This window comes from Streptomyces brasiliensis, assembly GCF_014647875.1.
In the GTDB taxonomy this organism is placed as follows: Bacteria; Actinomycetota; Actinomycetes; order Streptomycetales; family Streptomycetaceae; genus Streptomyces; species Streptomyces brasiliensis.
In genome coordinates, this window is sequence record NZ_BMQA01000028.1 from 1 (window position 1) to 57671 (window position 57671).

At 70.9% G+C, this 57671-nt stretch carries 42 protein-coding genes, 9 tRNA genes, 3 pseudogenes and 1 riboswitch (1 of these 55 running past the window's edge); of the genes and pseudogenes, 27 read left to right on the plus strand and 27 right to left on the minus strand.

All coding sequences use genetic code 11. From position 1 onward, the window contains the following. Positions 1-430: 430 nt before the first annotated feature. Complete coding sequence (locus IEZ19_RS31130) at positions 431-985, minus strand: MarR family winged helix-turn-helix transcriptional regulator (RefSeq protein ID WP_189314659.1); 555 nt, start codon at positions 983-985, stop codon at positions 431-433. 139 nt (positions 986-1124) lie between these two features. Between IEZ19_RS31130 and IEZ19_RS31135 the strand changes: the two genes are divergently transcribed. Continuing rightward, the gene (locus IEZ19_RS31135; RefSeq protein ID WP_189314743.1) at positions 1125-2408 is read left to right on the plus strand and encodes an MFS transporter; all 1284 of its coding nucleotides are present in this window, start codon (positions 1125-1127) and stop codon (positions 2406-2408) included. Between the two features lie 66 nt (positions 2409-2474). Here the strand turns inward: IEZ19_RS31135 and IEZ19_RS31140 are convergent, their stop codons facing one another. Together IEZ19_RS31140 and IEZ19_RS31145 are read right to left on the minus strand one after the other, a co-directional pair. After that, on the minus strand, positions 2475-4118 hold the full coding sequence (locus tag IEZ19_RS31140; protein WP_189314660.1) for an ATP-binding SpoIIE family protein phosphatase: 1644 nt from the start codon (positions 4116-4118) through the stop codon (positions 2475-2477). Positions 4119-4248: 130 nt separating this feature from the next. Continuing rightward, positions 4249-5628 (minus strand): NAD(P)/FAD-dependent oxidoreductase, encoded by a 1380-nt coding sequence (locus tag IEZ19_RS31145; RefSeq protein WP_189314661.1) that lies wholly within the window; start codon positions 5626-5628, stop codon positions 4249-4251. 380 nt (positions 5629-6008) lie between these two features. On the opposite strand from IEZ19_RS31145, the gene IEZ19_RS31150 reads away from it, so the two are divergent. Both IEZ19_RS31150 and IEZ19_RS31155 read left to right on the plus strand, forming a co-directional pair. Then, positions 6009-6809: a TetR/AcrR family transcriptional regulator gene (locus tag IEZ19_RS31150; protein ID WP_189314662.1), complete on the plus strand. Its 801-nt coding sequence runs from the start codon at positions 6009-6011 to the stop codon at positions 6807-6809. A 412-nt stretch (positions 6810-7221) separates the two neighbouring features. Next, on the plus strand, positions 7222-9129 hold the full coding sequence (locus IEZ19_RS31155) for a sigma-70 family RNA polymerase sigma factor (protein ID WP_189314663.1): 1908 nt from the start codon (positions 7222-7224) through the stop codon (positions 9127-9129). Here IEZ19_RS31155 and IEZ19_RS31160 read toward each other — a convergent pair. Together IEZ19_RS31160 and IEZ19_RS31165 are read right to left on the minus strand one after the other, a co-directional pair. Beyond that, positions 9116-9268 (minus strand): hypothetical protein, encoded by a 153-nt coding sequence (locus tag IEZ19_RS31160; RefSeq protein ID WP_189314664.1) that lies wholly within the window; start codon positions 9266-9268, stop codon positions 9116-9118. The two genes, IEZ19_RS31155 and IEZ19_RS31160, sit on opposite strands and share 14 nt — an antisense overlap. Before the next feature lie 12 nt (positions 9269-9280). Continuing rightward, entirely contained in the window at positions 9281-11365 is a 2085-nt protein-coding gene (locus tag IEZ19_RS31165; RefSeq protein ID WP_189314665.1) for an asparagine synthase-related protein, read from the minus strand. A gap of 704 nt (positions 11366-12069) precedes the next feature. Between IEZ19_RS31165 and IEZ19_RS31170 the strand changes: the two genes are divergently transcribed. The 4 genes from IEZ19_RS31170 (at position 12070) to IEZ19_RS31185 (ending at position 17117) form a co-directional block, all read left to right on the plus strand. After that, on the plus strand, positions 12070-13494 hold the full coding sequence (locus tag IEZ19_RS31170) for an NsdA family TPR-like regulatory protein (RefSeq protein WP_189314666.1): 1425 nt from the start codon (positions 12070-12072) through the stop codon (positions 13492-13494). Positions 13495-13653: 159 nt separating this feature from the next. Beyond that, on the plus strand, positions 13654-14892 hold the full coding sequence (gene lhgD, locus IEZ19_RS31175) for an L-2-hydroxyglutarate dehydrogenase (RefSeq protein ID WP_189314667.1): 1239 nt from the start codon (positions 13654-13656) through the stop codon (positions 14890-14892). 58 nt (positions 14893-14950) lie between these two features. Then, complete coding sequence (trmB, locus tag IEZ19_RS31180) at positions 14951-15811, plus strand: tRNA (guanosine(46)-N7)-methyltransferase TrmB (RefSeq protein ID WP_189314668.1); 861 nt, start codon at positions 14951-14953, stop codon at positions 15809-15811. A 10-nt stretch (positions 15812-15821) separates the two neighbouring features. After that, positions 15822-17117, plus strand: coding sequence for a PrsW family intramembrane metalloprotease (locus IEZ19_RS31185; RefSeq protein WP_189314669.1), 1296 nt, complete (start codon positions 15822-15824; stop codon positions 17115-17117). Positions 17118-17229: 112 nt separating this feature from the next. Here the strand turns inward: IEZ19_RS31185 and IEZ19_RS31190 are convergent, their stop codons facing one another. The 4 genes from IEZ19_RS31190 to IEZ19_RS31205 form a co-directional block, all read right to left on the minus strand. Further along, complete coding sequence (locus IEZ19_RS31190) at positions 17230-18174, minus strand: aldo/keto reductase (RefSeq protein WP_189314670.1); 945 nt, start codon at positions 18172-18174, stop codon at positions 17230-17232. A gap of 128 nt (positions 18175-18302) precedes the next feature. Beyond that, complete coding sequence (locus IEZ19_RS31195) at positions 18303-19388, minus strand: M23 family metallopeptidase (RefSeq protein ID WP_189314671.1); 1086 nt, start codon at positions 19386-19388, stop codon at positions 18303-18305. Between the two features lie 9 nt (positions 19389-19397). Beyond that, positions 19398-19555, minus strand: a riboswitch (cyclic di-AMP (ydaO/yuaA leader). A gap of 585 nt (positions 19556-20140) precedes the next feature. After that, positions 20141-20214 (minus strand) — tRNA-Met (locus tag IEZ19_RS31200). A gap of 68 nt (positions 20215-20282) precedes the next feature. Beyond that, positions 20283-21413, minus strand: coding sequence for a dihydrofolate reductase family protein (locus IEZ19_RS31205; RefSeq protein ID WP_189314672.1), 1131 nt, complete (start codon positions 21411-21413; stop codon positions 20283-20285). A gap of 86 nt (positions 21414-21499) precedes the next feature. Between IEZ19_RS31205 and IEZ19_RS31210 the strand changes: the two genes are divergently transcribed. After that, entirely contained in the window at positions 21500-22015 is a 516-nt protein-coding gene (locus tag IEZ19_RS31210) for a MarR family winged helix-turn-helix transcriptional regulator (protein WP_189314673.1), read from the plus strand. A gap of 153 nt (positions 22016-22168) precedes the next feature. Then, positions 22169-22810 carry a GTP cyclohydrolase II gene (locus IEZ19_RS31215; RefSeq protein ID WP_189314674.1) on the plus strand — a complete coding sequence of 214 codons (642 nt, stop codon included), beginning with the start codon at positions 22169-22171 and terminating at the stop codon, positions 22808-22810. A gap of 12 nt (positions 22811-22822) precedes the next feature. Here IEZ19_RS31215 and IEZ19_RS51245 read toward each other — a convergent pair. The 6 genes and pseudogenes from IEZ19_RS51245 to IEZ19_RS31245 all read right to left on the minus strand — a co-directional run bounded on the left by IEZ19_RS51245 (position 22823) and on the right by IEZ19_RS31245 (position 29881). Continuing rightward, positions 22823-24222, minus strand: a pseudogene (locus tag IEZ19_RS51245) (alpha/beta hydrolase). Between the two features lie 205 nt (positions 24223-24427). Then, positions 24428-24500: transfer RNA gene (locus IEZ19_RS31225), tRNA-Lys, on the minus strand. A gap of 114 nt (positions 24501-24614) precedes the next feature. Then, entirely contained in the window at positions 24615-26156 is a 1542-nt protein-coding gene (locus IEZ19_RS31230) for an amino acid permease (protein ID WP_189314744.1), read from the minus strand. Between the two features lie 354 nt (positions 26157-26510). Next, entirely contained in the window at positions 26511-28706 is a 2196-nt protein-coding gene (locus tag IEZ19_RS31235; RefSeq protein WP_189314675.1) for a DEAD/DEAH box helicase, read from the minus strand. 225 nt (positions 28707-28931) lie between these two features. Beyond that, on the minus strand, positions 28932-29453 hold the full coding sequence (locus IEZ19_RS31240; RefSeq protein ID WP_189314745.1) for a hypothetical protein: 522 nt from the start codon (positions 29451-29453) through the stop codon (positions 28932-28934). 77 nt (positions 29454-29530) lie between these two features. Continuing rightward, entirely contained in the window at positions 29531-29881 is a 351-nt protein-coding gene (locus tag IEZ19_RS31245) for a metallopeptidase family protein (protein WP_189314676.1), read from the minus strand. Between the two features lie 83 nt (positions 29882-29964). Here IEZ19_RS31245 and IEZ19_RS31250 point away from each other — a divergent pair, with 83 nt between their 5' ends. From IEZ19_RS31250 to IEZ19_RS31285, 8 genes are all read left to right on the plus strand, one after another. Beyond that, positions 29965-31587 (plus strand): metallophosphoesterase family protein, encoded by a 1623-nt coding sequence (locus tag IEZ19_RS31250; RefSeq protein WP_229841084.1) that lies wholly within the window; start codon positions 29965-29967, stop codon positions 31585-31587. An 80-nt stretch (positions 31588-31667) separates the two neighbouring features. Continuing rightward, positions 31668-31740, plus strand: a tRNA-Glu gene (locus IEZ19_RS31255). A gap of 37 nt (positions 31741-31777) precedes the next feature. Then, positions 31778-31852, plus strand: a tRNA-Asp gene (locus IEZ19_RS31260). A 24-nt stretch (positions 31853-31876) separates the two neighbouring features. After that, positions 31877-31950 (plus strand) — tRNA-Phe (locus IEZ19_RS31265). Between the two features lie 480 nt (positions 31951-32430). Beyond that, positions 32431-32748: a hypothetical protein gene (locus tag IEZ19_RS31270; protein WP_189314677.1), complete on the plus strand. Its 318-nt coding sequence runs from the start codon at positions 32431-32433 to the stop codon at positions 32746-32748. Positions 32749-32826: 78 nt separating this feature from the next. After that, a complete protein-coding gene (gene hrpA, locus IEZ19_RS31275) occupies positions 32827-36771 on the plus strand; it encodes an ATP-dependent RNA helicase HrpA (RefSeq protein WP_189314678.1) in 3945 nt (1314 codons plus the stop codon). Between the two features lie 96 nt (positions 36772-36867). Further along, positions 36868-36942: transfer RNA gene (locus tag IEZ19_RS31280), tRNA-Asp, on the plus strand. Positions 36943-37419: 477 nt separating this feature from the next. After that, the gene (locus tag IEZ19_RS31285) at positions 37420-37662 is read left to right on the plus strand and encodes a DUF6274 family protein (RefSeq protein WP_189314679.1); all 243 of its coding nucleotides are present in this window, start codon (positions 37420-37422) and stop codon (positions 37660-37662) included. A gap of 464 nt (positions 37663-38126) precedes the next feature. Here IEZ19_RS31285 and bldC read toward each other — a convergent pair whose 3' ends face one another. Both bldC and IEZ19_RS31295 read right to left on the minus strand, forming a co-directional pair. Then, entirely contained in the window at positions 38127-38333 is a 207-nt protein-coding gene (gene bldC / locus IEZ19_RS31290) for a developmental transcriptional regulator BldC (RefSeq protein WP_003949541.1), read from the minus strand. Positions 38334-38839: 506 nt separating this feature from the next. Next, positions 38840-39691: a DUF8083 family protein gene (locus tag IEZ19_RS31295; RefSeq protein WP_189314680.1), complete on the minus strand. Its 852-nt coding sequence runs from the start codon at positions 39689-39691 to the stop codon at positions 38840-38842. A 234-nt stretch (positions 39692-39925) separates the two neighbouring features. On the opposite strand from IEZ19_RS31295, the gene IEZ19_RS31300 reads away from it, so the two are divergent. Together IEZ19_RS31300 and IEZ19_RS31305 are read left to right on the plus strand one after the other, a co-directional pair. After that, positions 39926-41026 carry a Leu/Phe/Val dehydrogenase gene (locus tag IEZ19_RS31300; protein WP_189314681.1) on the plus strand — a complete coding sequence of 367 codons (1101 nt, stop codon included), beginning with the start codon at positions 39926-39928 and terminating at the stop codon, positions 41024-41026. A gap of 296 nt (positions 41027-41322) precedes the next feature. After that, positions 41323-41577, plus strand: coding sequence for a DUF3073 domain-containing protein (locus tag IEZ19_RS31305; protein ID WP_189314682.1), 255 nt, complete (start codon positions 41323-41325; stop codon positions 41575-41577). Positions 41578-41652: 75 nt separating this feature from the next. Here IEZ19_RS31305 and purM read toward each other — a convergent pair whose 3' ends face one another. The 5 genes from purM to IEZ19_RS31330 form a co-directional block, all read right to left on the minus strand. Beyond that, a complete protein-coding gene (gene purM, locus IEZ19_RS31310; protein WP_189314683.1) occupies positions 41653-42726 on the minus strand; it encodes a phosphoribosylformylglycinamidine cyclo-ligase in 1074 nt (357 codons plus the stop codon). A 33-nt stretch (positions 42727-42759) separates the two neighbouring features. Further along, positions 42760-44289 (minus strand): amidophosphoribosyltransferase, encoded by a 1530-nt coding sequence (gene purF / locus IEZ19_RS31315; RefSeq protein WP_189314684.1) that lies wholly within the window; start codon positions 44287-44289, stop codon positions 42760-42762. 73 nt (positions 44290-44362) lie between these two features. Then, positions 44363-45151: an META domain-containing protein gene (locus IEZ19_RS31320; RefSeq protein ID WP_189314685.1), complete on the minus strand. Its 789-nt coding sequence runs from the start codon at positions 45149-45151 to the stop codon at positions 44363-44365. 489 nt (positions 45152-45640) lie between these two features. Then, positions 45641-46438 carry a maleylpyruvate isomerase family mycothiol-dependent enzyme gene (locus tag IEZ19_RS31325; protein ID WP_189314686.1) on the minus strand — a complete coding sequence of 266 codons (798 nt, stop codon included), beginning with the start codon at positions 46436-46438 and terminating at the stop codon, positions 45641-45643. A 10-nt stretch (positions 46439-46448) separates the two neighbouring features. Then, entirely contained in the window at positions 46449-47087 is a 639-nt protein-coding gene (locus IEZ19_RS31330) for a TetR/AcrR family transcriptional regulator (protein WP_189314687.1), read from the minus strand. A 95-nt stretch (positions 47088-47182) separates the two neighbouring features. On the opposite strand from IEZ19_RS31330, the gene IEZ19_RS31335 reads away from it, so the two are divergent. After that, entirely contained in the window at positions 47183-48682 is a 1500-nt protein-coding gene (locus tag IEZ19_RS31335; RefSeq protein ID WP_189314688.1) for an MFS transporter, read from the plus strand. A 56-nt stretch (positions 48683-48738) separates the two neighbouring features. On the opposite strand, the gene purL is transcribed toward IEZ19_RS31335, so the two are convergent. The 3 genes from purL to purS are packed head-to-tail and all read right to left on the minus strand — an operon-like array spanning position 48739 to position 51934. Continuing rightward, positions 48739-50997 carry a phosphoribosylformylglycinamidine synthase subunit PurL gene (purL, locus tag IEZ19_RS31340; RefSeq protein WP_189314689.1) on the minus strand — a complete coding sequence of 753 codons (2259 nt, stop codon included), beginning with the start codon at positions 50995-50997 and terminating at the stop codon, positions 48739-48741. After that, positions 50994-51674, minus strand: coding sequence for a phosphoribosylformylglycinamidine synthase subunit PurQ (gene purQ / locus IEZ19_RS31345; RefSeq protein WP_189314690.1), 681 nt, complete (start codon positions 51672-51674; stop codon positions 50994-50996). Before purQ ends, purL begins: the two co-directional genes overlap by 4 nt. Next, complete coding sequence (purS, locus tag IEZ19_RS31350) at positions 51671-51934, minus strand: phosphoribosylformylglycinamidine synthase subunit PurS (protein WP_189314691.1); 264 nt, start codon at positions 51932-51934, stop codon at positions 51671-51673. The genes purQ and purS overlap by 4 nt, the downstream gene beginning before the upstream one ends. 310 nt (positions 51935-52244) lie before the next feature. Between purS and IEZ19_RS31355 the strand changes: the two genes are divergently transcribed. The 7 genes and pseudogenes from IEZ19_RS31355 to IEZ19_RS31385 all read left to right on the plus strand — a co-directional run bounded on the left by IEZ19_RS31355 (position 52245) and on the right by IEZ19_RS31385 (position 55192). Continuing rightward, on the plus strand, positions 52245-52562 hold the full coding sequence (locus IEZ19_RS31355; protein WP_189314692.1) for a histone-like nucleoid-structuring protein Lsr2: 318 nt from the start codon (positions 52245-52247) through the stop codon (positions 52560-52562). Positions 52563-52713: 151 nt separating this feature from the next. After that, positions 52714-52785 (plus strand) — tRNA-Gly (locus IEZ19_RS31360). Between the two features lie 81 nt (positions 52786-52866). Beyond that, a tRNA-Gly gene (locus IEZ19_RS31365) sits at positions 52867-52939 on the plus strand. 126 nt (positions 52940-53065) lie between these two features. Further along, positions 53066-53902 (plus strand): ABC transporter ATP-binding protein, encoded by an 837-nt coding sequence (locus tag IEZ19_RS31370; protein WP_189314693.1) that lies wholly within the window; start codon positions 53066-53068, stop codon positions 53900-53902. Further along, a pseudogene (locus IEZ19_RS31375) lies at positions 53899-54483 on the plus strand (sensor histidine kinase); the annotation flags it as partial. The gene IEZ19_RS31370 and the pseudogene IEZ19_RS31375, both read left to right, overlap by 4 nt. Then, a pseudogene (locus IEZ19_RS31380) lies at positions 54480-55093 on the plus strand (response regulator). The pseudogenes IEZ19_RS31375 and IEZ19_RS31380, both read left to right, overlap by 4 nt. A gap of 23 nt (positions 55094-55116) precedes the next feature. After that, a tRNA-Gly gene (locus IEZ19_RS31385) sits at positions 55117-55192 on the plus strand. A 43-nt stretch (positions 55193-55235) separates the two neighbouring features. Here the strand turns inward: IEZ19_RS31385 and IEZ19_RS31390 are convergent. Both IEZ19_RS31390 and IEZ19_RS31395 read right to left on the minus strand, forming a co-directional pair. Beyond that, positions 55236-56135, minus strand: a complete 900-nt coding sequence (locus IEZ19_RS31390; RefSeq protein WP_189314694.1) for a phosphoribosylaminoimidazolesuccinocarboxamide synthase — start codon at positions 56133-56135, stop codon at positions 55236-55238. Positions 56136-56204: 69 nt separating this feature from the next. Continuing rightward, positions 56205-57671, minus strand: the 3' portion of a protein-coding gene (locus IEZ19_RS31395; RefSeq protein WP_189314695.1) for a N,N-dimethylformamidase beta subunit family domain-containing protein. Its footprint extends 30 nt past the window's final position; the window shows 1467 of its 1497 coding nt (coding positions 31-1497); its start codon lies off the right edge, out of view; it ends in the stop codon at positions 56205-56207.

Below are 57671 nucleotides of genomic sequence, written 5' to 3' on the forward strand. Positions count from 1 at the left end.
GGAACGGACGCTTCCTTCGTACTCACCCTCTCGGGCTTTCCTCCGGGCGCTTCCCTTCGGCGTTTCCGACTCTATCAGATCTTTTCTCGATCCGATTTCCTCGGCGCTTTCCAGGTTCCCGCTCTCGCGTTTCCCTTTCCGACGGTTCCGACTTTATCAGATCCTTTCGGCGCCTGATTCCCAGTCAGAAGGGGGTGTCTTCCCGGCCGTTGGGCCGTTCCGACGTCTCAAACCTTAGCCGATTCTCTCGACGATTCCCAATCGGGCCGCCGGGCTCCGCATCGAATTGAATTCGGGCATACCGAAATCGCCCCGAGCGGGAGGTCGTGCTGTTGGTGTGAGGTGCCGCTTGCGCGGCGGGAGGTGCTGTCGCAGAACCGTTACGGCCTCGCGGCAACCCGGAGAACTTTACACATCGGGGTGGGCGGCGTCAATCAAGGTCGGTCAGGCGGCCGCCGGCGTCCGGCTGCGCGTGTTCGACCCTGCGCAGCAGGCGGGTCAGGGCCTCGCCGAGGACCGTGCGCTCCTCGGGAGAGAGGTCCTGGAGGAGGTCCTCCTCGAAGACCGTGGCGAGGCGCATGGCCTCCAGCCACTTCTCGCGGCCCTCCGGCGTCAGCTCCACGATCACCCGGACGCGGTTGGACTCGTCCCGCTCCCGGGTGACCAGACCTTCCGCCACCATCCGGTCGATGCGGTGGGTCATTGCGGCCGGCGTGAGTCCGAGGCGCTTGGCGAGGTCGCTGGGGCCCATCCGGTAGGGGGCGCCGGAGAGGACGAGGGCCTTGAGTACCTCCCACTCGGCGTTGCTGATGCCGAGGGCGGCGGTCTGGCGGCCGTAGGCGACGTTCATCCGCCGGTTCAGCCGGGAGAGCGCCGAGACGATCTTCTCGACCTGGGGGTCGAGATCCTGGAACTCGCGCTGGTAGGCGGCGATCTGCTCTTCGAGTGTCGGCTCACTGCTGATCGCGCCGCGGGTGTCGGCCATGACCCGAGTATCCCATGGGACTGCTTGGCGTTGAAGTCCTTTGATGTGTACTCTTTAGCATTGAAATTTATCTTCGAAGTCTTCGGTTCTAAGTACTGGCAGACTCAACTACCTGAGAGAGGTGAACGTGACCAGGGCGATGGGCGCAGCGATGCGCCGGATCCACGTGGGCAACGCACTCAGCGCGTTCGGGCTCGGCTTCACCGTCCCGTACCTGTACGTCTATGTGGCGCAGGTGCGGGGGCTCGGTGCCATGACGGCGGGGCTCGTGCTCGCCGTCTTCGCCGTGGCCGCGCTGATCGTGCTGCCGTTCGCCGGCCGGGCGATCGTGCGGCGTGGCCCTCTGCCGGTCCTGCTCGCCGCCCTGGTCTCCGCCGCGCTGGGCGCCCTGAGCCTCGGGCTTGCGGCGCAGGCGGCGACGGTGCTGGCGGCCGCGGCGCTGCTCGGGGCCGGGCAGGCGGTCATGCAGCCGGCGCTGGCGACGATGATCGTGGACTGCTCGACGGCCGAGACGCGGTCGCGTGCGTTCGCGACGCAGTTCTTCCTGCAGAACCTGGGGCTCGGCGTGGGTGGTCTCATCGGGGGGCACCTCGTCGACGCCACGCGGGTCTCCTCCTTCACGCTCCTGTTCGCGATCGAGGCGGCGATGTTTCTGCTGCTGGTCGTGGTGATGTCGACGGTGCGGGTGCCCCGGGTGCCGCGGATCGCGGGTGCGCCGGGTGTGTCGGGCTCTTCTGCGAGGGGGAGCTGGCGGCAGCTGCTGGAGAACCGGGCGATGGTGCAGTTGTCCGTGCTGGGGTTCGTGCTGTTCTTCGCCTGCTACGGGCAGTTCGAGTCGGGGCTCAGTGCCTACGGCGTCGAGGCCGCGGGGATCTCCACGTCCGCGCTGGGTACGGCTCTCGCCGCGAACACGCTGATGATCGTGGTCGCGCAGTTCGCCGTGCTGAAGTTCGTCGAGCGGCGGCGGCGGTCGCGGGTGATCGCGGCCGTGGGGCTGGTGTGGGCCGTGGCGTGGCTTGCGGCGGGGTACGCGGGGCTCGGGCATGGGAGCCAGGAGATGGCCACGGCCGCGTTCGTGTCGACCTACGCGCTGTTCGGGCTCGGTGAGGCGATGTTGTCACCGACGGTTGCGCCGCTGGTTGCTGATCTGGCGCCGGAGGGGATGGCCGGGCAGTACAACTCGGCGTTCGCCCTGGTGAAACAGCTTGCATTGGCGGTTGGGCCGGCGGTGGGCGGGCCGTTGGCGGCGTCGCTGCACGGGCCGTACGTCGTGACGTTCTTGCTGTTCTCGTTGGGGGTCAGTGTGTTGGCGGTTCGGCTGGGGCGGCGGCTGACCGATGTGCAGGATCGGCCTTGGCTGGCGGGGAGTCGGGTCGTCACGCGGGGCGGGGCTTCGGTGGAGGCGGTCTCCACGGAGGCGTGAGGCTCGGAACGCCCGGTGCGCGGTGTTGGTGCTGGGCGGGGTGGGCGCAGCCGGCCGGCCAGGTAGCTACGTCGTCGGCTTCAGTACGAACTCGCACCACACCGCCTTGCCGCCGCCCGGGGTTCTTCTGCTGCCCCAGTTGGTGGCGATCGTGGCGACGATGGCGATGCCTCGGCCTGATTCGTCTCCCGGTTCCGCTCGGCGGCGGCGTGGCAGGTGGTCGTCTCCGTCCGTGACCTCGATGATCAGGCGGCGGTCGGTGCGGCGGAGGCGCAGGCGCATGGGCGGGATGCCGTGCTGGAGGGAGTTGGCGACCAGTTCGCTGGCGGCGAGGACGCCCAGGTCGTGGAGGTCCGCGGGGAAGCGCCAGCTGGTGAGGACGCCGGAGGCGAACGCACGGGCGCGTGGGGCCGCTTCCACTCCGCCGAGGAGGTCCAGGGCGGCGTTGCGGAACAGCTCGCCGTCGGGACCCTTGCGCGCCGGGTGCTGGAGGACCAGCACGGCCACGTCGTCGTCGTGGTCCGCCGTCACGCCGGCCGAGCGGACCAGGCGGTCGCACACCACCTGCGGGGTCCCCGTGGCGCCCGCCAGGGCGCGCTCGAGGGACGCGATGCCCTCGTCCAGGTCCTCGTTTCGACGCTCCACCAGGCCGTCCGTGTAGAGGACCGCCGTGGAGCCGGGGCCCAGCGCGATCGAGCCGGAGGCGTGCATCCAGCCGCCGGTGCCGAGCGGGGGGCCGGTCGGTTCGTCGGCGCGCAGCACCGTGCCGCTCTCGTCGCGGACCAGGATCGGGAGGTGGCCTGCCGAGGCGTAGACCAGCCGGCCCTCGTTCGGGTCGTGGATGGCATACGCGCACGTGGCGATCTGGTTGGCGTCGATCTCCATGGCGAGGCCGTCGAGGAGCTGGAGCACCTCGTGCGGGGGGAGGTCGAGGCGGGCGTACGCGCGGACCGCCGTACGGAGTTGGCCCATGACGGCCGCCGCGCGCACGCCGCGGCCCATCACGTCGCCGATGACCAGGGCTGTGCGGCCACCGCCCAGGGTGATCACGTCGTACCAGTCGCCGCCGACCGCGGCCTCGGTGCCGCCGGGCTGGTAGGTGGCGGCGATGCGCAGGTCGTCGGGCTGTTCCAGTTCCTGGGGGAGGAGGCTGCGCTGGAGGGTCACCGCCGTCTCGCGCTGGCGGCGCTCGCTGGCACGCAGGCGTTCGGCGGCCTCGGCGTGGTCGGTGACGTCGGTGGCGAACACGAGTACTGCGCCGTCACTGTCCTCCGCGACCGGGGTGCACGTGAACGTGTAGGAGCGGCCGTCGAGGGCCTTGCGGGACTTGAGGGTGCGGGGCTTTCCGCTGCGCAGGACCTGGTCGAGGAGGGGCAGCAGGCCCAGTTCGGCCAGTTCGGGCAGGGCCTCGCGGGCCGGTTCGCCCGGAGGCCGTACGCCGAAGGCCGCGGCGTACGCGTCGTTGACGTACGCGATGCGGTGGTCGGGGCCGTGCACCAGGGCGACGAGGGCCGGAACGCGGTCGAGGACCTCGCGGACGGGGAGTTCGTCCACGGCGGGCACGGGCGGCGATCCGTCGGTCGGTCGTTCGGCGCGGGCCGCGGGTACGGAGCCTTCCCCCCGCCGGTCCGGGGAGACCGCGTGCTCGGTCCGCGCTGCCGCGCGGCGCTGCGTTCCGGGGAGCCGGGCGCTCCAGCGCGTGAAGTTCACAGTGGGGAAAGCCTCTGGGTGCTGAGGGCGGGCGGGTGCTCGTCCAGGGTCGTGGGGCAGTCTGGCAGTGTGGCGGACCGCGGCGACATTCGTCAGACGCCTGGGGGGCCGCTGGAGTTCCTGGGTCGGGTCAGGACGACCCCTTCGAGTCGTCCGAGGGGTTGTGATGAGGCTTTCCCCCGGCCGCGAGTTCGAACTCCGCTCGCGGATGTTCGAGTGACCCCAAAGAGACGATCTCCCGTTTGAAGAGACCGGAAAGCGTCCACTCGGCCAGGACGCGGGCCTTGCGGTTGAAGGTGGGCACCCTGCTGAGGTGGTAGACGCGGTGCATGAACCAGGCAGGGTAGCCCTTCAGCCTGCGCCCGTAGACCTGTGCGACACCTTTGTGCAGTCCGAGGGAGGCGACAGAGCCCACGTACGAGTGTGCGTACGTCTCCAGGGGCTCGCCGCGCAGGGAGTGGACGATGTTGTCGCCGAGGACCTGCGCCTGGCGGACGGCGTGCTGGGCGTTGGGGGCGGTCAGGCTGCCGAGTTCGGCGGCGGTGACGTCGGGGACGGCGGCGGCGTCGCCCGCGGCCCACGCGTGCTCGGCGCCGTCGACCGTCAGCTGGGCGGTGCAGGCGAGCCGTCCGCGCTCTGTGAGGGGCAGATCGGTGGAGGCGAGCAGCGGGTGGGGTTTGACGCCTGCGGTCCACACGAGCGTGCGGGTCGGAAGGCGCTGGCCGTCGCTGAGGACGGCGACGCGGCCGGCGCAGGATTCGAGGCGGGTGCCGAGCAGCACCTGGATGTTGCGCCGGCGCAGCTCGGTGACGGTGTAGCGGCCCATTTCCGCGCCGACTTCGGGAAGGATCCGGTCGGAGGCCTCGACGAGGACCCATCTCATGTCCTCCGGCTGGACGTTGTGGTAGTAGCGCGTGGCGTAGCGGGCCATGTCCTCGAGTTCGCCGAGTGCCTCGACTCCGGCGTAACCGCCGCCCACGAAGACGAAGGTGAGAGCCGCGTCGCGGATCGCCGGGTCGCGGGTGGAGGAGGCGATGTCCATCTGCTCGATGACGTGGTTGCGCAGACCGATGGCTTCCTCGACGGTCTTGAACCCGATGCCGTACTCGGCGAGTCCGGGGATGGGCAGGGTGCGCGAGATCGAGCCGGGGGCGAGCACGAGCTCGTCGTACGAGATGTGGTCCCAGCCGCTGCCCTCCTCCTCGGTGGCGAGCGTGGTGAGGGTGGCGCTGCGCTTCGTGTGATCGATGGACGTCACTTCGCCCACGACGATGTGGCACCGGTCCAGAACGCGGCGCAGCGGTACGACGACGTGACGAGGAGAAATCGAACCGGCGGCCGCTTCCGGAAGGAACGGCTGGTACGTCATGTACGGATCGGGGGTGACGACAGTGATGTCGACGGCCCCTCGTTTGAGCTCGTGTTTCAGCTTCTGTTGCAGACGCAGGGCCGTGTACATCCCGACGTAGCCGCCGCCGACAACGAGAATGCGCGCACGTTCCTTCACCATCCCATGACGCACCCGGCGCTGTTGTTTGTCCACAGCCTTGGCAATTTGTGTGACCGGCGGTTCTGGGGCCGCGGTGCCGGCGGGGGTGGCGAAGTCGGGAGGAAGCGGGCAGGTCAGCGGGGGCGGACGGGAGGGCGCGAGGGTGCGCAATCGGGACGAATGTGCTCCGTACTCCGATCGGGGGCGCTCTGTGCGGAACCTGCCCCTTCTGAATTGACCCCCGCTCAACTATGTTCGTGTGTCGACGGGGTGTGGGGGATGTGGTTTCGAACGGGCCCGCGACGGGCGGTCCCGGTCGGAGATCGGCGCCCGTTCCGCGCACTCCGGTATCAGTGGCGGGGAGTCTCCGGGGGGAGACGTCATTTACCGGGGGAACGCTTATGCATATTCAGGACACTCGTTGGTCGTCGTCCGCCTCCGCGATCGCGCCCGGTGGCGGTGCGGTGAGAGCGGGCGCGGGCGCGGGCAATGGGCGTGCGGACGGGTCGCGTTCGACGCCGCTGCGGGTGGACGCGCAGCGCAATCTCGAGCATGTGCTGCGTGCGGCGCGGGAGGTCTTCGGCGAGCTGGGTTACGGCGCGCCGATGGAGGACGTGGCGCGGCGCGCGCGGGTCGGGGTCGGCACGGTGTACCGGCGCTTCCCGAGCAAGGACGTCCTGGTCCGGCGGATAGCCGAGGAGGAGACCTCCCGGCTCACCGACCAGGCGCGGGCGGCGCTCGGGCAGGAGGACGAGCCGTGGTCGGCTCTGTCGCGCTTCCTGCGGACGTCGGTGGCCTCGGGCGCGGGGCGGTTGCTGCCGCCGCAGGTGCTGCGGGTGGGCGTGGCCGACGAGGGTGAGACAGGAGCGCCGCGGACCGCGGACGAGGCGCGGGTGCCGCAGCAGCGGACGCAGCCGGGGGCGCCTGGCGGTGGTGAGCTGCGGCTGGTGCCGGAGGATCGGGCGGCGGGGGGCTTCGCGGGGGCGGACGATGCGGGGGCCGCTGCGCTGCTCGACGTGGTGGGGCAGCTGGTGGAGCGGGCGCGGGCTGCGGGGGCGCTTCGGCCGGATGTTTCCGTGTCGGACGTGTTGTTGGTGATCGCTACGGCGGCGCCGTCCCTGCCGGATGCTGCGCAGCAGGCGGCGGCGTCGGCTCGGTTGCTGGACATCTTGTTGGAGGGGTTGCGGTCTCGGCCGGTGTAGCGGGGGTGCTTGGCCGACTCGGGCCGGGTTCGGTCGGCGCACGGTGCTGGTGCTGGGGGGGTGGATTCGCTTGCCCGCTCCGGCGGGGTGCCTCCCCCACTCTCCGGTTCGCTCGAGCGGGGGACCCCCATCGCCCCCCGTGCCGCCTGGGGATCCCCCAGGCCCTCAAGGCACTGAGGGAGACACGACTGCCCGCAGCTGCGGCAGGATCGCCCGTCGGCTACGCAGGCGGGGGTGCCGCCGGCCGTGGATACGTGTCGCCTTGTACCCGTTTGAGTGAATATCGGTATCGGGCTGTCGTAAGTCCGCTCGGATGAGTGGATGGGGGCCGACGGGGAGACTGAACAAAAGCCAATGTGGCACTCTGGGCCCGTAACGGGTTGGGCTGGGTGGGCTTCGGGGGCTTTCCGGGATGAGCGTTGACGGGCGGGACGAGTCCCTCGGGGACGGTGACGCGGATTCCGCGCCGACCTCGCGTCAGGTCCCGGGCCCCCAGGTGCCGAGTCAGGGTGGCCGGGGCGACGTTTCGCAGGCCGGTACCGCTCAGTCCGGTGAGGCGGTGGACCGTTCTGTTCCCGCGCAGCGTGAGGGCAGTGTGCCGCCTTCGCCCCGGGATCTGCCGCCGGCCGACGGTGAGCTGATCGAGCGGATGCGCGGCGGTGACGACAGCGCGTACGAGGAGCTGTACCGCAGGCACGCGGATGCCGTGCGCCGGTACGCCCGCACCTGCTGCCGGGACGCGCACACCGCCGACGACCTGACCGCCGAGGTCTTCGCCCGCACGCTCCAGGCTGTGCGCGGCGGCTCCGGACCCGAGCACGCCGTACGCGCCTATCTGCTCACCTCCGTGCGACGCGTCGCCGCGCACTGGACCAAGTCGGCCAAGCGTGAGCAACTGGTCGGCGACTTCGCCCTGTTCGCCGCCCAGGCCGGCCGGAGCTCCGAGGTGTCCGACGACGCTCTCGACCAGGGTGCCGACGTTCGTGCCATGCACAAGGCCGAGCAGTCCATGGCGATGCAGGCGTTCCGCTCGCTGCCCGAGCGCTGGCAGGCGGTGCTGTGGCACACCGAGGTGGAGGACGAGTCGCCCAGCAAGGTGGCCGCCCTCTTCGGGCTGGACGCCAACGGCACGCGCGTGCTGGCCGGCCGCGCCCGCGAGGGACTCAAGCAGGCCTATCTCCAGGCGCATGTCAGCGCCTCCCTCGCGAGTGACGACGAGTGTGCCCGCTATGCCGACCAGCTCGGCAGCTACGCCCGCCGCAAGCTGCGCATCCGCGCCGAACGGGGACTGCGCAAGCACTTGGAGGAGTGCGCCAAGTGCCGGCTGGCGGCGGCGCAGATCGAAGAGGTCGCGAGCGGTATCCCCGCGGTCGTGCCGGTCGCGGTCATCGGCTGGTTCGGTGCCGCCGGGTACGCCAAGGCGGCCGGGATCATCGCCGGTGGCGCCGGAGTGGGCGCCGCGGGTGCGGCGGCCGCGGCGAGCGGGGGCTCGTCCGGCGGCGCCGCGGGCGGCGGTGCGGCCTCGGAGGGAGTGGGCGCGCCGGTGAAGGCGGGTATCGCGGCCGGTGTGGTCGCGGTAGCCGTCGCCGTGGTGGCGCTCGCCCTGGTGGGCGACAGCGAGCCGTCCAAGGACGTGGCCAAGCCGCCTCCGTCGCCGTCGGTCGTCCAGCCGGAGCCGCCGGCCCCCGCGCCGCCGAAGAAGCTGCCCGCACCCCCGGCACCGGTCGCGGTGGCCAAGCCGGCCCCGACGCCGAAGCCGACGGCGACCCCTTCGCCGACTCCCAAGCCGAGCCCGAAGCCCACGCCGAAGCCGTCCCTCAAGCCGACCCCGAAGCCCACCCCCACACCGACCCCGACGCCCACTCCCCCGCCCGCGCCGGTCGTCTACCAGTGGAGCGAGCTGTCGTACAACATCACCGGCGATCACACCGAGCCCGAGATGCGGCTGGGCGAGAGCAGCTGGGCGTGGCAGCGCAGTGGCATGTCCATCGCGGACCAGCAGTACGCCCACGGTGTGACCGTCTACCGCCAGTCCTCGGTGACGATCGACCTCAACAAGCAGTGCACGGCGTACGACGCGCTGGTCGGCATCGACGATCTGACCCCGACCCCGGGCCTCGGCAAGGTCCACTTCTCCGTCTACGCCGACGATGCCCAGCTGTGGAAGTCCGGGATGATCAGGGCCGGCGACCCGGCCGTCCCGGTCCATGTGGACCTGACGGGCCACACGACCGTACGGCTGGTGGTCGAGCCGCACAGCAGCGCCTTCGACTCGACGGCGTTCGCGGACTGGGCCGAGTCCAGGTTCAGCTGTCGGTAAGCGCTGTTGAGCCGCTGGTTGTCGGTGTGCTGCGCAGCTCCGTGAGGATGTCGTCCGCGGTCGAGGCGGCGCCCCTGGTGCGCTCGGCCTGGGAGCGGGCCTGGGAGAGGGCGACGACCGTAACCGCATCGCGTTTCAAGGGCACCGTCCCTCACCCGCCTGAGGCCAGCGCGCTTCTCCTGGGAGCGATTCCCTCCGGTACCGCACGCGCGCGTGCCGGGGTTCCCGTCCAGCACGTTCCCCTGCGGGCCAGCAGGCGGCGGAGCCACAACTCCAGGGAGACCAGGTCCGCCAGGCCGTCCAGCGGGAGGGGTTCGCCCGCCGCCGCTCCTCGTAGCGCCTTGCGGACCACTCGCGCTTCGACCAGGCCCGCCTCGGCCAGGAGCGGGGTGGCGAAGAGAGTGACGACCGAGTCGGCGGAGACGCGCAGGCCCGTGCGGGCCGCGGCTGTCGAGGAGGCGTGGGACGGGGCGCCCCAGCCGGGTGGGAGGTCGGTGACGCCGGCACCCTCCAGGACCGTGCGCAGGATCGCGGCGCGGGCGCCGGGCTGGACGCGGAGGGCCTCCGGAAGGACGCGGCAGGCGCGGACGACCTGGTTGTCGAGGAACGGGGCATGGAGGCGTTGGGAGCGGACCTCGGCGGCCTGTTCCAGCACCCTGAGATCAGCGGCGTGACGGGCCAGTGCCGCACGCGCGCGATAGTCGCCCGGGCGCTGGCCGGGGCCCACGCCGGAGCGGTTCGCCCCACCCTGGAGCAGAACCGATACTTCGGCGAGTGCCTCTCCCGTGAGCCAGCGGGCCGCGGGCCCCGGTCTGGCCCAGGTGAGCGCGGCGAGGGACGCGCCCACGGCTCCCCCGGGTTCGTCGAAGCGGCGGTGCAGGAGGCGGTCGGCGAGTGCTTCGACGCCGGTCCGGTACGGCGTGCGCGCCAGCTTCCGCGCCGCGCCGTACACACGCGCGGGGACGAGCACCGAGCCGTCCGCCTTGGTCAGCGCGGCCACCGGGCGTACCAGGTGGCGCCGTTTGCGGTCCATCAGCAGGTCGGCGAGGCGGGCGGGGTGCGCGTCCAGGACCTGCCGGGCGCCGTAGCCGGTGAAGTGGTCCGCGCTGCCCGCGGCGAGGCGGGCGCGGTGGCGGGCCGCGGAGATCAGCGACGGTCCCGGCTCGTCCGTGAGCGGGCCGTCCAGTTCGGCGTACGGCAGGATCTCCTCGCCGCCGGTGACCACCACGTGGTGCAGGCGCGGGTTGGCCGCGAGGGTACCGGCGCGTTCGAGTTCCGCCTCCCGGCCGCCGACGGCGAGGTCGTTGAAGGTGACGGCCAGCAGCCGCTCGCCCGCGCCCGTGCCGTGGCCCAGGACCGTGCCCGGCATCCCCGGGAGGCCCGCGGCGAGCAGGGCCAGGGTGCCGGAGGCGGGGCCGCCGGAGAGGTCGGCGCCGATCCCGGGGACCGGCATCCCGCGCGCGGCCCGGCGTTCGGCGGGTCCCATGCCGGGGACCGGCCCGGGGTCCATGTCGGCGCCGGGGACGTGCCGGGGGGCGGACAGACGCGCGCGTACCGCCTCGACGAGCGCGTCGCGCACGGCGTCCACGGCGCGGTCCGGGTCGGCCGAGGGCGCCGCGACCGCGAGGGAGGCGACCGGCTCGTACCCGGCGATCTCGCGCGCTCCGGCGCGCAGGATCAACGCGTGCCCCGGCGGAATGCGCCGCACGCCGTCGTACGGGGTCGAGTCGTGCAGTGCGGCCGGTACGTCGGGGGCGGCGAGCAGGGCCGCCAGGTGGCCGAAGTCGAGGTTGGCCTCGATGAGGTCGGCGAGCGGCAGCGCGGCCGTGGCGTAGGCCGTACCGCCCGCCCAGGGGGTGTAGAACACCGGGCGCGCGCCCGCGAGATCGCCGCAGACGGTGATGCGACGGCCGACCTGGACGACGGCCGTGTAGCTGCCCGGCCAGGCGGTCAGATGCCGCAGTGCGCCTCCGCGCGCGGTGAACAGGCCGAGCCGCAGGTCCTCGTCCGACGCCCCGCAGGTGCCCAGGACGGCGATGCGGTTCTGCGCGTCGGCCCTCACCACGCGCACCTCGTCCGGCCGCCAGTCGCCCACCGCCCACAGCGGATCCGGGTCGCCCCACAGGAGTTGGGAGCCGACCGGGTGCACGGTCTCGCCGTCGTTTCCGGTGGCGCCGGCCGATCCGTTCGCGACGGCACCGGCGGCGGTGCTGCTCCATCCCACCAACCACCGCATCGACGCCTCCACAGGCTGTGGACAACCAGTGCACGGTACGAACCGGTTCACCATGCTGCCATGAAGAACGCGCGGTGGAGGGGCGGTGGCACGGCCTTCGCGCCGCGGAAACCGACCACGCGCGTGTGCCCGTCAAGGAACGAACCCCCGTACGACACAGGGGAACTGCGACGCGAATGCGCCCCCGATTCGCTCCCCCAGAACGCCCTTCGCGCCCTCAACTCCCATGGTGAGAGGGGTAATCGCGTGATCAAGGCGGGGTCGATTTTCGGCCAAATCGGCGGCACGGAGACAGGCTTGGGCACGCTCCGTACAGGCTCTGCGCAGCGCACGGGCGGCACAGGAAACGCGCACAGTCCGGGAGGCGGGCATCGCCTCCCGGACCGGTCCGCCACCCGCGGGGATGTAGGTGGCGGTGTCCCCCAGCCCACTGGATCCAGTACAGCGGGCCGACCCACGCACCAGTCATGGAACCGCCCCCGTCGTGGCCGGAGAAGAGCGCACGGACGGGCGCACGGCCACACGGCGGGGGCACGCCACGGCGGTGCGTGCACAGTGCGTCAGGGCCCGCACTTCCACACGGACCACAATCCCGCCATCCGGAAGAATGCCCCTTAACGCTTGGGATGCGGCGAACTACGCTGGGTTTACGAATGCCGCCTGGTCACGCCAGCGCGGCAGCCGTCTGTGTCGAGGGGTGGCGCATGTCCAGGGAGCAACGCGGGCCGAACGAAAAACTCGGCGCCGTTCTCGCCCTCGCGGGAATCAGCAACGCAGGACTCGCGCGACGCGTCAACGACCTTGGCGCTCAACGCGGGTTGACTCTTCGCTACGACAAGACGTCGGTGGCGCGCTGGGTGTCGAAGGGCATGGTGCCGCAGGGCGCCGCGCCGCACCTCATCGCCGCCGCGATCGGCCAGAAGCTCGGCCGCCCCGTGCCGCTCCACGAGATCGGCCTGGCGGACGCGGATCCCGCCCCCGAAGTGGGCCTCGCCTTCCCGAGGGACGTGGGGCAGGCGGTGCGGTCGGCGACGGAGCTGTACCGTCTCGACCTCGCCGGCCGCCGGGCCGGCTCCGGCGGCATCTGGCAGTCGCTCGCCGGATCGTTCGCGGTGAGCGCCTATGCGACGCCCGCCTCACGCTGGCTGATAACCCCCGCCGACAGCTCGGTGGCGCGTGAGGCGAACCCCGCGGAGGGTTCCGGCGCACCGATCAAAGTCGGCCACAGCGATGTGCAGAAGCTGCGCGAGGCCGCCGAGGACGCCAGACGCTGGGACTCCAAGTACGGGGGCGGCGACTGGCGTTCGTCCATGGTGCCGGAGTGTTTACGGGTGGAGGCGGCACCGCTGCTGCTCGGCTCGTACTCCGACGAGGTCGGCCGCGCCCTGTTCGGGGCCTCCGCCGAACTCACCAGGCTCGCGGGCTGGATGGCCTTCGACACGGGCCAGCAGGAGGCGGCGCAGCGGTACTACATCCAGGCGCTGCGGCTCGCGCGCGCGGCGGCGGACGTCCCCCTCGGGGGGTACGTCCTGGCCTCCATGTCGCTGCAGGCGACGTACCGGGGCTTCGGCGACGAGGGCGTCGACCTCGCGCAGGCCGCGCTCGAGCGCAACCGGGGGCTGGCGACCGCCCGCACCATGAGCTTCTTCCGGCTGGTCGAGGCACGCGCGCACGCACGCGCGGGTGACGCGCAGGCCGCCGGCGGGGCGCTGCGCGCGGCCGAGGGCTGGCTGGAGCGGTCCCGGGAGGGCGACAACGATCCGTCCTGGCTCGGCTTCTACTCGTACGACAGGTTCGCGGCGGACGCGGCGGAGTGCTACCGCGATCTGAAGGCACCGCGGCAGGTACGGCGGTTCACGGAGCAGGCGCTGTCGAGGCCGACGGAGGAGTACGTGCGGTCGCACGGGCTGCGGCTCGTCGTCTCGGCGGTGGCGGAGTTGGAGTCCGGGAACCTTGATGCCGCGTGCGAGCAGGGGGTGCGGGCCGTGGAGGTGGCTGGGCGGATCTCTTCGGCGCGGACGACCGAGTACGTGAAGGATCTTTTGCATCGGCTGGAGCCGTACGGGGATGAGCCGCGGGTTGCCGAGCTGCGGGAGCGGGCCCGGCCGCTGCTTGTGGCCCCCGCCTAGTCGAGGTGCCTGCGCATCTGCCTGGCTTGTGTCGTCTTGCGCGTGCGGGTCGCATTCGGCTGATCGCGCCCACGCGGCGGAGCCGCATATTGATACAGCCCCGCGCCCCTTTCGGAACGCTGTGCCGTAGCGGGGTTTCAACGTGCTGTCAGTGGCGCAGTGCATCATCGGGAGTGGGAGGTGGTGCCGGTGGTCGGGCGTGCGCACGACTGTGACGTGCTCGTTGTCGGGGGCGGGATCGTCGGGTTGTCGACCGCGTATGCGATCACGCGGGCCGCTCCGGGTACGCGCGTGGCCGTGCTCGAGAAGGAGGCCGGGCCCGCCCGGCATCAGACGGGACGCAACAGCGGGGTCATCCACAGCGGGATCTACTACCGGCCGGGCTCGCTCAAGGCGCGGTACGCGGTGCGGGGCGCCGCCGAGATGGTGAAGTTCTGCGCGGAGTACGGCATCGCGCACGCCGTCACCGGCAAGCTGATCGTCGCCACCGACCGCGAGGAGCTGCCGCGCCTGCACGCGCTCGTGCAGCGCGGCCGGGAGAACGGGATTCCGGTGCGGGAGCTGGGGCCCGCGCAGATCACCGAGTACGAGCCGGAGGTGCGCGGACTCGCGGCCATACACGTCGGCACCACCGGGGTCTGCGACTTCGGCGCGGTCGCCCGGCGGCTGGCCGAGGCGTCCGGTGCGGAGATCCGGTACGGCGCGCAGGTCGTCCAGGTCGACCGCCGGCCCGAGCTGGGGGTCGCCGTGAGAACCGGGGACGGGTCGGTCGTACGGGGCAGGGTGCTGGTCAACTGCGCCGGGCTGTACTGCGACGAGATCGCCCGGCTGACGGGGGACGAGCCCGGGGTGCGGATCGTGCCGTTCCGGGGTGAGTACTACGAGCTGGCGCGGCCGGGGCTGGTGCGGGGACTGGTGTATCCGGTGCCGGACCCGGCATTCCCGTTCCTCGGCGTGCATCTCACGCGCGGGATCGACGGCGGTGTGCACATCGGGCCCAACGCGGTGCCGGCGCTGGCCCGCGAGGGGTACGGCTGGGGTGTCGTACGGCCGCGGGAGGTGGCCGCCACGCTGACCTGGCCAGGCGCATGGGCGCTGGCCCACCGGCACTGGCGGTACGGGCTCGGGGAGCTGCGGCGGTCCGTGTCCAGGGCGGCCTTCACGGACGCGGTGCGCAGGCTCCTGCCCGCGGTGGAGGAGGCGGACCTGGTTCCGGCGGCCCCGGGGGTGCGGGCGCAGGCCGTACTTCGGGACGGCACGCTGGTGGACGACTTCCTGATCCGCGAGTCGGCCCGGGCGGTGCACGTGCTGAACGCTCCGTCCCCCGCGGCCACGGCGTCGCTGCCGATCGGCAGGGAGGTGGCGCGCAGGGCGCTGGCCGTGCTCGGTGCACTGTGAGGCGGGCTACATGCGGGGAGCCCGGCAGGCGCCGTCGCACACGTAAAATCGACTCACTGTGTCTGACTTCGTGAACGCCCCCGAAACCCCCGGCACCCGCCTCCCGGCCCCCGGCGAGCCGCGCCCCGGGCACGTCCCCGGTGTGTCCGTGCGGCACACCCGGGCCAAGGGCGAGCCCCGGTTCCCGGACGGCCCCAAGGCCGATCCAGCCGGGTCGCACTTCGAGCGGCGGATCCGCAGTTTCCAGCCCCGCCGCAGCCGGGTGACCGCGGGCCAGGCGGACGCGCTGCAGCGGCTGTGGCCCAAGTGGGGGCTGGACATCGACGGGCAGCGGGTCATCGACCTCGGTGACCTGTTCGGGAACGACCGGCCCGTCGTCCTGGAGATCGGCTTCGGCATGGGCGAGGCCACCGCGCGGATGGCCGCCGAGGACCCGGAGACCAACGTTCTCGCCGTCGACGTGCACACCCCGGGCCAGGGCAATCTGCTCAACCTGGCGGACCAGGGCGGGCTGTCCAACGTCCGGGTCGGCAACGGCGACGCGATCATCCTGCTCCGCGAGATGCTGCGCCCCGACGCGCTCGACGGGCTGCGCGTCTACTTCCCCGACCCCTGGCCGAAGAAGCGGCACCACAAGCGACGGCTGATCCAGCCCGAGTTCCTGAGCCTGGCCGCGACCCGGCTCAGGCCGGGCGCGATCATGCACTGCGCGACGGACTGGGAGCCGTACGCGCAGCAGATGCTCGAGGTGCTGACCGCGCATCCGGACTTCGAGAACACACAGCGCGACGGCGGTTTCGCGCCACGTCCCGCGTTCCGGCCGCTGACCCGTTTCGAAGGGCAGGGACTGGAGAAGGGTCATGTGGTGAACGATCTGCTCTTCCGCCGCGTACAGCACCCGGACCTACCCCCTCACTAGGGTCGATGCCGTGGCCGCCTTCCCCCCGTATCCCGTCTCCGACGCACCGTTCCGGCACGTGCACTGGTGGCAGCGCAGGTGGGTGCGGTACGGCGCGCTGATCACCCTGCTCACGCTGTCCGGGCTGGTCATCCTGGCGCTGGTGCGGCAACAGACCGGCACGGAAGGGTTCCTGGTCGGCCTGGGGCTCGCCGTCCTGCCGGTGCCGCTGCTGATGGCCGCCTTCCGGTGGCTGGACCGCGTCGAACCCGGGCCCTGGCGCAACCTGCTGTTCGCGTTCGCCTGGGGCGCCTGCGCGGCGGCACTGATCGCCATCGTCGCCAACAGTTTCGCGACGAAGTGGATCGCCACGGCCACCGCCGACCCGTCCAGCGCCGACACGCTCGGCGCGACCGTCATAGCCCCGGTCGTCGAGGAGTCCGCGAAAGCCGCGGCCGTCCTGCTCGTCTTCCTGTTCCGCAGACGCGACTTCACCGGGATCGTCGACGGGGTGGTGATAGCCGGAGTCACCGCCACCGGCTTCGCGTTCACCGAGAACATCCTCTACCTGGGCACGGCCTTCGGGACGGATCAGCTCACCGGCGACCGCGGCATCGCCTCCGTCACCGCCGCCACCTTCTTCGTACGGGTGATCATGTCCCCGTTCGCGCACCCCCTGTTCACCGTCCTCACCGGCATCGGCTTCGGCATCGCCGCGCTGTCCGGCGAACGGCACCATGTGCGGCGTGTGCTGGTGCCGGTGTGCGGGCTTCTGCTCGCGATGAGCATGCACGCCTTCTGGAACGGCTCCTCGACCTTCGGCGAGTACGGCTTCTTCGCCGTGTACGGGGCGTTCATGGTGCCCGCGTTCGGGCTGCTGACCTGGCTGGTGATCTGGACGCGGCAGCGCGAGCTGCGGACCGTGCGCGAGGAGCTGCCGGCGTATGTCGTCGCCGGGTGGCTGGGGCCGGCCGAGCCGTTCGCCCTGGGCTCGATGGGGGCACGGCGGCACGCCCGCGAGTACGCCGGCCACCACCTCGGCAGGGCCGCCGCGCGGACGGTCGCGGAGTACGAGGCCTATGCGACGTCGCTCGCGTTCCTGCGGCACCGGGCGCGGCGGGGGCGGGCGGACGCGGACTTCGCCGTACAGGAGCGGGAGGTGCTGGGGCAGTTGTGGAGACGACGGGGAGTCGCGGGGCCGGCGTTGGAGCATGCGGCACGGGCTGCCGCGCCGGTGGCTCCGCCGGTTTGGCCGGGTTATGGGGGGCCGGGGTACTACGGGTATCCGGGGATGCCGTACCCGTCGTACAACCCGTATCGGTCGTAGAGGCAGACGGGTTGACCGATTGGCGGGTTGCGGCGGGTGCGGTACCGCCGGATCGCCTCAGCCTGGCTCAGCGCCGCCGGGGCGGAGAAAATGTGACGACGTCTGATGGCTGTCAGGCCGACGCACTCGTCAGCCGGTCCAACTCCGTCTCCGTCAGCGTCAGGTCCGCGACAGCCAGCAGCGCCGGGAGCTGTTCCACCGTGCGGGCCGAGGCGATCGGGGCCACCACCGTCGGGCGGGACGCCAGCCAGGCCAGGGCGACCGTGGGGACCGCGGTGTCATGGGCCTTGGCGATCTCGTCCAGGGCCGTGAGGACCTGGCGGCCGCGCTCGGTGCCGAGGTGCTTGGCGGCGCCGCCCGCGCGCGGGCCGTCGACCGTCGTACCGGGGCGGTACTTGCCCGTGAGGAAGCCGGCGGCCAGTGCGAAGTAGGGGACGGCGGCGAGGCCGGTGCGGGCGGCGAGTTCCTGCAGCGGGCCCTCGTAGGTGTCGCGCGAGACCAGGTTGTAGTGGGGCTGGAGCGCGACGTACCGGGCCAGGCCCTCGCGGTCGGAGAAGTCGAGGGACTCCTGCAGGCGCTCCGCCGTGATGTTGGAGGCGGCGATGTGCCGTACCTTGCCCGCGCGCACCAGCTCGTCGAGCGCGCCGATGATCTCCTCGACCGGCACCTCGGGCTTGTCGAAGTGCGGGTAGTAGAGGTCGATGTAGTCGGTGCCGAGGCGGCGCAGCGAGGCGTCGGCGGCGGCCTTGATGTTGGCGGCGGACAGGCCCGGGAAGTCGGGATGCTGGCTGACCTTGGTGGCGATGACCACGTCGGAGCGGTTGCCGCGGTCCTTGACCCACTTGCCGATGATCGTCTCGGACTCGCCGCCCTTGTTGCCGGCCGCGAACGCCGAGTAGGAGTCGGCGGTGTCGACGAAGTTGCCGCCCGCGGCCGTGTAGGCGTCGAGGACGGCGAAGGACGTCGGCTCGTCGGCGGTCCAGCCGAAGACGTTGCCCCCGAGGACGAGGGGGAAGACCTCGAGGCCGGAAGAGCCGAGCTTGTGGAGAGAAGTCATGTCCCACTTCACCACGCCAACCGGAGAGCCCGATTCCGGCCGCGCCCACAAAGATCCGGTGAACACCTGACCGGCAGCCCTGACGTCGGGGGGTTGTCGTCAGGACCGCCGGTGATCAGGGGGGTGTGTCAGGGGGTGAGGCCCTTGTCGCGCAGCCACGCCATCGGGTCGATGCCGGTGTCCTGGCCGCCCGGGTGGACCTCGAGGTGGAGGTGCGGGCCGGTAACGTTGCCGGTGGCGCCCACGCGGCCGATGACGTCGCCGGTGTTGACCTTCTGCCCGGCGCTGACGTTGATCGAGGACTGGTGGCAGAACCACAGCTCGGTGCCGTCGTCGAGGGTGAGGATCGTCCGGTAGCCGTAGGAGCCGGCCCAGCCCGCCTCGGTGATCGTGCCCGTGTGGATGGCCTTGATCAGCGTGCCCGTGGGGGCGGCGAAGTCGAGGCCGGTGTGGTAGCCGGAGGACCACATGGAGCCGGCCTGGCCGAAGGTGCTGGTGATCGTGTACGAGGAGGTCGGCAGCGAGTACTGCTTGGCGAGCGCGGCGAGGCGCTCCTCCTCGGCCTTCTTCTTCGCGGCGGCCGCCGCCTCCTTCGCGGCGGCCTCCGCCTCGGCCTTGGCGGCGGCGGCCTTGGCCGCGGCCACCTGCTCCGCCTTGGCGGCCTCGTCCGCGACCTGCTTGTCGGCGGCGGCCACGACGGCGGCGGCGGCCTTCGTCTCGGCCTGGCCCTGCTGCTGCTCGGCCTGGGCCATGATCCGGTTGCGCAGCGCCTCACCGGCGTCGGTGGTGCCCTTGGCGGTGTCGGCCTCGGTGATGCCGACGCTGCTGAGCGCGGTCGTGGAGCCCTTGGGCGCGTCGGAGGAGGGGGCGTCGCTCAGCAGGGAGCTGACGGAGGGCAGGCCCGGCACGGAGACGGAGGGCAGGTCCGGCATGGAGATGGACACCGGAGCCTTGCCCGAGTTGGCGCTGGCCATGCCGCCCGCGCCGACGGCGGCTATGACGCCGACGCCCAGGACCGTGGAGCTGCGGGCGAGTCCGCCGCCGCGCTGCTTGGCGACGCGGTGCCGACCGCGTAGCGGGCGGATGGACTCCTCGGTGGGGTTCCACTCCTCCCAGGGCCCCTCGTCGGCGCGGTAGCCGTCGTAGCCGAAGGTCTCGGGGCTGCGCTGGCTCGGTACGAACGGGGCTGCTGGGGCAGGCCGGTTGGACGCCACGCGGGCGTACTCCTTTCCTTCCTTCGCCTACCGGGTTAGCTGACGGGTTCGGAGCAGGAAGGTCTCCTACGCGCGTATACCGGCCGTGAGTTCACGGCGGCATCCACGCGATTCACCCCAAGGTGGTGGTTCCCCGGTTCCCTTGCGGGATTCGGCGCGTGCGCACGGAGCCGCCTCTTGTGACGGCTGGGACGACCGCGCTGCGTTATCGAACGTTAATAGACTCAGGGGTCGGATTCCAAGTCGTTCCACTTGATCGTTAACGCTTTTCGGCCCGGACTTACAGGCCATGACCGGCGAAAATCGGGCGAGTTGCCCCCCACTCGCTCTCCATCCGTCCCCCATCCGGGAATTCCGTGACACCTGACGGTGTATCAGTTGTTATGCGGAGGGCGTCCGCCCGATCACCACCCGTGACAACGACCGAGGAACGACCGCACGGGCAGTGCCCGCCCGAGCGGCCACGTCCACGAGGTCCGCTGCTCCGCGCGCTCCTCGTGGACGGTACCCGGCCCCGGGTCGGGCACGGGATCGCCGGGCTGCCGTCCGCCCGCCCTGGCGTACGGCTCCTTGCCCACCTCACCAGGGCACACCGCTCGTCTCCCGTATGCCGACGTACGTCCGTCCAGGGTTCCCGGGGTGGTCACGGGCGGCGAGCGCTGTGGGCCGATCGGATGACGGCGTGTGACGGGGAACACGAGAAACACTCAGGGCCGGAATCCGAGTACTGGATTCCGGCCCTGAGCCTTCAGTAGCGGGGACAGGATTTGAACCTGCGACCTCTGGGTTATGAGCCCAGCGAGCTACCGAGCTGCTCCACCCCGCGTCGTTGAAACCAGTGTACGCCATCCGCGGGGACCCCGAGCGCACGGGTTGATCCCGGCGCCCCTGGAGTCAGCCCAGCAGGTGCCGGTTCGGCTCCTTGGCCCTGGCCTCGTACTCCGGCAGTACGACGACGTCGGTGCCCCCGGCCGCGAGCAGCCCGCTGCCGTCGGCGTCCGCGACGAACGTGTCCGGCTCCCGCCAGGCCGTGACCACCCGCCGTACCCCCGCGCGCAGGATCAGCCGCGCGCAGGGCAGGGGCCGCGAGGCGCGGCGGGCGCACGGTTCGAGACTGCTGTAGACCGTGGCGCCGGGCAGCCGGGGGTCCGCGGGGTCGATCTTCGCCAGGGCCGCCTCCTCGGCGTGGACCACGGGGTCGTCGCCCTCGCGTGAGTACCCGCGCGCCAGCTCGGTCCCGTCGGCGGCCACCACGACCGCGCCCACGCTGAACGCCGTCCGCGAAGGCGGGCACAGGGCGGCCAGGTCGCAGGCGGTACTCATCCAGCGGCGGTCGGCGGCGGTGACCGAGGGTCCGGCTCCGGGTGCGGTGGGCTCGTACCGCATGAGGACGACGTCCTCGATCCGCCGCGACTCGACGAGCCGCAGCCGGCCGCGCTGGTAGTCCCCCGGACCGAACAGCCGGGGCGCCTCCGGGTCTCCCACGAAGAGCGGGGCGAGGACCAGCTGGAGTTCGTCGGCGAGGCCCTGCTGGAGGAGCTGCGTGTGGACGGTCCCGCCGCCCTCGACCATCAGCCGCCCTACGCCGCGCACGTCGTGCAGGTCGGTGAGCAGGGCGGCCCAGTCGAGGTCGGGCCCCAGCGGAACGACATCCGCGGCGAGACCGAGCCCCCGGGCCCGCTCCGCGCCCTTGTCCGTCGTGTAGAGGACCTTGTCGCCGCCCGTGTGCCAGAACTTCGCGCCCGGGTCCAGGTCACCGGATCCGCTGACGGTGACCTTGAGCGGGTACTCCGGCCGCCCGGCGGCGACCCGGGCCGCGCGCCGCTCGGGCGCGTTGACCAGGAGCCGGGGGTTGTCGGCACGGATGGTGCCGGCGCCGATCAGGATCGCGTCGACGGAGGCCCGTACCTCGTCCACCCGGTCGAAGTCCGCCGGGCTGGAGAGCAGGAGCCGCTCCGGGCCGGTGTCGTCGAGGTACCCGTCGAGGGAGACGGCGGCGGAGAGCAGGACGTACGGATAGGGCATCGACGCGCTCCGGTGTGGGGCTTGGCTGGGTCGGTATGGCTTCGGGCGGGCTTGGTTCAAGTTTGAAACAAACTTACACTGTCCTCATGACGACCCGCTGGCTCACCCCCGAGGAGCAACGCGCGTGGCGCGCGTACATCGCCGGCAGCTCGCTCCTGGAGGACGCGATCGACCGGCAGCTCCAGCAGGACGCCGGCATGCCGCACCTGTACTACTCCATCCTGGCCAACCTCTCCGAGGCGCCGGACCGCAGGCTGCGCATGACCGAGCTCGCCGAGAAGTCGAAGATCACCCGCAGCCGCCTGACGTACGCCGTGACCCGGCTGGAGAAGGACGGGCTGATCGCGCGCGAGGGGTGCCCGTCGGACAAGCGGGGCAGCATCGCGGCCCTGACCGACGAGGGCATGTCCGTTCTGGAACGCGCGGCACCGGGTCATGTCGCGACCGTACGCGCCACACTCTTCGACCGCCTCACCCCCCGGCAGGTACGGCAGCTGGAGGAGATCTTCAGCGAGGTCGCGGGCGCGCTGGAGGACGAGGAGGCGCGCAGCACGGCGGACGAGGTGCCGTGGCGACGGAGGTCGGGCCGCCCCTGTTCGTGACGCGCGCCGGTGCACCCGGGCCGCCGTAAATCCGTTGCTTCAAATTTGAAGCGTGAGGTAGGCTCCAAGACCGAGCATCTGCTTCAAATCTGAAACTCTTGCCCGCCCGAAACGCTTGACCGCTGAAACGCTCGCGCAAAGGGGAGAACCCGCATGCCCGACACCCCCGCCGCCACGCCGCGCGCCCGCGTCCGGGTACCGCTGCGCTTCCAGGACGGTTACGCCGTCGACGCCGACCTCGTCACCTTCCACGGCCTGGCCGACGGCCAGGAACACCTCGCCGTCGTCCTCGGCGACCCGGCGCCCGGAGCCGTACCGCTGGTGCGTCTGCACTCCGAATGCCTGACCGGGGACGTCTTCGGCTCGGCCCGCTGCGACTGCGGCCCCCAGCTGCGCGAGGCGGTCGAGCGCATCGCGCAGCGTGGCGGCGTGCTGCTGTACCTCCGCCAGGAGGGCCGCGGCATCGGTCTGTACAACAAGCTCGACGCGTACGCCCTCCAGGACGAGGGCCTGGACACGTACGAGGCGAACGCCGCGCTCGGCCTGCCCGAGGACGCCCGCGACTACACGTCGGCCGCCCAGATGCTGCGCGCGCTGGGCATCGAACGGCTCGACCTGCTCTCCAACAACCCCGACAAGGCAGACCAGTTGCGCAACCTCGGCATCGAGGTCCGCGACCGCGTGCCGACGGGTGTCTTCACCACGGCCCACAACGTCCGCTACCTGCGCGCGAAGGTCCTCCAGACCCAGCACACGCTCCCGCTGGGACAGCTCACGGAACTCAACGCGGGCTGAGCGAACGGGGTTTCAGCCGGCGCCCGAGGAGCACTTCTCGGCAACGGCGACGAACTCGTCCGTCTTGTACGCCTTCCCCTCGCTCCCCGACCACTCGACCTGCCCGGACTTCGGATCGGGGTCCGGGTACCCGGGGAAGCCGTTCTCCCGGACGCAGGCGCTGAACTTCTGTGCCGCGGCGACGGCTTCGGCCGGAGCGGGCGAGGCGGGGACGGGATCGGGAAGAAGGTCCACGCACTTCTGCTGCGCACTCGACTCGGTCGCCGCCTGGTCCACGTCCTTGTCGGCACGGAGCTGCCCGTCGTCACGCTTCTCGAGCACGACCCCGTTCTCCTCCAGGCACCGGTAGTAGGCCTGCTCCTGAGCGCTGGGGGGAGGCGACTTCACACCCCCCGCCTGGGGAAACCGAGGACGGAGCACCCGGTGAGGAGCGTCGAGGCGAACAGGAACGCCGCCGCGCATCTCGGCACGGCAGAGCGATCGGGCATGCGCACTCCCGAGGCATGAACAGCGAGCGGGGCTGAGCAGGAAGATGGCGCAGGGCCCCATAGGTCCACCTCTCCGGGAGACCGCGCGAGACGCCGCCTGCCGACCGTGAGAGGTCGGCCGAGTGTATGGGCGACCTCGAACGCGCGTCCACTCTCCGGGGGAAGTGGCGGGGGAGACGCCCGGGATGGCCCGGTGCGACGGGGTGGAGCTCGCGGCCTGGATGAGGCCGGGGCCGGTCCTGCCCCGCTGACGTGCGCGCCGTGCCCTGGTACGGATGTGCTGGCCGAGGAAGAGAGCCGCGCGGTCCAGTGCCTCGTCCGCCTCGTCGAGGACGCCGGCGAACGACTGGAACACGTGCGGCACGTCGGCGGTGATGTCCAGGATGACGTCCACTCCGGCCGCCCCCGCACGGGCGGCCAGGCGCGTGGAGTCGTCCAGCAGGATCTCGTTGGTGCCCACCTGGATCAGCATGGGAGGGAAGCCGGTCATGCTCTCGCCCATGCGGGTGGCGTCGGGGCCCGGAGAGAACGCCATGATCGCGGCGGGCAGCGGGAGGCCCGCGTCGCGGGTGGCGAGGCAGGTGGTGACGGTGAGGCCGCCGCCGGCGGACGCGATGGTCGAAGGGTCTTTGCCGCTGTCGAGGGGGGCGCGGTGGGCGCTCAGGGTGTCTTCGATCGCGGCCGGGAACGGATGCTCGGGGCAGGCCGGTAGTCCAGCGAGTACGCCCCGAAGCCGGTCCTGGCCACGAGGTGGCCCGTCAGCGACAGGGCGGTCTCGGGGGAGCCGAACACCCAGCCGCCCCCGTGGAAGTACAGGATCGTCCCGGCGCGCGGGGTGCTCTCCGGCTCGACATGCAGTGCGGGCCGGTTGCCGAGCGTCGTCCGCGCGGTACGGATGGTGTCAGGCACGATCATCTGGGCCATCACCGCCCTGAAGCCGGCTCGAGGCGCCTCGGCCGACCGGGGACCCTACGGGCCGCGGCTGCCGCATCATCGCGTCGACCCGGCGGACGGACATCGCCTCGGTCCCGGGCGGCGGCACCCGTCCCGCACGGGGTACAGAACACGACGGCCGGCCACAACGGACAGGACCCCAGCTCATTCCCGCGCTGAGCTGGGGTCCACCTTGTAGGCCCTGTGGGACTCGAACCCACAACCAATGGATTAAAAGTCCACTGCTCTGCCAATTGAGCTAAGGGCCCAGGCGATGTTGCCTCCCTGAGCATAGCCGGACGAGGCCGTGTCTCCGATCGGGTATTGGGGACGCGGCCGCGTCGGACGAGGGAGCAGGGCCGGACGCGGGTGCCGGGAGGGGGTCAGGGGGCCGGTGCGCCGGTGGCCGCCACGCGGGCTGCCGTACGGGCGTGATCCGGGTTGAGGAACCAGTGGCGGGCCGAGACCAGCCACCACGCCGCCGAGAAGCCCAGGACGACCAGGACGGCGACCGGGGCGTAGTTGAAGGTCTCCCAGGTGATCGGGGAGACCTGCGGGAGCATGAAGAGGATCGTGATCGCCCCGACCCAGGTCACCGACACGATCCCGATCAGCTGGGACCAGCGGCCCAGATGCCACGGCCCCCGCTCGAACGCGGCGCCCTTGCGCACCCGCAGCAGCGTCGGGACGACGTACGCGATGTACAGCCCGATCACCGCGATCGACGTCACGGCCGCGTACGCCGTCACGTTGATCAGATACGGCAGCCCCAGCACCAGCGCGCCCGCCGCCGCCAGCCACACCGCCGCCACCGGGGTGCGCGTGCGCGGGCTGACCGTGTGCCAGACGTGCGAGAAGGGCAGCGCGCCGTCGCGCGAAAAGGCGTAGATCATACGGCTGTTGGCCGTCACCGACGCCATCCCGCAGAAGAGCTGCGCGCCGATCACCACGAGCAGGAGCAGCTTGCCGGCCGTCGCGCCCAGCGCGTCCAGGAGAATCTGGGCGGGGGGTGCGCCGGTCGGGGACGCCAGCTCCTTGTCGTACGACTGGATCGCGAACGTGAAGCCCAGCAGCAGCACGAAGCCCGCTATCCAGGACGTCCAGATGGAGCGGACGATGCCCTTCGGTCCAGCCGTCGACGCGTCGTGCGTCTCCTCCGTCATATGGGCCGAGGCGTCGTAGCCCGTGAAGGTGTACTGGGCCATCAGGAGGCCGAGCAGCACCACGTACACGCCGCTGCCCCAGCCCGTGTTGTTCACGAAGTGCGTGAACACGAAGGACGCCGACCGGTGGTGGTCCGGTACGAAGGCCAGCGCGCCGACGATCACCGCGACGCCCAGCACGTGCCACCACACGCTCACGCTGTTGAGCAGCGCGACGATGCGGACGCCGAAGGTGTTCAGCAGTCCGTGCAGCAGCAGGATCGCCGCGAAGAGGAGCACCGTACGGCCCGGTGTCACCTCGAAGTCGAACTGCAGGTTCAGATACGCGCCCAGGAAGGACGCGGCGCCGAAGTCGATGCCCGCGGTCACCGCGACCTGGCCGAGCACGTTGAACCAGCCCGTGAACCAGGCCCACGCCGCGGCCGAGCGGGGCGGGGCGAGACGGTGCGCCCAGAAGTACAGGCCCGCCGACGTCGGGTACGCCGAACAGATTTCGGCCATCGAGAGGCCGACGAACAGCGTCATCAGGCCGACCGCGACCCAGCCCCAGGTGATCACGGCGGGACCGCCGGTGTTCATCCCGAACAGGTAGAGGGTCAGACAGCCGGACAGGACCGAGATGATCGTGAAGGAGACGGCGTAGTTGGCGAACGCCGACATACGGCGGGCGAGGACCTGGGTGTAACCGAGCTGGGCCAGCCGTTCCTCGTCGGACAGCCCGGTCGGCGCATCCGGTCCCTTCGCTATCGCTTCATCTGTCATGCCCCCAGCGATTCCCTCACCGGGGGCGTGACACACGTCACAGCTTGGCCAGAAGAGACCCTTGTAGCTCTGCCAGCCCGTCCCGATCTTGACCCGGGTGGCGAACGTCCCGTTGCCCAGCCCGGTCTCTCGGTACAGGTTGCCCGCCGTGTCCCGTATGACCAGGTCGTTCTTGCCGTCGCCGGTGATGTCCCCGACGCCGACGACCGCGTTGTACGACACGCCCCATTCGGGGGAGATCTTCACGCGCGTCGAAAAGGTTCCCTTGCCGGTGCCGTAGTACCGGTACAGCTGAAACCCAGGAAGGGCCCGTACGACCGAAGTCGTACGGGCCCTTCCTCAGGTCACTCGGCGTCAGCCGTTGCGCTTCCAGCGCGGCTTGTCGTCGCGGCGGCCGAAGGAGCCGGAGCCCCGGTGGTCGTCGCGGCGGCCGAACGGGCGGTCGTGGCCGGAGGCGCGGAAGCCCGGGCGGTCGCCCTGACGGTCGCGGTTGAACGGGCGGTCGCTGCCGCGGTGGCCGCCCCGCTCGTCCCGACGGAAGCCACCGCGGTCGTCACGGCGGTCGAACGAACGGCCGCCACGGTCGCCGCCACGGTCGTCACGACGGTCGAAGCCACGGTCACCACGGTCACCGCCACGGTCGCGGTCGAACGGGCGACGGTCGTCACGGCGCTCGAAACCACGGCCACCACGGTCATCACGGCGGTCGAACGAACGGCCACCACGGTCGCCACCGCGGTCGTCACGACGGTCGAAGCCACGGTCACCACGGTCACCGCCACGGTCGCGGTCGAACGGGCGACGGTCGTCGCGACGCTCGAAACCACGGCCACCACGGTCATCGCGACGGTCGAAGCCACGGTCACCGCCACGGTCGCGGTCGAACGGGCGACGGTCGTCACGGCGCTCGAAACCACGGCCACCACGGTCATCACGACGATCGAACGAACGGCCACCACGGTCGCCGCCACGGTCCCGGTCGAAGCCACGGTCACCACGGTCGCGGCGCTCGTACGCCGCCGGGCGCTCCGTGCGCTCGGACCGGTCGACGTCCTGCGCCGCCGGCTGCTCCGGCACGGACACCTCGGCCACCGCGACCGCCGCCGTTTCCTGGGCCTCGGCCACCGCCGTCTCCGGGTCGTCCCCGCGCTCGCGGGCGACCCGGGCGACCAGACGGTCGGCCTCCTCGCGCAGCTCGGTGGCCCGGCGCTGGGCGCGCTCCAGCTCCTTGGTGAGCTGGGCGACCTCGCGCTCGGCCTGCTGCGCGGCGTTGCCCGCGGACTCGGCCTGGACCTCGGTCATCGACCGGGCACCGGTGATCTCGGCGACCTCGGGCTCGAAGGCGGTGCCGCCCTGGATGATGTGCCGCCCGGCGTCGACGCCCGCGTCCTCCATCAGACGGAAGATCTGGCGCCGCTGGTGCGGCAGGGAGAGGGAGACGACCGTGCCGGTACGTCCCGCGCGGGCCGTACGGCCGGCCCGGTGCAGGTAGTCCTTGTGGTCGCCCGCCGGGTCGACGTTCAGGACGAGGTCGATGCCGTCCACGTGGATACCGCGCGCCGCCACGTCCGTCGCGACCAGGACGTTGACGTACCCGTCCTTGAAGTCGGCCAGCGTGCGGGTGCGGGCGCCCTGGGTCATGCCGCCGTGCAGCGCGTCGGCCTTCACGCCCGCGTCGCGCAGCTGCTCGGCGACGCGGTCGGCGCCGAGCTGGGTGCGGACGAAGATGATGGTGCGGCCCTTTCGGGAGGCGATGGCCGCGGTGACCGGAGCCTTGTCCTTGGGCTTCACGATCAGGATGTGGTGGGACATCGTCGTGACCGCGCCCTGGGCGGCGTCGACCTCGTGCGAGACCGGGTCGACCAGGTAGCGCTTGACCAGCGTGGAGATCTCGTTCTCCATCGTGGCGGAGAACAGCATCCGCTGGCCGCCCGCCGGGACCTGGTCGAGCAGCTCGGTGACCTCGGGCAGGAAGCCCAGGTCGGACATCTGGTCGGCCTCGTCGAGCACGGCGATCTGCACGTCCTCGAGGGAGCAGGCGCCGCGGTTGATGATGTCGCGCAGCCGGCCCGGCGTGGCGACCAGGACGTCGACGCCGCGCTCGAGGGCGTAGATCTGGTTGCCCATGGACGTACCGCCGCAGACGACCTTCATCTTGAGGCCGAGGACGTCGCCGTACGGCTGGAGCGCGTCGGCGACCTGCATGGCCAGCTCACGCGTCGGCGTGAGGATGACGGCGCGGGGGCGCTTCTTCTCGGTGTGACCGCCGGCCAGCGTGGCCAGGGTGGGCAGACCGAAGGAGAGGGTCTTGCCGGAGCCGGTACGGCCACGGCCGAGGATGTCCTTGCCGACCAGGGCGTCCGGGATGGTCGCGGCCTGGATCGGGAAGGGGGTGGTCACGCCGTTCTGTGCGAGTTTGCGCACGACGCCCTCGGGCAGGCCGAGGTCGGCGAAGGTGATCTGGGGGGTGTCAGCGGTCTCGGTGACCGGGGTCGCGTCGTCGTTCTCGTTTTCGGACACGACGATGTGATCAGTGCTGGACACGGACATGCGAATGCGAAACCTTCCGGAGTCTCGTCGGCACGCGCCCGTCAACTCCGTGATTCGCAATACGACCGCCTCAATGCGGTCAGCCACGGCAAAGGAGAGAACGCGCCACACGGCGCGCTCTGCGTTGGCGCCGGGCAAATGGGATCAAACGATCTGCCACCATACGCACCCACCACCCCCGAAGGCAAACCGCCCCCATCAGCCCAGGCCAGCGCCCTGGGCCCGTCACGCCGCCACGCCCGCCGCCGGCGCCGGCTCCCGCTGCGCCAGCTGCGGACCCATCTCCTCGTGCGCCGACGACGAGGGCTCAGCCGTCGGCGGTGGGGGCGGTGGCTCGGGTGTCGGCTCCGTGGGCGTGGGGTCGGCCGGCCGTGTGGGTGTCGGCTGCGGCTGGGTCGGTGCCGGATCCGCCGGCTGATCGCTGTGCCCGGGCCGCCGGCCGGGCGTCCCGCTCGTGTCGGAGGTCCCCGAAGGCGACGCCGACGCGGACTCCCCCGGCTTCGCCTTGCCGCCCTTCCCGCCCTTGCCGTGCTTGCCGTGCTTGCCGTCGCCCGCCGGTTCGCCGTAGCCCGCCGCGCCGGCACCCGACACCGCCGAGCCGCCGTCCGGCGCCTCACCGCCCCGCTGCCCCGCCGCGTGCGACGGCTCCGCCCGGCCGGCGTCCTCACCCACACTCACACAGCCGGCGGCAGCGGTGACGGCCATCACCGCGGCGGCCAGACGGACGGGTACGTACAAGGGGCGCACGGCGGCCACCTCCGAGGCGGACGGGGAAGTCAAGCTGCCCAACTCCCGTCGCCCGCAAGAGGACACGCGTACGGCGCTCACCCGTAGCCGAGTGCGTGCAGCCGCGCGTCGTCGATCCCGAAATGGTGGGCGATTTCGTGCACCACGGTGACCTCCGTCTCCGCGACGACGTCCTCCCGCGTGTCGCACATCCGCAGGGTCGGCCCCCGGTAGACCGTGATCCGGTCCGGCAGCACGCCCGCGTACCACTCGCCGCGCTCCGTCAGCGGGGTCCCCTCGTACAGCCCGAGCAGCTCGGGGTCGCTGGTGGGCGGTTCGTCCTCGACGAACACCGCGACGTTGTCCATCAGCCGCGTCAGCTCCGGCGGAATCCGGTCGAGCGCCTCGGCGACCAGTTCCTCGAACTCCTCGCGCGTCATCTCCAGCACGTGGCCATTGTCCGGTACGGGACGGCCGTACGAGAGTCCTGAGCCCCCGCATATCCGCTCCCGCACTTGGGCATACGCGACCAATGGTCCGCGTCCGCGTCCCCGCCGAAGTCCCCGATCGCATACGAAGGGCAGTCATCGACCGCGCTCGAGCGGCCGTCCGCGCCGCGCGCGCGGCCCGCGCGCGCCTGGCACCGGGCGCTCGCCGGGCCACGTCGAACACGCTGCCCGCCCTCGAACTCGCCGCCCGGCCGCGCACCTGGGCCGGCGCGCTCGGCATGACGGCGGTGGTCCTGATCGGCGCGTGGCTCGGCCTGCTGATCGTGGGGAACGTCCGGGCGCCGGTCGGTCCGGTGAACACGACCATGACCCTGCGCCCGTCCCTCACCGGCGGAACGAAGATCAACGTGTCGCCGCTGGGCGCACTCACCCTCGACAGCCATGTCGCGCCCGTCCGCCTGGACGTCAACGTCGACCAGCTCGACCCGCCGCGCGCCCAGGCCCTGGTCGACCACCCCGAACGCCTCTCCGGCCTCCAGGACGAGGTCGCCCGGGACGTCGAGCACGGCACGCTCGACCTGGCCGTGCGCTCCTGCGTCGCCGTGGTCTCGGGCGCGACGGCACTCGGCCTGGCGGTCTACCGCCGCCCGCGCCGCGCCCTCACCGCCGGCGGCCTGGCGCTGGCCCTCCTGGCGGCCTCGGGCGGGACGGCGTACGCGACCTGGAACCCCAAGTCGGTCCTCGAGCCGAAGTTCTCGGGCCTGCTCTCCTCGGCCCCCTCCCTGGTCGGCAACGCGCGCAGCATCGTCACCGAATTCGATGTCTACCAGAAGGAGTTGGCGCGCCTGGTGACGAACGTGACGAAGCTGTACGACGTCACGTCCACCCTCCCCGCCTACCAGCCCGACCCGACCACCATCCGGGTCCTGCACGTCTCCGACATCCACCTCAACCCGGCGAGCTGGAAGATCATCGCGTCGCTGGTGAAGCAGTACGACGTGAACGTGATCGTCGACTCCGGCGACACCATGGACCACGGCACGGCCGCGGAGAACGGCTTCCTGGACCCGGTCGCGAACCTGGGCGTGCCGTACGTCTGGGTGCGCGGCAACCACGACTCGACGCTCACCCAGCACTACCTGGAGCGGATGAAGAACGTGCACGTCCTGGACGACGGCCGCGCGGAGACGGTCGCGGGCCTGCGCTTCGCCGGCATCGGCGACCCGCAGTTCACGCCCGACCGCTCGACCCTGCCGGGCGGCGACGCGGCCGAACGCCTCACCGGGGACCGGCTGGCCTCGGCCCTGCGTGACCAGCGCTACGCGGGCAAGCCGGTGGACGTGGCGATCGCCCACGAACCGACCGCCGCCCGCGAGACGGACGGCGAGGTGCCCCTGGTGCTGGCCGGGCACCTGCACCACGAGGAGACGGAGGTCATGCAGTACGGCACCCGGCTGCGGCTGGAGGGCTCGACGGGCGGCAGCGGGCTGCGCGCGGTGGAGCACAAGTACCCCGCCCCCATCGAGGCCTCGATCCTCTACTTCGACCGCGACAACCGCCGCCTCCAGGCCTGGGACGAGATCAAACTCGGCGGCCTGGGCCTGACCACGGCGGAGGTCAGCCGCCACCTGCCCGAGGACAACCAGCCCGGCGCCACACAGATCCCGACGCCCCCCTCCGCAACAGCCTCTCGCTCCGGCCGGTAAACCGTTTTGGCGATACTCCCCGCCATCCCATATGCTTCTCACGTCCCCGACGCGCTGAGAGGCGCCCAGGCGGGCCGATAGCCCTCATCGTCTAGCGGCCTAGGACGCCGCCCTTTCAAGGCGGTAGCACGGGTTCGAATCCCGTTGGGGGCACGCAAGATCGTGTGCGACACTGTTGCACACAAAGCTTGGTCCTGTGGAGCAGTTTGGAGTGCTCGCCACCCTGTCAAGGTGGAGGCCGCGGGTTCAAATCCCGTCAGGACCGCTGAGGTTTCGTACGAGACCTCGTGGCTGGGTAGCTCAGTTGGTACGAGCGATCGCCTGAAAAGCGATAGGTCGCCGGTTCGACCCCGGCCCCAGCCACCGCCGCCCCACCGGGGCACGCACCCCCATCGGAAACATCCGGTGGGGGTGTTCTCGTATCGGCCGCGGCGCTCGGGGCGGCCGCCCCCTCCGCTCACCTCCCCGAAGGCCCGGCACGCCCCGTCGGCTCCGCGCGGCTGAGGCCGGACGAGGACCAGAAGCTCATCGCGTGGCTGGGCAAGCGGTTCGCCGATCCGTCGGGCCTGCCCGGCCACAGCACCGTGCCGGACCAGCGGAACATCGTCGTGATCAGCCGTCCCCGCGACCTGCGGCACCCCGCCCGGGCGGGCTGGATGAACGAAGCCCGGCACTACTGCATGGCCACGCTTCACTGCCGCGTCGAGGATCGAGCCCGAGATCTGCGCCACCGCCCACAGCCCCTGCGTCCAGCCGCACCGCCGACTCGTTTCGGGCGCTTGGCAGGAAACCCGCCTGACGCTACGTTCTGGCTGGTCGACCGGGACTTCAGGGGGCGGGGACATGAGCCGGGACGAGGCGAGAGCCATTCGGGACACCGAGTTGGAGAAGGACCGGGCGCGGTACGGACTGATGGCGGTCGTCGTCAGCAATCTCGCGATCGCCGGTGTCGCGATCTTCGGGGTGTGGCAGCTCGGCGGCGACAAGGCCGTGATCGTCGGTGTGCTGACCGCCGCGTTCACCGCGGTGAGCAGCATGACCACGGCCTACTTGGGGATCAAGGCCGTATCCAATACGGCACGGTCGATCGCGCTCGGGGACGGACCCGCGGCGCGGCGCGAACCGACGCCCGCGGCGCCTCCGGCCCAGCGGCTCCAGTAGGCCCTGCGGGGGCGTGTGCGGCGCCACGGACAAAACCGCTCGCCTGGATTTTCCCCGGGGTGAGATCCTGGACCGCGTATGTCTACGCATCCCGCCTCCGCCCTCGGCACCCTCGCCCCTCGCCTGACCGATCTTTCGCTGCGCGACGCGCACCGGCTCGGGCGCAGGCTCGAGGGCGCGCGCAAGATCCGTAAGCCCGAGGCCCGGGCCGCCGTCCTCGCCGAGATCGAGGCCGAGGTCGACAAGGCCGAGGCGCGCATGGCCGAGCGGCGCGCCAACGTGCCCCCGGTCAGCTACCCCGAACAGCTGCCCGTCAGCCAGAAGAAGGACGCGATCGCGGCCGCCATCCGCGATCACCAGGTCGTGATCGTCGCCGGTGAGACCGGGTCCGGCAAGACCACCCAGATCCCGAAGATCTGCATGGAGCTGGGGCGCGGCGTGCGCGGCATGATCGGGCACACCCAGCCCCGCCGGATCGCCGCCCGGACCGTCGCCGAGCGCGTGGCCGAGGAGCTGAACACGCCCCTCGGCGAGGCCGTCGGCTGGAAGGTCCGCTTCACCGACCAGGTGAACCCGGACGCCACCTTCGTCAAGCTGATGACGGACGGCATCCTGCTCGCCGAGATCCAGACCGACCGCGAGCTGCGCGCCTACGACACGATCATCATCGACGAGGCCCACGAGCGGTCCCTCAACATCGACTTCCTGCTGGGCTATCTCGCGCAGCTGCTGCCGAAGCGGCCCGACCTCAAGGTCGTCATCACCTCCGCGACCATCGACCCCGAGCGCTTCTCCCGGCACTTCAGCGACGCCCCGATCGTCGAGGTCAGCGGGCGGACGTATCCGGTGGAGGTGCGCTACCGGCCCCTCCTCGAGGAGGACGGCGACGACGCCGACCGGGACCAGATCACCGCGATCACCGACGCCGTCGAGGAGCTGATGGCGGAGGGCAAGGGCGACATCTTGGTCTTCCTCTCCGGTGAGCGGGAGATCCGGGACACGGCGGACGCGCTCGAGAAGAAGAAGTACAGATTCACGGAGATCCTGCCGCTCTACGCGCGGCTCTCCCACGCCGAGCAGCACCGCGTCTTCCAGCAGCACACCGGACGCAGGATCGTTCTGGCGACCAACGTCGCCGAGACCTCCCTCACCGTCCCGGGCATCAAGTACGTCATCGACCCCGGCTTCGCCCGCATCTCCCGCTACAGCCACCGCACCAAGGTCCAGCGGCTGCCCATCGAGCCGATCTCGCAGGCCAGCGCCAACCAGCGCAAGGGCCGCTCGGGCCGTACGTCCGACGGCATCTGCATCCGGCTGTACTCCGAGGAGGACTTCCTCACCCGCCCGGAGTTCACGGACGCGGAGATCCTCCGGACCAACCTCGCCTCCGTCATCCTGCAGATGACCGCGGCCGGCCTCGGCGACATCGAGAAGTTCCCCTTCATCGACCCGCCGGACCACCGCAACATCCGTGACGGTGTGCAGCTGCTCCAGGAGCTGGGCGCGCTCGACCCGACGCAGAAGGACGTGCGCAAGCGGCTCACGGACGCCGGCCGCAAGCTCGCCCAGCTGCCCGTCGACCCGCGCCTCGCCCGGATGGTCCTGGAGGCCGACCGGAACGGCTGTGCCCGCGAGGTCATGGTCATAGCGGCCGCGCTGTCCATCCAGGACCCGCGCGAGCGCCCGGCGGAGAAGCAGGCCCAGGCCGACCAGCTGCACGCCCGGTTCAAGGACGAGACGAGCGACTTCCTCGCCTTCCTGAACCTGTGGCGGTACATCCGCGAGCAGCAGAGGGAACGGGGCTCCAGCTCCTTCCGGCGGATGTGCAAGCAGGAGTACCTGAACTTCCTGCGCATTCGCGAATGGCAGGACATCTACACGCAGTTGCGCACGGTCGCCAAGCAGATGGGCATCCATCTCAGCGAGGACGACGCCCCCGCCGACCGCGTGCACATCTCCCTGCTCGCCGGCCTCCTCTCGCACGTCGGGATGAAGGACGTGAAGGACGGCAACAAGAACGAGTATCTGGGCGCCCGCAACGCCAAGTTCGCGATCTTCCCGGGTTCGGCGCTGTTCAGGAAGCAGCCGCGGTTCGTGATGTCGGCGGAACTGGTGGAGACCAGCCGTCTGTGGGCCCGCGTCAACGCGAAGATCGAGCCGGAGTGGGTCGAGCCGCTCGCCGGGCATCTCCTCAAGCGGACGTACAGCGAGCCGCACTGGGAGAAGGACCAGGCGGCGGTGATGGCGTACGAGAAGGTCACGCTGTACGGCGTCCCGATCGTCGCCCAGCGCAAGGTCAACTACGGCCGGATCGACCCGGAGACCAGCCGCGAGCTGTTCATCCGCAACGCACTCGTCGAGGGCGACTGGCGCACGCACCACAAGTTCTTCACGGACAACCGCAAGCTCCTCAGCGAGGTGGAGGAGCTTGAGCACCGGGCCCGGCGCCGGGACATCGTCGTCGACGACGAGACCCTCTTCGACTTCTACGACCAGCGGGTCCCCGAACACGTGGTCTCCGGCGCCCACTTCGACTCCTGGTGGAAGCGCAAGCGGCAGGAGCAGCCCGACTTCCTGGACTTCGAGCGGGAGATGCTCATCCGGGAGTCCGCGGAGGCGGTCACGAAGGCCGACTATCCGGACTCCTGGCGACAGGGGAACCTGAAGTTCCGGGTGACGTACCAGTTCGAGCCCGGCGCGGACGCCGACGGCGTGACGGTCCACGTCCCGCTGCAGGTCCTCAACCAGGTCACGGACGAGGGCTTCGACTGGCAGATCCCGGGCCTGCGGGAGGAGGTCGTCACGGAGCTGATCCGCTCCCTCCCGAAGCCGATCCGCCGCAACTACGTGCCGGCGCCCAACTATGCGAAGGCGTTCCTGGAGAAGGCGGTACCCCTGCAGGAGCCGCTCACGGTGACCATGGCGCGGGAACTGAAGCGCATGGTCGGCGTGCCCTTCGATGCGGACGACTTCGACTGGGCGAAGCTCCCCGACCATCTGAAGATCACGTTCCGGATCGTCGACGAGCGGCGGCGCAAGCTGGCCGAGGACAAGGATCTGGAGGCGTTGAAACTCCGCCTGAAGCCGAAGGCGCGCCAGGCGCTCTCGCAGGCGGCCGCGGCCACCGCTGAACGCACCGGCGGCGAGGCGCTGGAGCGGAAGGGCCTCACCGACTGGACGATCGGCGCGCTCACCCGCCTCTTCGAGACCCGCCGGGCCGGTCAGCCGGTCAAGGCGTACCCGGCGCTGGTCGACGACGGCGACACGGTGTCCGTACGGCTCTTCGACACGGAGGCCGAGCAGGCGGAGGCGATGTGGAAGGGCACCCGCCGCCTGATCCTGCGGAACATCCCGGTGAACCCGGCGAAGTTCGCCTCGGAGCATCTGACGAACGCCCAGAAGCTCGGCCTGTCGGCGAACCCGCACGGCTCGATCCAGGCCCTGTTCGACGACTGCGCGATGGCGGCGGCGGACAAGCTGATCGCGGACTTCGGCGGGCCGGCGTGGGACGAGGAGTCGTACCGGAAGCTCTACGACAAGGTGCGCGCGGAAATCGTCGACACGACGGTCCGTACGGTGGGCCAGGTGCAGCAGGTACTGGCCGCGTGGCAGGCCTGCGAGCGCCGTCTGAAGGCCGTACGCAGCCCCGCGCTGCTGCCGAACCTGACGGACGTGCGCGCCCAGCTGGATGCCCTCGTGAAGCCGGGCTTCGTGACGGAGGCGGGGGTACGACGTCTCCCCGACCTGATGCGCTATCTGGTCGCCGCGGACCGCCGCCTCCAGCAGATGCCGACCGGGGTCCAGCGGGACACCACCCGCATGGAGAAGGTCAAGGAGATGCAGGACGAGTACGCCTGGCTCCTGGAACAACTCCCACAGGGGCGGCCGGTGCCGCAGCAGGTGCTGGACATCCGCTGGATGCTGGAGGAACTCCGGGTCAGCTACTTCGCACACGCGCTGGGCACGGCGTACCCGGTGTCGGACAAGCGGATCGTGAAGGCGATCGACGCGGTGGTCCCGTAACCGGTCGCACACGATGGGTGAGTTCGACCAGGGGGCGCACCCTCCTGTACAGTCTCTTCTCGCAGCGCAACGCACGAATCAAGCGCCGCGAAACCTGGTCCTGTGGAGCAGTTTGGAGTGCTCGCCACCCTGTCAAGGTGGAGGCCGCGGGTTCAAATCCCGTCAGGACCGCAACAAGAAGGGCCCGTCCATTCAAGGGACGGGCCCTTTTGCGTATCGAGGCCGCGCCCGCGGCGGAGCCGCGATCGGGCACAGCAAATCCCGTCAGGACCGCACACACGAAACACCCGCCCGACCGAGCGACACACCCTTCACCACCCCCAAGGCCGCGCCCACGGCGGAGCCGCAACCGGGTACAGCAAATCCCGTCAGGACCGCAGCGAGTCGGCCCCGGTCGTACCGGTCAGGAGTGGAGCCCGCCCCTTGCCGAGGGCCGGGCTCAGCCGTGCGTCCATGCGGCCACACCCCTCCGCTCCGTCCGCACCGTCCAGCCCGCCCGGCGTTTGAGGACGGGGCGTTCAGGCCGCAGCGGGGGGCCGGGTGCGGCAGCCCCCCGGTTGGCGAGCGTCACGAACCTTGACGGCGTCACATTCGCTCGGTACGCAGAAGGCAGGGCCCGTTCCCCGTGCGGGTCGACGGAGGTGAGGTATGGCAGCATCGGCGTTCGACGCGGCAGCGGCATCCGCGGCCCGTCATGAGACCCGTGCACTCCTTCGCGCGCATCTGTCGGCCGCCTCGTCCTACCGGCATCTGACCCGGCACTGCCCGATCTGCCACCGCCTCGTGCGCCTGGCCATGGCCTCCGCTCCCCTCGACGTCCAGACCTCGGACGACACCGACCCCGTCGATGCCGTCGACACCCTCGAGGACGAGAGTCCCGCCCCCGCATGACGACCCTCGGCCGGCCCAACACCCGCCCCGGCGTGGCACGCTGGAACGTGTGGCTCCTCTAGCGCACACCGGCCCGGGGCAACAAGCTCGGCGGTATGTGACGGGTGTCACCGCATAAGTTTCCGAAACGGGAGCGCTTACCCTCGTCCTACAACTGGTCAATTTAATATGTGCAATTGCACCAGTCTCAGGCGCCACCCGCAGCCGATGCGACACCCCTCCCCAGACTCCGACAAGCCCGCGCACAGACCCCCCACCTCCCGGACCATCGGCGCACAAAAAAGATCGCGCTGGACTCGGCGGAGTCCAGCGCGATCGACGACGCACCCTGTGTCGCTGCCTAGAACGTTCTTGTCGGCTTGGGCGTGGGCTCTGTTGGGGCAGGTCCCGCGTCGCTTGGAGCTAGGGTTCCGGGCGCCATGGCCAGTTGGGGGACCAGTCGCTTTGCCCGGTTATGGAGTTGTTCAGGCCTCGCTGCGCTGCTGCGGGATGCCCGCGAGCAGTGCGCGGACTTCGGCCTCGCGGTAGCGGCGGTGCCCGCCGAGCGTACGGATCGACGTGAGCTTGCCGGCCTTCGCCCACCGCGTGACCGTCTTCGGGTCCACGCGGAACATCGTGGCGACCTCAGCCGGGGTCAGCAGCGGCTCGGCATCAGGGGTGCGAGCGGTCATGAGCGGCCTCCTCGGGAGAACCGAACCTTCTCGGTTCTTTCCTCTAAATTCTGCACCTTGACCCGCGTTGCCCGAAATGGCGGACGCGAGTCGAGTCGGTTATAGGACGAACGGCTTGTCCTCGGCACTACAACTACACCATCTGTCCAGCCGCGTCGGCCAAACCGATGGAATTGCCCTCCCAGGTGTTCATCAGCGACGGAAGCCGATGGACCATGCCATAGCGGACAGTCACGCCACTGTGACGATCAGTCACAGTGGCGTGCAGGAGTCACCAGACCCCCCTAAAGCGTGCAATGCTGAGTCCTTCCCGGACTCCTTGTCCTATTTTGGCATGGGGGGCGGCATCGGAGGCAAGGGCCTTGTAAGTGCGCTCCATCACCCTTGGCGCAAAAGCCCGGATCGGGACCAACGTCCCATCAGGTCAGGGAAGTGCGGTCGACCGTACGCGGTTACACACCGTTTCGGCCGTGATGTGCGTCACACCAGCCTCGCTTGCCGGCCCGTCAGTTTGCGGACCGCAGGTCGCGCACCGAGCGCCACCGCTCCACGAGCCGCCCGTAAGCCTCGCCCGCCGCGGCGCCGTCGCCCCGGCGCAGTGCGTCGATGCCCTCCGCGACGTCGGCCGCGGAGTGGTCGCCCTCCAGTTCGTCGGCCGGAACAGCGTGCACCAGACCGCCGTAGTCCAACTCGACCTGGGAGCGCGGATGGAACTCCTCCAGCCAGCGCCCCACGTCCACCAGGCCGTCGATCAGCGGCCCTTCCTCGATGGCGTCCTTGAGCGCGCGCAGCCCGCGCGCGACGCGCCGGCGGGCCTGCACCATGGGCGTGCGGTAGCGGAGCACGGACGGTTCCTCGCCCGGGTCGGACGAGCCCTTGACGTACTCCCGCTCCTCGTCGGAGACCAGCACGAACCAGTTCAGCGGCACCTGCCAGGTAGCCGTGCGGATCCAGGGCCGCGCGTCGGGGTTGCGCACCAGCCAGCGCTCGTAGTCCTGGGTGGCCTGGCGGCGCACGACCGGCGGCAGCACCGCGTCGAGCAGTGGCGGCGCGAACTCCTCGGCGAGATCGCCCAGCGCCTGCCAGCCGCGCAGCCGGGTGCGCCAGGGACAGACGCAGACGACCCCTTCGACGTCCAGCACGAAGGCGTCGCTGCTCTCGTGCACCGGCACCGGCACGGGCGGGGTGGGCAGCAGATCGGCGAGCGAGCGGCGCAGCTCGTCCTGATAGGAGGGGCGGTCGGGGCGGCGGGCGTAGCGCGCCCAGTGACCGCGCTCCGGCTCCGGGAAGGCGGCCAGCGGCTCGTACACACGGAGGTACGTCGCGTAGGGGACGATCACCGAGGACACCTTGGGCACGCCTGCTCCCTCCCCACCGGACCCGGCTCGAAACCCGCGCGAGCCGTGCTCGAACGGACGGGAAACCACTGCAAATCGTGCCACGGCCATGCGTGCGTGTGCGCCGCCGGAGGGTGATCCTGAACACTGCGCGGATGGCGGGTCGGCACAGGCTCTACGCTCATGCCACGGCGTCCCGCCACCCGCACGGGAGCCCTGTCTCCACTCGCCGCTACTTACCCGGGAGTCACCACCGTGACCGACGTAACCGGCGCACCTGCTGATGTCCTGCACACCCTGTTCCACGGGGATCAGGGGGGTCATGAGCAGGTCGTGCTCTGCCAGGACCGCGCGAGCGGCCTCAAGGCCGTCATCGCCATCCACTCCACCGCCCTGGGCCCCGCGCTCGGCGGTACCCGCTTCTACCCGTACGCCACCGAGGCCGAGGCCGTCGCCGACGCCCTCAACCTCGCGCGCGGCATGTCGTACAAGAACGCCATGGCCGGCCTCGCCCACGGCGGCGGCAAGGCCGTGATCATCGGGGACCCGGAGCGGGACAAGACCGAGGAGCTGCTGCTCGCCTACGGGCGCATGGTGGCCTCGCTCGGCGGGCGGTACGTCACCGCGTGCGACGTCGGCACGTACGTCGCCGACATGGACGTCGTGGCACGCGAGTGCCGCTGGACGACGGGCCGCTCCCCGGAGAACGGCGGCGCCGGCGACTCCTCCGTGCTCACCGCCTTCGGTGTCTACCAGGGCATGCGCGCCTCGGCCCAGCATCTGTGGGGCGACCCCTCGCTGCGCGGCCGTACGGTCGGCATCGCCGGCGTCGGCAAGGTCGGGCACCACCTGGTGGAGCACCTGCTGGAGGAGGGCGCCCGGGTCGTCATCACGGACGTGCGGCGGGAGGCCGTCGGCCGGATCTCCGACCGGCACCCGGCCGTGCAGGTGGTCGCCGACACCGACGCGCTCATCCGCGTCGAGGGCCTCGACATCTACGCCCCCTGCGCGCTGGGCGGCGCCCTGAACGACGACAGCGTGCCGGTGCTGACCGCGACGGTGGTGTGCGGCGCCGCCAACAACCAGCTCGCCCACCCGGGCGTCGAGAAGGACCTCGCCGACCGCGGGATCCTCTACGCGCCGGACTACGTGGTCAACGCCGGCGGTGTCATCCAGGTCGCCGACGAGCTGCACGGGTTCGACTTCGACCGGTGCAAGGCCAAGGCGGCGAAGATCTTCGACACCACGCTGGCCATATTCGCGCGTGCGAAGGAAGACGGGATTCCGCCGGCCGCCGCGGCCGACCGGATCGCCGAACAGCGGATGCACGAGGCGGCCGCCGCACGCGGACGCTGACGATCCGCGGGCCCGCTCCTCGCCGGTACCCGTCGGCGGACGGTTAGAGAGAACTCTCACGTTCGTCGGCGGGTCGCCCGCCGAGAAGTGGTTAAAATCGTGGTTGACCAGCGGGGACGGCATGCCTCGCGGGTCCTGGGGCGACGCGCGTCCTGTGGGCGGCGTACCGTATGGGCGCGGGCTCAGGTACCGTGGAAGCCCTACGGACCGGTCTCTCCACGGAGAGCCCGTTCCAGATCATGAACGCGTGTCAAGACTCTGGGGCCGTCGAGCCCCGTCACCGAGGGGGTCGAGCCATGGGGCGCGGCCGGGCCAAGGCCAAGCAGACGAAGGTCGCCCGCCAGCTGAAGTACAACAGCGGTGGGACTGACCTGTCGCGTCTGGCCAACGAACTGGGCGCATCGACTTCGAGCCAGCCGCCGAACGGCGAGCCGTTCGAGGACGACGAAGACGACGACCCGTACGCACGGTACGCGGATCTATATAACGACGACGATGAGGACGACGAGGACGACGAGTCCGGTCCCGCATCGCATCGTCGTGGTGCTTGACGACGAACTGTTGCGTTCGACCCGGTCCAGTGCGGTTCCCACCGCCGGACCGGGTCTTACGCTGCCCGGTGAGGGTCAGACGGCGTAGTCGCCCACCAGCTCCGCGCCGCTCGCCTTGTCGCCGCGCTCGGTGATCTCGCCTGCGACCCAGGCGTCGACCCCGCGGTCCGCCAGCGTCGCCAGTGCCACGTCCACCGACTCCTGCGGCGCGATCGCGATCATGCCGACGCCCATGTTGAGGGTCTTCTCCAGCTCGAGGCGCTCGACGTTCCCGGTCTTGCCGACGAGGTCGAAGACCGGACCCGGCGTCCAGGTGGAGCGGTCGACGACCGCGTGCAGCCCGTCCGGGATGACCCGCGCCAGGTTGGCCGCGAGTCCGCCGCCGGTGATGTGCGAGAAGGCGTGGACGCCCGTCGTGCGGATGAGGGCCAGGCAGTCCAGCGAGTAGATCTTGGTGGGCTCCAGCAGCTCCTCGCCGAGCGTGTGGCCGAAGTCCTCGATGTGCGCGTCGAGGGAGAGGCCGGCCTGGTTCAGCAGTACGTGCCGGACCAGGGAGTACCCGTTCGAGTGAAGCCCGGACGACGCCATGGCGATCACCGCGTCACCCGTACGGATACGATCCGCGCCGAGCAGCCGGTCGGCCTCCACGACGCCCGTACCGGCGCCGGCGACGTCGAAGTCGTCCGCGCCGAGCAGACCCGGATGTTCGGCCGTCTCACCGCCGACCAGGGCGCAGCCGGCCAGCACACAGCCCTCCGCGATGCCCTTCACGATGGCGGCCACGCGCTCGGGGTGGACCTTGCCGACGCAGATGTAGTCGGTCATGAACAGCGGCTCGGCCCCGCACACCACGATGTCGTCCATGACCATGGCGACCAGGTCGTGACCGATCGTGTCGTACACACCGAGCTGTCGGGCGATGTCGACCTTGGTGCCGACGCCGTCCGTGGCGGAGGCCAGCAGCGGGCGCTCGAAGCGCTTGAGGGCGGACGCGTCGAAGAGCCCGGCGAAGCCGCCGAGGCCGCCGAGGACCTCGGGGCGCTGCGTCTTCTTCACCCACTCCTTCATCAGCTCGACGGCGCGGTCGCCCGCCTCGATGTCGACGCCGGCCGCCGCGTAGGAGGCACCGGACATGGGGGTCTCAGACATTGCCTGGGATCTTTCGGGTTGGTGATACGGGGCTCACGGGCGACGGATCGCGTCGGTGGCCGCGGTGGCGGCGGGACCCGCGGCCAGCTCGGTCTCCAGGAGCTGCTTGCCGAGCAGCTCGGGGTCCGGGAGCTCCATCGGGTACTCGCCGTCGAAGCAGGCGCGGCACAGGTTCGGCTTGGCGATGGTGGTCGCCTCGATCATGCCGTCGATGGAGATGTACGCCAGGGAGTCGGCGCCGAGCGAGGTGCCGATCTCGTCGATGGTCATGCCGTTGGCGATGAGCTCGGCGCGGGTGGCGAAGTCGATGCCGAAGAAGCACGGCCACTTCACGGGCGGGGAGGAGATCCGGATGTGGACCTCGGCGGCACCGGCCTCGCGCAGCATGCGGACCAGGGCCCGCTGGGTGTTGCCGCGCACGATGGAGTCGTCGACGACGACCAGGCGCTTGCCCCGGATGACTTCCTTGAGGGGGTTCAGCTTCAGGCGGATGCCGAGCTGGCGGATGGTCTGCGAGGGCTGGATGAAGGTGCGGCCGACGTAGGCGTTCTTCACCAGACCCGCGCCGAAGGGGATGCCGCTCGCCTCGGCGTAGCCGATGGCGGCCGGGGTGCCGGATTCCGGCGTCGCTATGACCAGGTCGGCCTCGGCGGGCGCCTCCTTGGCGAGGCGACGGCCCATCTCGACGCGGGAGAGGTACACGTTCCGGCCGGCGATGTCCGTGTCGGGGCGGGCCAGGTACACGTACTCGAAGACACAGCCCTTGGGCTTCGCTTCCGCGAATCGGGAGCTGCGCAGACCGTTCTCGTCGACCGCAACGAACTCGCCCGGCTCTATCTCGCGGACGAAGCTGGCGCCCGTGATGTCGAGGGCGGCGGTCTCGGAGGCGATGACCCAGCCGCGCTCGAGGCGGCCGAGGACCAACGGGCGGATGCCCTGCGGGTCACGCGCGGCGTAGAGGGTGTGCTCGTCCATGAAGACGAGGCTGAAGGCGCCGCGCACCTTGGGGAGGACCGTGTGGGCGGCCTCCTCGATGGTCAGCGGCTTGCCGTCGGCGTCGACCTGGGCCGCGAGGAGTGCGGTGAGCAGGTCGGTGTCGTTGGTGGCCGCGACCCGGGTGGAGCGGCCGTTGTGGTCCTTCGGCAGGTCGGCGACCATCTCGGCGAGCTGCGCCGTGTTCACCAGGTTGCCGTTGTGGCCGAGCGCGATGGAGCCGTGCGCGGTGGCCCGGAACGTCGGCTGGGCGTTCTCCCACACGGAGGCGCCGGTGGTCGAGTAGCGGGCGTGACCGACCGCGATATGACCCTGGAGCGAGCCGAGAGAGGTCTCGTCGAAGACCTGGGACACGAGGCCCATGTCCTTGAAGACGAGGATCTGGGAGCCGTTGCTGACCGCGATTCCCGCGGATTCCTGGCCCCGGTGCTGGAGGGCGTAGAGCCCGAAGTACGTGAGTTTTGCGACCTCTTCGCCCGGAGCCCAGACACCGAAGACGCCACACGCGTCCTGGGGGCCTTTCTCACCGGGGAGCAGATCGTGATTGAGTCGACCGTCACCACGTGGCACGGCACCGAGTGTAGGCGAGATCGACCACTGGTCCGAATTGGTCTTGACACCCTCGAGACACGGCCGTCATCGGTCACGGTGCGGCGACCGCGGTCACCTGCTCGCCGTTTGCGCTGGTCAGGACCAGTGTGCGGTGATCGATGCGGTACTTCACCGTCCCGCCGAAGAGGCGCAGCAGGCTCTTTTCCGTATGCATGAGTGAGACGTCGCACATCATTCTGGTGGTCACGGCGGTGCCCAGGGTGATATCGCCGTCGCGGACCGTGGCCCTCGCGCTGACCAGATTGCAGCCCAGCCGCCCGGTGACCTTGTGCTGCTCCCGGTCGAAGACGAGGTGCGCGTCGGCGCCCTCGGGCAGCGACGCGGCGGTGCCGGCGGCACTCAGTGCCGTGATCTTCCATGTGGTGCCGTACAGCGGGGCGTCGGGCTCCCGGGTCAGGCGCACGGTGTCGCCGGCACCCGTCGTGAGGGTCAGGCGGTCGCCGCGCACCTCGGTGGTGAGCGGGCCGTCGGTGAGGGTGCGGGCCAGGGCCCGTTCGAAGGCCATGGGCGCCTCGGCGCAGGCCATCTCGGTCGTCGTGGCGTCGCTGAGCCGGAGCCGGTCGCCCTCGAAGGCGGCCCGGGCGCTGAAGTGGTTGCAGCCGAAGTTGCCCGCGGCCCGGCCCGCGTCGATCTCGGCGTAGGCGCCGGCCGGAGCGCGCCGGGTCGTGCCGTCGACCGTGACGCTGTCGACGGTCCAGTGGACGCCGGCGACCGGCGGCCGGGAGTCCGAGCTGCCGGCCTGCTGCACGCCGCAGGCCGCCACGAGCGGGAACAGTGCGGCAACGGCCGTGAACGCCAGCCGCGTGGGGTACGGGTCCATGCCGGTTCGACGGCTCGACCCGTCCGGCCGGTTCCCCTCCCAGGCACCGCACCCGACCGGTTCCCCTCCCGGGGGACCGCGTCCGACCGGTCCGCCTTCCGCGCCACCACGCCCGACCGGTTCCCCTCCCGGGGGACCGCGTGCAGCCGATTCGTCTTCCGGGCCACCGCACCCGGCAGGCTCGCCTCCCAGGGACCGCGCCCGACCGGTTCCCCTGCCGGGGGACCGCGCCGGCAGGTTCGCCTCCCGCCACCGCACCCGACCGGTTCCCCTCCCAGACACCGCGCCCGACCGGTTCCCCTCCCGGGGGACCGCGCCGGCAGGTTCGCCTCCCGGGCGGCCCCGCGCGGCAGGTTTCCCCTGCCGATCGACTCCGCGCGGCCGGCCCCCCTCCCAGGCCACCGCACCCGACCGGTTCCCCTCCCAGACACCGCGCCCGACCGGCGCCCTCCCCGGGCACCCCGTGCCGCCGCCCCCTTCCTCCACGGCCTACGCCATCAGTGGCAGCAGCCCCCCGATGTCGGCCCTTTCTCCGCTTGCCGCCACCTTCGCCTCGTTCAGGGCGTCCTTCCAGGTCAGGCGGCCGGTGGCGAGACGGATCCAGGTGAGCGGGTCGGTCTCGACGACGTTGGGCGGGGTGCCGCGGGTGTGCCGGGGGCCCTCGACGCACTGCACCACTGCGTACGGCGGGACGCGCACCTCCGTCGAGCCTCCAGGGGCCTTCATGGCGAGCGCGTCGGCGAGGAGCCGGGTCGCGGCGGCGAGGGCCTGACGGTCGTACGGCACGTCGAGGCCGGGCACGGCGGCGTTCAGGTCGTCGGTGTGGACGACGAGTTCGACGGCACGGGTGACGAGATAGTCGGCGAGCGGCAGAGCCCCCGCGTTGGTCTGCAGGATCCGGGTGCCGGGGTGCTCGTCGAGCTGCCGTACGAGACCCTCCTCGGCGTCCGTGAGATACGCGACGAGGTCGGGGTGCCGTGCGGACAGGCCGCGGGCGAATTCGTCGATCGCCGCCGAGTTGGCCGACGTCGCGAAGGGCCAGTCGGTGAGCCGGGCGTCCTGCCCGGGCGGTTCCGGCAGGTCGAGGGCGCGGCCGATCGCCGTGACCGCCATGCCGATGTGCGCGACCAGGTCCCGTACGGTCCACTCGCCCAGCCGTGAGGGAAGGGCGAGCTGCTCGGGGGTGAGGGTGCGGACGGCGTCGCGCACGTTGCCGAGCTGGGCCAGGACTGCGGTGCGGGTCCTGGCGGGGTCGTAGGTCCGGGTGCGCTTCTTGGCCGGGGTCATGAGCGCGAGCCTAGGACTTCACGGCGTATCCCTTCAGGCCCTTTTCGATCAGTTCGAAGGCCTGCCGGGAGCGTTCGGGGGCCTCCGCCGCGATCTCGTCGGGGCTCTCGCCGGCGTCGAGGCGCCGGTGGTGCTCCTCGATCAGGGCGCTGCGGGCGGCGTTCAGCGTGGCGGCGGCGATCAGCGCGAGGGTGCGGTCGCCGGTCTCCTCGGCGAGCAGCGCGGCGAGTTCCCGGGTGCCCTTCTGCGAGGCGAGGAACGCACGCTCCATCAACACCGGGGTGTTCAGCACTAGTTGGTACACCTGTCGGGCGAACGGCTCACGGTGCAGTCCGACGGAGGCGTCACGCGCCTCGACCATCTCCAGGAACTGGCGTCGTACGGCATCCGCGGCGGACTCTCCCGGGGCCCGCTCGCGCACGGCGCGGGCCGCGTCGCCGAAATGCCCCTCGGCGGGGCCGAAGACCAAGTCCTCTTTCGTACCGAAGTAGTTGAAGACGGTCATCTTCGAGACCTCGGCGGCATCGGCGATCTCCTGCACCGAGACGTTGTCGAAGCCCCGCTCGACGAACAACTGCACAGCGATCCGGTAGATCCGCTGCGCCGTCTGCAGCTTCTTGCGCTCGCGCAGCCCCATCGCCTCAGCCATGCGCTCACTGTACCAAGACGAAATCTATGCCAAGATGAAAAATAGTCCGAGCAAAAATATTGACTCAGTACAGGCGTCCGGCCAGGGTGGTGGCCATGACCGAGACCCAGCGCCGTATCGGCTTCCTCGTCTGCCTCCTCACGATCGTGCTGGCCGTCCTGGACCTACAGATCGTGTCCGCGGCTACCGTCCCGATCGTCCGGGACCTCGACCCCGAGCACGGCATCGACAAGATCCCCTGGCTGGTCAGCGCGTTCGCCCTCGCCTCGGCCGCGCTGCTGCCGCTGTACGGGAAGCTGTGCGACGTCTACGGGCCCAAGCGCGTCTTCACGGGCGCCATCGCCACGTTCCTGCTCGGCTCCGCGCTGTGCGGCGCCGCACAGTCGATGGACCAGCTCATCGCGGCCCGCGTGGTGCAGGGACTGGGCGGCGGCGGGCTGATGAGCGTGACGATGGTGGTGATCGCCCACCTCAGGACCCCGCGGGAGGAACGCGCGGACGACAAGGGGAGCCGCAACGGCAGCAACGTGGGCGGGCTCGTCGCCGGCGGCGCCATGGCCGTCGGCCCCTGGATCGGCGGACTGCTCGCCGACCACGCGAGCTGGCGCTGGATCTTCTACGTCAACCTGCCCGTCGGCCTCGTCGTCCTGGTCGCCTCCGCGGTCGCCCTGAAGCTTCCCGAACGCCCTGTGCGCCGCCCGCTCGACTTCGCCGGCGCCGCGCTCGCCGCCGCGTTCTCCTGCGCACTCCTGCTGGTCACCGACTGGGGCGGCAAGACGTACGCCTGGTCCTCGCCGGAGGTCCTCACCCTGATCGGCACGGCGGCGGTGGCGCTCGCCCTGTTCCTGCGGCGGCAGCTTCGGGCCGCCGAACCGGTCCTGCCGCTGTCCCTGTTCCGCGTCCGCGAACTGCGCCTCGGCTTCGCCATCCAGGCGATCATGGGCGCCGCGATGACGGGCGTCATCTACTACGTGCTCATCTATCTCCAGGTCGTCCGCGGCATCGCCAGCTCCTCCGCGGGCCTGTATCTGCTCCCGATGGCGGCCGGCCTGTCGGCCACCGGACTACTGGCCGGTCCGCTCGGCAAACGCGGCTGGACGACCCGGACGTTCACCATCTGCGGTACGGCGACCACGGCGCTCGTGTTCGTCCTGTTCGCGACGACGACCGCGCCGGACACCTCGCTCTGGCTGATCCGCGTCGAACTCCTGCTGGCCGGCGCCGGGTTCGGGCAGCTGCTCGGCCAGCTGATCCTGCTCGTCCAGGACGCGGCACCCCGCCACCGGCTCGGGGTCGCCACCACGTCGATCCGCTACTTCCAGACCCTCGGCAACGCCCTGGGCACCGCCCTCTTCGGCACGATCCTGACCCGCCTGTACACCGGTCACGGCCCGGGCGGCGACGTCACCGCCCTCGCCCGGCTCACCGGCCCGGCCCGTGCCGAGGGCGTGCACGCCTTCGTGGACGCGACCAGCGTGGTGTTCTGGTGTGGCGCCGGGGTGATGGCCCTGGCCGCGCTGCTCGCCCTGCGGCTGCCCCGCTCCCGGCCCGAACCGCTCACCCCGGACACCGCGAAACAGTCCGTCGCCGCGTAAGAAAGGCCCCGCCCGTCGGAACGGGCGGGGCCTTCGGTGTCGTACGACTGCCGTCGTCAGGCCAGCAGCGCCGGGATCGTGCCCTCGTGGAGCTCGCGCAGCTCGTTCAGGGACAGCGCGAACTCGCCCTGGATCTCCACCGCGTCGCCGTCGACGACACCGATGCGGGTGACCGGCAGGCCACGGGCACCGCACATGTCGTTGAAGCGGACCTCCTCGGAGCGCGGCACGGCGACGACCGCGCGCCCCGCCGACTCGGAGAAGAGGAAGGTGAACGCGTCGAGCCCGTCCGGTACGACGAGCCGCGCGCCCTTGCCGCCGAGCAGCGCGGACTCGACGACCGCCTGGATCAGACCGCCGTCGGACAGGTCGTGCGCGGAGTCGATCATGCCGTCGCGGGAGGCCGAGATCAGGATCTCGCCCAGCAGCCGCTCACGCTCCAGGTCGACCTTCGGAGGCAGGCCGCCGAGGTGGTCGTGGATCACCTGCGACCAGGCCGAGCCGCCGAACTCCTCGCGCGTGTCGCCGAGGAGGTACAGCAGCTGGCCGTCCTCCTGGAAGGCGACCGGCGTGCGCCGGGCCACGTCGTCGATGACGCCGAGGACCGCGACGACCGGGGTCGGGTGGATGGCCGCCTCGCCCGTCTGGTTGTAGAGCGAGACGTTGCCGCCGGTGACCGGGGTGCCCAACTGCAGGCAGCCGTCGGCCAGTCCGCGCACGGCCTCCGCGAACTGCCACATCACCGCCGGGTCCTCGGGCGAACCGAAGTTCAGGCAGTCCGAGACGGCGAGCGGCTTGGCACCGGTCGTCGCCACGTTGCGGTAGGCCTCGGCGAGCGCCAGCTGGGCGCCCGTGTACGGGTCGAGCTTGGCGTACCGGCCGTTGCCGTCCGTCGCGATGGCGACACCGAGGCCGCTCTCCTCGTCGACCCGGATCATGCCGGAGTCCTCGGGCTGGGCGAGGACGGTGTTGCCCTGCACGAAGTGGTCGTACTGCGAGGTGATCCACTTCTTGGAGGCCTGGTTGGGCGAGCCGACCAGCTTCAGGACCTGGCTCTTCAGCTCCTCCGACGTGGCGGGTCGGGAAAGCTTGTTCGCGTCGTCGGCCTGGAGCGCGTCCTGCCAGTCCGGGCGGGCGTACGGGCGCTCATAGACCGGGCCCTCGTGCGCGACGGTGCGCGGGTCGACGTCGACGATCTTGCCGCCGTGCCAGTAGATCTCGAGGCGGTCGCCGTCGGTCACCTCACCGATGACGGTGGCGATGACGTCCCACTTCTCGCAGATCTCCAGGAAGCGGGCGACCTTCTCCGGCTCGACGACCGCGCACATGCGTTCCTGCGACTCGCTCATGAGGATCTCCTCGGGCGAGAGCGTCGAGTCGCGCAGCGGGACGTCGTCCAGGGTGACGCGCATACCGCCGGAGCCGTTCGAGGCCAGCTCGGACGTGGCGCAGGACAGACCGGCCGCGCCGAGGTCCTGGATGCCGACGACCAGCTTCTCCTTGAAGGCCTCCAGGGTGCACTCGATGAGGAGCTTCTCCTGGAAGGGGTCGCCGACCTGGACGGCGGGGCGCTTGGAGGGCTTCGCGTCGTCGAAGGTCTCGGAGGCGAGGATCGACGCGCCGCCGATGCCGTCGCCGCCGGTCCGGGCGCCGTACAGGACGACCTTGTTGCCCGCACCGGACGCCTTGGCGAGGTGGATGTCCTCGTGCCGCATCACACCGATGGCACCGGCGTTGACCAGCGGGTTGCCCTGGTAGCAGGCGTCGAAGACGACCTCGCCGCCGATGTTGGGCAGGCCGAGGCAGTTGCCGTAGCCGCCGATGCCGGCGACGACACCCGGCAGGACGCGCTTGGTGTCGGGGTGGTCGGCCGCGCCGAAGCGCAGCGGGTCGACGACGGCGACCGGGCGCGCGCCCATCGCGATGATGTCGCGCACGATGCCGCCGACGCCGGTCGCGGCGCCCTGGTAGGGCTCCACGTACGACGGGTGGTTGTGCGACTCGACCTTGAAGGTCACCGCGTAGCCCTGGCCGACGTCCACGACACCGGCGTTCTCACCGATGCCGACGAGCAGCGCGTCGGACTGCGGGGCCTTCTCGCCGAACTGGCGGAGGTGGACCTTGGAGGACTTGTACGAGCAGTGCTCGGACCACATGACGGAGTACATCGCCAGCTCGGCACCGGTGGGCCGGCGGCCGAGGATCTCGACGACCCGCTCGTACTCGTCCTTCTTCAGCCCGAGTTCGGCCCAGGGCAGCTCGACGTCGGGGGTCGCGGCCGCGTGCTCGACCGTGTCCAGTGGCGTCCGGCTCATACGTTGACCAGCTTCTTGAGGATCGAGGTGAAGAACGGGAGGCCGTCGGTACGACCCGTACCGATCAGCGGCTCGACGGCGTGCTCGGGGTGCGGCATGAGGCCGACGACGTTGCCTGCCTCGTTGGTGATGCCGGCGATGTCCCGCAGCGAGCCGTTCGGGTTGAAGTCGACGTAGCGGAACGCGACCCGGCCCTCGGCCTCGAGCTTGTCGAGGGTGTACGAGTCGGCGACGTACCGCCCGTCCATGTTCTTCAGCGGGATGTGGATCTCCTGGCCGGCGGTGTAGTCGCTGGTCCAGGAGGTGTCCGCGTTCTCCACCCGCAGCTTCTGGTCGCGGCAGATGAAGTGCAGATGGTCGTTGCCGAGCATCCCGCCCGGGAGCAGGTGGGCCTCGGTGAGGACCTGGAAGCCGTTGCAGATGCCGAGGACCGGAAGTCCGGCCTTCGCCTGCTCGATGACGGTCTCCATCACCGGCGAGAAGCGGGAGATGGCCCCGGCGCGCAGATAGTCGCCATAGGAGAAACCGCCGGGCAGCACCACGGCGTCGACCTGGTGGAGGTTCTTGTCCTTGTGCCAGAGGGCGACCGGTTCGGCGCCGGCGAGACGGATCGCACGCCGGGTGTCCCGGTCGTCGAGACTCCCCGGGAAAGTGACGACGCCAATACGAGCGGTCACTTGGCCGCCTCCGCGACTTCCTCCACCTTGACGGTGAAGTCCTCGATCACGGTGTTGGCGAGGAAGGATTCCGCAAGATCGTGGATGCGGGTGAGCGTGGCCTCGTCGACCGGCCCGTCAACTTCCAGTTCGAAACGCTTTCCCTGACGTACATCGGAGATGCCTTCGAAACCCAGGCGCGGCAGCGCACGCTGGACCGCCTGGCCCTGGGGGTCGAGGATCTCCGGCTTGAGCATGACGTCGACTACGACGCGTGCCACTGGCACTCCCGGTGTGTGGTGCTGAGCAGGTTCCTTCAGACTACCCGCACAAAATTTCTACGCGGGTAGAGTTGTAGGAACCTACGTGACTGCCGTCACGATCCGGCGGCCGGAGGGGTGCGTTCGTGAAAATTTCCGGGAAAGATCCTCGGTCACCTCCCGATACCTATTGCGGTCGGACACGCGGAAGGATTTAGTCGGGCTTCACATTGCATTGCCGAGCACTGTACAAATGAATTGGCAATAGCCGATACTCGGCACGTCATCGCAGATGAGCTGTATGAAGTGCCGTACGAAGGGACCGATATTCGTGGCGCAGAAGGTCGTGGTCACTCTCTTTGACGACATCGACGGCTCGGAAGCGGCGGAAACGATCGCCTTCGGACTCGACGGCAAGTCGTACGAGATCGACCTGAATCGAGCCAATGCCAAGAAACTGCGTAAGGCCCTCGAGCCGTACGTGGCGGCCGGCCGCAAGCGGGCGAGGTCGGGCAAGGCGTACCGCCAGACGGAGGTGGCCCCCGACCCGGCGGCGGTGCGCGCCTGGGCCCAGGCGAACAAGATGGACGTGCCCGCGCGCGGCCGGATCCCCAAGAAGGTCTACGAGGCGTTCAGCGCGGCGCAGTGACGGCGGCCGTGACGGCGGTCGCGGCGCGGGGTCCTCAGGGTCCGTCAGCGGGCCCTGAGTCCAACCGACTTGCGCTACCCCCCTGCTGATCAGCTAATGTCTGGAGCACGCCGAGGGGCAAGGCCGAAAGGCCGAGGTCCACGGAGTACATGCGGGTGTAGTTCAGTAGTAGAACATCCCCCTTCCAGGGGGAAGGCGCAGTGTGCAATTCCTGTCACCCGCTCTGGCACCGCCGTCCGGACCACTCTTGTGGATCAGGTAGGCTGGTGCTCGCACCGATCGGTGGGAGCCGGTCGGGGGCAATGCGGACGTAGCTCAGTTGGTAGAGCGCAACCTTGCCAAGGTTGAGGTCGCGAGTTCGAGCCTCGTCGTCCGCTCGGGATGAGACCCCGGTCCATCGGACCGGGGTCTTTTCGTTGTCCGCGCTCCCCACTGACATTTGTTATGCCGGGTGATGACACCGCGCACTGCTGCCGGGACCCGGCCGCCGGGACGCTGAAGGCATGGACAACGACGAACACGAGCACGTGATCGAGGTCACCGGTCTGAGGCGTGTGTACGGGGGCGGGTTCGAGGCCGTGCGCGGGATCGACTTCTCCGTCGCCCGCGGGGAGATCTTCGCGCTGCTGGGCACCAACGGCGCCGGGAAGACGTCGACGGTCGAACTGCTGGAGGGGCTCGCGCCGCCGTCCGGCGGCCGGGTGCGCGTCCTCGGCCACGATCCCCACCGGGAGCGGGCCGCCGTACGCCCACGCACCGGCGTGATGCTCCAGGAGGGCGGCTTCCCCTCCGAGCTGACTGTGACCGAGACCGTCCGGCTGTGGGCGGGCTGTACGAGCGGAGCCCGGCCGGAGCGCGAGGCGCTGGCCCTCGTCGGGCTCACCGGCAGGGCCGGAGTGCGGGTCAAGCAGCTGTCCGGGGGTGAGCGGCGCCGCCTCGACCTGGCGCTCGCGCTGCTCGGCGAGCCCGAGGTGCTGTTCCTGGACGAGCCGACGACCGGGCTCGACGCCGAAGGACGCCGGGACACCTGGGACTTGGTGCGGGCGCTGCGCGACGGCGGCACGACCGTGCTGCTGACCACGCACTACCTGGAGGAGGCCGAGGGGCTCGCCGACCGGCTCGCGATCCTGCACGAGGGGCGCATCGCGACCGCCGGAACCCCGGCCGAGGTCACCGCGGACCGGCCCTCGCGGATCTCCTTCGGACTCCCCGAGGGCTATTTCGTCGGCGACCTGCCGCCGCTCGCCGCACTCGGGGTGTGCGATCACGAGGTCACGGGGAGTGTCGTACGCCTGCACACCAGAGAGCTGCAACGGGCGGCCACCGGGCTGCTGGTCTGAAGAGCGAACTCGCCGTACAGCTCGCGCGGCGCGGCAGGCCGGAGGCGGTGGAGCAGATGGTCGAGGCGCAGCGCATCGCGCAGGAGTCGCAGCGCGAGGTGCGGGACGTCGCACGCGGCTACCGCGAGGCCGACCTCGGAGTCGAACTCGCCGGAGCGCAGGGAGTGTTGAACGCGGCCGGGATTCGGTGCGAGGTGACGGGGGACGCGGCCGGCCTGCCCGCCGGGGTGCAGTCGGCGCTCGCGTGGGTGGTGCAGGAGGCGACCACGAACGTGCTGCGGCACGGGGACGCGGTGGAGTGCCGGGTGGGGTTGCGGATGCGGGAGGGGCGTGTGGTGTTGACGGTGGAGAACGACGGCGTCGTCGGCTCCGAGAGCCAGGACGGAAGGGCCGTCGGGAGTGAGGGTTCCGGCCAGGGTGGGGACGCTGTCGCGGGCGGGGGCTCGGGGCTCGCCGGGCTGCGGGAGCGGCTGGCCGTCGTGGACGGGACCCTCGAGGCGGGGCCCTTCGGGAAGGACGGGTTCCGGCTGGTGGCGCGGGTGCCGCTGGCGAAGGCCGCTGTGAGTGAGGTCACTTCATGACGTCGCCGGTACGACTGCTGCTCGCCGACGACGAGCATCTGATCCGGGGTGCGCTCGCCGCGCTGCTGTCCCTGGAGGACGATCTCGCCGTCGTCGCGGAGGCGGCGACCGGGCCCGAAGCGCTCGCCATGGCGCGGGCCCACCGGCCCGACGTGGCGGTCCTGGACCTCCAGATGCCGGGCGCGGACGGTGTGACGGTCACCACATCCCTGCGGGCCGAACTCCCGGACTGCCAGGTGCTGATCGTCACCGGGCACGGGCGTCCAGGGCATCTGAAGCGCGCGCTCGCGGGGGTGTGCGCGGGTTCGTCCCGAAGACGGTCAGCGCCCAGCGCCTCGCGGAGATCATCCGTACCGTGCACGCCGGACACCGGTACATCGACCCCGAGTTGGCCGCCGACGCGATCTCCGCCGGGGACTCCCCGCTGACCGCCCGGGAGGCGGAGGTGCTGGAGCTGGCCGCCGACGGGGCACCGGTCGCGGAGATCGCCGAGCGGGCCTCGCTGTCCCCGGGGACCGTGCGCAACTACCTCTCGTCCGCCGTCACAAAACTCGGTGCCGAGAACCGGCATACCGCGGTGCGTCTCGCGCGGGAGCGAGGTTGGGTATAGTTGGCCTCGCGCCACGGTGCAATGCGGACGTAGCTCAGTTGGTAGAGCGCAACCTTGCCAAGGTTGAGGTCGCGAGTTCGAGCCTCGTCGTCCGCTCCACAGCAAAGGCCCCGGTCATCCCGACCGGGGCCTTTCTCGTGTTCTACGACCAGCTCATACCGGTCAGGCGCTCGTACGCCTCCACGTACTTCGACCGGGTCGCGTCGACGACCTCCTGCGGCAGCGGCGGCGGAGGCTGCTCGCTCTTGCGGTCCCAGCCGGACTCGGCCGAGGTCAGCCAGTCACGGACGAACTGCTTGTCGTACGACGGCTGCGCCCGGCCCGGCTGCCACTGGTCGGCCGGCCAGAAACGGGAGGAGTCCGGGGTGAGGACCTCGTCGGCGAGAACGAGGGTCTCGCCGTCGAAGCCGAACTCGAACTTGGTGTCCGCGAGGATGATGCCGCGCTCGCGCGCGATGTCGCGGGCGCGGTGGTAGACGGCGAGGGTCGTCTGGCGCAGCTGGGCGGCGGTGTCCGCGCCGACCTGGCGGGCGACCTCCTCGTAGGTCACGTTCTCGTCGTGCTCGCCGACCTCGGCCTTGGTGGCCGGGGTGAAGATCGGGGCGGGCAGCTCGGAGCCGTCGACGAGGCCCTCCGGGAGCGCGAGGCCGCAGACCGTGCGGGACTCGTTGTACTCGACCAGGCCGGAGCCGGTGAGGTAGCCGCGGGCCACGCACTCGACCGGGACCATCCGCAGCGACTTGCAGAGCAGCGTGCGGCCGGCCCAGTCGGCGGGGGCGCCCGCGGGAAGGTCGGTGCTGACGACGTGGTTGGGCACGAGGTCGGCGAGCTGGTCGAACCACCACAGGGACAGCTGGGTCAGGACGCGGCCCTTGTCGGGGATCTCGGTGGGCAGCACCCAGTCGTAGGCCGACATACGGTCGCTGGCGACCATCACGAGGTCGCCCGCCTCGTTCTGGTACAGCTCGCGCACCTTGCCGGTGTGCAGATGCACCAGACCCGGAACCTGGATGGGTTCGGGCTTTTCGACGAATCCGGACACGGTTCCTCCCCGTGGTTCTGTCCAAGTAAGTCGATTCTCCCGTATCGGACACACGCCGACGACAGCGGGTCAGTCGCGTTTGCAGATTCGATCCAGCAGGTTGGCGGTCGCGCGCTGGATACGGGGGTCCACGTGGCCGGGGCGGTCCAGGGCCGGTGACCAGGCGAAGGTTCCGGACGCGAAAACCAGAGCGCCGGAGGGGGCGCGGTAGAGGGACGTCTCCTGGTGGCGCAGGACGCCGTCGTTGTCGGTGTAGGGGGAGTGGGCGAGCAGGATGCGTTCCTCGTGGTCGGGGAGCGCGGTACGCGGGAAGTAACGGTCCGCCTCGCCCGCGACCAGGCCCTCGATCTCGTCGCCCTCGGCCGCGTCGGTCGCCTCCCACAGCCAGTGCCCCGCGTTGCGCACGACCAGCGGCGACGGCTCGGGCACACGGCCCGCGTACTGGATGCCGACCAGTTGCTGCTCGGGGCGGTCGATCTCGCGCCAGAGCACCGGGCGCCCCGGGCCCTTGCGCTTGCGGCAGGTGAGCAGACGGTCCGGGACGCCGGAGGGGGCGGGGCCCAACTCCACTTGCCAGTACATGGTGTTGGCGGAGAGGAACACCAGCGAGGTGCCGTTCTCGCGGGCCAGCTCGGCGTTGCGGCGCATCTGGGCGGACCAGTACTCGTCGTGGCCCGGGAAGACCAGGCCGCGGTACCTGGTGGGGTCGAGGCGGCCGGCGTGCAGGTCGCGGGCGTCGGCGTAGGCGAGGTCGTAGCCGTAGCGCTCGGCCCAGCGGATGAAATCGTAGGCGTGGCCGACGTGCAGGGGCAGGCCCGCGCCCGCGTACGGCCGGTCGAAGGAGACCGTGGTCGCCGCGTCGGCCTCGCCGAGCAGCCGGCCCTTCTCGTCCCAGGCGTGGTAGAGACTGGCGCCGGTGCGGCCGTCCTCGGGGTAGAGGTTGTAGGCCTGCCAGGTGACGTCGGGCAGCAGCAGAAGCAGGTCGGCGGGGTGGTTGTCGCGGACCGTGAAGGGGATGTGGGAGCGGTAGCCGTCGGCGGTGGTGAGGACGGCGACGTACGCGCCGATGCTCCAGTACGACGGGACCTGCAGCCGCCAGGACAGCCACCAGTGGTGGCAGGAGACCGTGCGGTCGGCGGTCAGCGGCGGGGGCTGGACGATGCCCGACAACCGGGGGCTGGTGGCGATCTTGGCGGCGCCGTCGCCGCCGTAGTGGCCGATGCGGTAGATGTCCACGCCGAACTGCTGGGGCGGGTCGACGGTGATGTGGAAGTCGACGGCCTCGCCGGGTGCGACCGCGCCGGTCGAGGTGAACCCCTTGATCTGGCGGTGGACGTCGTCGGCCGAGCGGGGGCCGCCGCCGGCGGCGCGGGGTCCGGGGACGCGGGCGTTCTCGTGCGCGAGCTGCGGCCGGCTCGCGTCCACGTACCAGGGCACGACGTGGCCGGTGTCGTCGAAGTACGTCTCGCTTCCGCGCAGCCAGGGGACAGGGCCCTGGCCGAAGGGGTCGGTGACTGCGTGCGCGAGTGCTCCCGA

What these genes read in the sequence shown, in the direction of transcription:
- IEZ19_RS31130 (WP_189314659.1), bottom strand. Translation starts at nt 985, where the DNA reads ATGGCCGACACCCGCGGCGCGATCAGCAGTGAGCCGACACTCGAAGAG.
- IEZ19_RS31135 (WP_189314743.1), top strand. Translation starts at nt 1,125, where the DNA reads ATGGGCGCAGCGATGCGCCGGATCCACGTGGGCAACGCACTCAGCGCG.
- IEZ19_RS31145 (WP_189314661.1), bottom strand. Translation starts at nt 5,628, where the DNA reads ATGGTGAAGGAACGTGCGCGCATTCTCGTTGTCGGCGGCGGCTACGTC.
- IEZ19_RS31150 (WP_189314662.1), top strand. Translation starts at nt 6,009, where the DNA reads ATGCATATTCAGGACACTCGTTGGTCGTCGTCCGCCTCCGCGATCGCG.
- IEZ19_RS31155 (WP_189314663.1), top strand. Translation starts at nt 7,222, where the DNA reads ATGAGCGTTGACGGGCGGGACGAGTCCCTCGGGGACGGTGACGCGGAT.
- IEZ19_RS31165 (WP_189314665.1), bottom strand. Translation starts at nt 11,365, where the DNA reads ATGCGGTGGTTGGTGGGATGGAGCAGCACCGCCGCCGGTGCCGTCGCG.
- IEZ19_RS31170 (WP_189314666.1), top strand. Translation starts at nt 12,070, where the DNA reads ATGTCCAGGGAGCAACGCGGGCCGAACGAAAAACTCGGCGCCGTTCTC.
- IEZ19_RS31190 (WP_189314670.1), bottom strand. Translation starts at nt 18,174, where the DNA reads ATGACTTCTCTCCACAAGCTCGGCTCTTCCGGCCTCGAGGTCTTCCCC.
- IEZ19_RS31205 (WP_189314672.1), bottom strand. Translation starts at nt 21,413, where the DNA reads ATGCCCTATCCGTACGTCCTGCTCTCCGCCGCCGTCTCCCTCGACGGG.
- IEZ19_RS31210 (WP_189314673.1), top strand. Translation starts at nt 21,500, where the DNA reads ATGACGACCCGCTGGCTCACCCCCGAGGAGCAACGCGCGTGGCGCGCG.
- IEZ19_RS31215 (WP_189314674.1), top strand. Translation starts at nt 22,169, where the DNA reads ATGCCCGACACCCCCGCCGCCACGCCGCGCGCCCGCGTCCGGGTACCG.
- IEZ19_RS31230 (WP_189314744.1), bottom strand. Translation starts at nt 26,156, where the DNA reads ATGACAGATGAAGCGATAGCGAAGGGACCGGATGCGCCGACCGGGCTG.
- IEZ19_RS31235 (WP_189314675.1), bottom strand. Translation starts at nt 28,706, where the DNA reads ATGTCCGTGTCCAGCACTGATCACATCGTCGTGTCCGAAAACGAGAAC.
- IEZ19_RS31250 (WP_229841084.1), top strand. Translation starts at nt 29,965, where the DNA reads ATGGTCCGCGTCCGCGTCCCCGCCGAAGTCCCCGATCGCATACGAAGG.
- IEZ19_RS31270 (WP_189314677.1), top strand. Translation starts at nt 32,431, where the DNA reads ATGAGCCGGGACGAGGCGAGAGCCATTCGGGACACCGAGTTGGAGAAG.
- hrpA (WP_189314678.1), top strand. Translation starts at nt 32,827, where the DNA reads ATGTCTACGCATCCCGCCTCCGCCCTCGGCACCCTCGCCCCTCGCCTG.
- IEZ19_RS31285 (WP_189314679.1), top strand. Translation starts at nt 37,420, where the DNA reads ATGGCAGCATCGGCGTTCGACGCGGCAGCGGCATCCGCGGCCCGTCAT.
- bldC (WP_003949541.1), bottom strand. Translation starts at nt 38,333, where the DNA reads ATGACCGCTCGCACCCCTGATGCCGAGCCGCTGCTGACCCCGGCTGAG.
- IEZ19_RS31305 (WP_189314682.1), top strand. Translation starts at nt 41,323, where the DNA reads ATGGGGCGCGGCCGGGCCAAGGCCAAGCAGACGAAGGTCGCCCGCCAG.
- purM (WP_189314683.1), bottom strand. Translation starts at nt 42,726, where the DNA reads ATGTCTGAGACCCCCATGTCCGGTGCCTCCTACGCGGCGGCCGGCGTC.
- IEZ19_RS31320 (WP_189314685.1), bottom strand. Translation starts at nt 45,151, where the DNA reads ATGGACCCGTACCCCACGCGGCTGGCGTTCACGGCCGTTGCCGCACTG.
- IEZ19_RS31325 (WP_189314686.1), bottom strand. Translation starts at nt 46,438, where the DNA reads ATGACCCCGGCCAAGAAGCGCACCCGGACCTACGACCCCGCCAGGACC.
- IEZ19_RS31330 (WP_189314687.1), bottom strand. Translation starts at nt 47,087, where the DNA reads ATGGCTGAGGCGATGGGGCTGCGCGAGCGCAAGAAGCTGCAGACGGCG.
- IEZ19_RS31335 (WP_189314688.1), top strand. Translation starts at nt 47,183, where the DNA reads ATGACCGAGACCCAGCGCCGTATCGGCTTCCTCGTCTGCCTCCTCACG.
- purL (WP_189314689.1), bottom strand. Translation starts at nt 50,997, where the DNA reads ATGAGCCGGACGCCACTGGACACGGTCGAGCACGCGGCCGCGACCCCC.
- IEZ19_RS31370 (WP_189314693.1), top strand. Translation starts at nt 53,066, where the DNA reads ATGGACAACGACGAACACGAGCACGTGATCGAGGTCACCGGTCTGAGG.